Source organism: Gordonia paraffinivorans NBRC 108238 (assembly GCF_000344155.1).
Classification (GTDB): Bacteria; Actinomycetota; Actinomycetes; order Mycobacteriales; family Mycobacteriaceae; genus Gordonia; species Gordonia paraffinivorans.
Genome location: NZ_BAOQ01000025.1, coordinates 1 through 57,671 on the forward strand (window position 1 = coordinate 1; position 57,671 = coordinate 57,671).

The following is a 57,671-nucleotide window of genomic DNA, read 5'->3' on the forward strand; positions in this document are numbered from 1 at the left end:
CCCGCGTCCGCCGGCGCCCGCCCCGGCCGCGGCGCCCGTGCCGCCCGGCAAGGTGGTCAACACCTTCTGGTACACCGACCGGCGCGTGGCCCTCTGGGTCTACTCGCCGTCGATGAACACCAACATCCAGGTCCAGATCCTGCTGGCGCGTGACTGGTACGCCAAGCCGAAGGAGAAGTTCCCCCAGCTGACGATGCTCGACGGCCTGCGGGCCCGCGACGACCAGAGCGGCTGGGTGATCAACACCAAGATCATCGACTTCTACAAGGACAAGAACGTCAACGTCATCCTCCCGATCGGCGGCGAGTCGAGCTTCTACACCGACTGGAAGGAACCCGACCGCGGCAAGAACTACAAGTGGGAGACGTTCCTCATCCGGGAGCTGCCCCCGATCCTCGAGAACGAGTGGCGCTCGACCGACGTCCGCGGCATCGAGGGCCTGTCCATGGGCGGATCGGCGGCCATGATGCTCGCCGCGCGCAACCCCGGCTTCTACAAGTTCGCCGCGTCGTTCTCCGGCATCCTGCAGCTCAGCTCGTTCGGCATGCCGCAGGCCATCCAGTTCGCCCTGCGCGACGGCGGCGGCTACGACTCGATGAAGATGTTCGGCCCGCCGTCCGACCCGGCGTGGAAGGAGCACGATCCCTACGTGCTCGCCGACAAGCTCCAGGGCACCAGCCTGTACGTCTCGTCCGGCAACGGCATGGTCGGACCGCACGACAAGCCGTCGGACATCCCGCTGCTGGCCACCAACTACTCGGGCGTGGGGCTGGAGATGCTCTCCCGCGTGACCTCGCAGCAGTTCGCCATCCAGCTCAACCGCAAGGGCATCCCGGGGCAGGCCGTCTACCGCCCGTCGGGCACGCACACCTGGCCCTACTGGGAGTTCGAGATGATCCAGGCGTGGCCGCAGGCCGCCGCGGCACTGGGCATCTCCAACGATGCGGTCGCCTGCCGTGTGGACGACGCCTTCCGCAAGCTCTGGGACGCCAACAAGGGCATCCTGGGCGGCTGCCTGACCCCGTCCTACCCGGTGCCCGGCGGCAAGGCCCAGGACTTCTTCAACGGCCGCATCTTCAGCGGCCCGAAGGGCCCGAGGTTCGTCACCGGCGCGATCGGCGGCGCCTACACGGCCGCCGGCGGGCCGGGCGGACGCCTCGGCAAGCCGGTCAGCAACGAGGAGCCCACCCGCGACGGCAAGGGCCGGGTGAACTTCTTCGAGCACGGCCGCATCGAGTGGACCGCGAAGGACGGCGCGAAGGTCCTGAAGTGACGTCGTGCTCCCTCCGGTCTCCGGCACCCGGCCGACAGGCCCGGGCGTCCGGAGACCGGAAGGGGCGGGCCCAATCTCGGCCACGCGTGTGCAAGCCCTGAGACTTCGCTGAGGAATCGCGGGGTTTGCGCAGGTGACGCCCTTCGGGGTGGCCGAGGGCCTCTCCCGGGACGGTAGCCTGGGCACGACTCCGCACAAGGTTCGACAGGAAGTGGCGATGACAACGAAGTGTGCTCGGCTGGTGCTGGCCGTCTCGGGCCTGGCGCTCGCACTCGGTTCGGTCACGGCATGTTCGGACGACTCGACCGCCAGTGCGCCGATCACCAACAACCCGGTGACGACCACGTCGCTGTACTCGGCCGCCCCGTCGGGCACGCCGGCGTCGTCGTCGACCGCACCCACCGGAGACTCGGTGAAGCCGTCGACGGAGGCCTCGGGGGCCCCGACGACGAAGCTGCCCGACACCGCGCCCAACCCGAGCACCAAGGTGCCCGAGAGCTTCCCCGGCCCGCCCGGCGAGCCGCTCGACGACAAGGCCAAGGCCTACCTCGCGGCGCTGAAGTCTCAGAACGTGGAGTTCGCGGGCGACACCGACAACTCGGTCGCCCTCACCATGGCCAAGTACGTGTGCGGGGCCCGCCAGAAGGGCACCGACCCGGGCATGGTGAAGGCCTTCGTCACCGCCTCGGTCGGTCCGGGCACCGAGACCGTCGAACAAGCGAATGCCAAGGCGGACAAGGTGATCCGCGCGGCAGAACAGCACTACTGCTGACGTGGCGAAGCGACGGGGATCCGCCGCCCGCACCCGCAAGGGGCCGGTCCGGCGGCTGGCAAGACTCTCACTGCTCGCGCTTGCGGCGCTGGCGATCGTGCTCGTCGTGGTGCTCGTCGTCATCCTCACGCGGCCCGGTCCGCCCCCGATCGGACCGGAGCGTCCCCCGACCTCCCCGTCGAAGGAGCGGCCCGAGGCGCAACCGGCGGACTGTCCGGACGTCCTCACCGTGGTGATCCCCGGCACCTGGGAGTCCAGTCCAGACGACGACCCGTATTCGCCGACGGCCAACCCGAACTCGCTGATGCTGCGCGTCTCCAAGGCGCTCGCAGGTCAGTTCGACCGTTCGCGCGCGGAGATCTACACGGTTCCCTACACCGCCCAGTTCCGGAACCCGACGAACCTCGCCGACCGCCAGGCCGATTACAACGTCTCGCGCACGCAGGGATACAAGCGCGCCGCCGGCAAGATCATCGCCACCAACAAGCGCTGCCCGCTCACCCGCTACGTGATCATGGGCTTCAGCCAGGGCGCCGTGATCGCCGGCGACCTCGCCAGCAACATCGGCAACGGCCGGGGCGTGCTCGCCGACGGTGACCAGGATCTCGTGCTTGGGGTCGGGCTCATCGCCGACGGCCGGCGCCAGCCCGGCAAGCAGAACGACATCGACCCGAGCCCCGAGGGCGTGGGGGCCGAGATCGCGCTCGGCGGCATGGGCAGCATCGTCCCCGGCATCACGATGACCGGCCCGCGCAACGGCGGATTCGGCGAACTCGAGGACCGGGTGCAGTCCATCTGCGCGCCAGGCGATCTCATCTGCGATTCGCCGACGGTGGTCAATCCGCTCCAGGCCGTCGCCAAGCTGGCGAACGCCGCCGGCAACCCCGTCCACGCGATGTACGCCACGACCCGCTATTGGGAACACGAGGGCAAGACCGCGACCCAGTGGCTGTACTCCTGGGCCAAGGACGTCATCGACGAGGCGCCGCGCCCGGCGCACAGCTGAGGCCGCGACGCCGGCCGACGGTGTAACCCTGCGGCCGAGCGGGCCGATTCGTTTTGCGAGGCAGACACCCTGCGTTAACGTGTTGGGCTGGCCCGGACATCGTCCGGACGACCGACATACAGGGCCGTGCGGCTTCGGCGGACACGGCCGGACACGAGGAGAGGACAGCGATGACGCAACCCCCGAACGACGCGGGTGGCAGCTCCTCCGGTCTGCGCAAGTTCCGCTTCGGTGCGGGTGGTGAGGGCAACAAGGACGAAGGTGGCGCCCGCAAGTTCGTCAAGCTGGCCCAGAATGCCGAGGAGCTCGGCTACGACACCTTCGCGGTTCCCGATCATCTCGGCAACCAGGTCGGTCCGCTGGCCGCGCTCGGCGCGCTGACCCAGGCGACGAGCACCATCCGGCTGGCGACGTCGGTGCTTGCCAACGGCTGGCGTCATCCGGCGCTGCTCGCCAAGGAGGCCAACACCATCGACGTGCTGAGCAAGGGGCGACTCGAGCTCGGCATCGGCGCAGGCTGGATGAAGGAAGAGTTCGACAAGGCCGGCATCGAGTTCGAGTCCCCGGGCACCCGCATCCGCCGCCTCGACGAGGCGCTCACCGTCCTCGACGGTCTGATGCGCGGCGAGACGGTGGACTTCGAGGGCGAGTTCTATCAGATCCGCGGCCTCGAGGGCAGCCCGCGCCCGCGCCAGGGACCCCGCCCGCCGATCGCGGTCGGCGGCGGCGGACCCAAGATGCTGGCCCTGGCGGCCAAGCACGCCGACATCATCTCGGTGGCTCCCGGCACCACGCCCGACGGCAAGATGAAGCTGTCGGACATGACCCTCGAGAAGACGGTCGAGCGCGTCGACCGCATCCGCCAGGCAGCGGGCGACCGCTTCGACGAGATCGAGCTGAACTGGACCATCGCGGTGATCGTCATCACTGACGACCGCGTCGCGACCGCCGAGATGGCGCTGAAGGCCCTCGAACAGGGGTATCCGCCGAACATCGCGCACGACACGGAGTTCACCGTCGAGGACGTGTTGACTTCGCCGTACATCGCGATCGGCAGCTTCGAGGAGATCGCCGATCAGATCCGCGAGGTCCGGCGCCGGACGACCATGTCCTACGTCGGGGTCTTCCCGACCCAGATGGACGCCTTTGCGCCCGTTCTGGCCCAGTTGAAGGGGGAGTAGCATGACCGTCGGTCTCGTGACGGAAATGCGAGGTGAGGGCATGGCGACCCAGAGGCGCATGTTGCGGGGCCGACCTACGTTTCTGCGAAGCCGAGCATGACGATCGCAAGCTTTTCGTTGTGTCAATGGACGTGCGCTACCGTATCCCGCGGTCGGCACAAGACGTGGATGGCAGGACTGCCCGGCGGTGTGCCGAAGGACAGCACCGCGGGAGAACCTGCACCCGCGTGGGGAGTCCACGAGGGGGCCACAGGAGTAATGAATGCTGAAGACTGAACTCGAAGACTTTCTCGACGAGAATGGGTATCTCCAATTCACCGAGGAAGCGACCCTGGTCGACTACGTCGAGCAGAATGTACGCGAGCACGGCGACACGCTGGCCTACCGTTTCATCGACTACAGCCGTGAGCGCGACGGCGAGCCCCAGGACCTGACCTGGGCGCAGTTCGGCAAGCGTCTGCGCGCGGTGGCCGCCCGCCTACAGCAGGTGACGAAGCCGGGCGACCGCGTCGCGATCCTCGCCCCGCAGTCGCTGGAGTACGTCATCGGCTTCTTCTCCGCGCTGTACGCAAGCACCGTGGCCGTCCCGCTGTTCTCCCCGGACGAGCCGGGCCACACCGACCGTCTGCACGCCGTCCTCGACGACTGCAAGCCGACCGCCATCCTCACCTCGACCAAGTCGGCCGAGGCGGTCCGCGACTTCTTCGCCCCGCTGCCCGCCAAGGAGCGCCCGCGCGTCATCGCCGTCGACGCGGTGCCGGACTCCGTCGGCGCGAGCTGGGTCGCCCCGGTCGCCGGCAAGGACCACAACAAGGACACCGTCGCCTACCTGCAGTACACGTCGGGATCGACCCGCGTGCCCGCCGGCGTGGAGATCACCTACCAGGCGGTGGCCGCCAACGTCCTGCAGATCTCGGAGACCATCCAGATCGACCGCAACGCGCGCGGCGTGACCTGGCTGCCGATGTTCCACGACATGGGCCTGCTGACCGTCATCCTGCCCGCGCTGGGCGGCCGCTACATCACGATAATGAGCCCGCAGGCGTTCGTCCGCCGTCCGGGCCGCTGGATCAAAGAGCTCGCCGCAGCCGCCGACGGCGCCGAGACCTACGCCGCGGCCCCGAACTTCGCCTTCGAGCATGCCGCCACCCGCGGCCTGCCCAAGGAGGGCGAGGAGCTCGACCTGTCGAACGTCATCGGCCTGATCAACGGCTCCGAGCCGGTCACGGTCAGCTCGATGAAGAAGTTCAACGAGGCCTTCGGTCCCTACGGGCTGCCGAAGACCGCGATCAAGCCCTGCTACGGCATGGCCGAGGCGACCCTCTTCGTCTCCGCGACCCAGCGTGAGAACGAGGCCAAGGTCATCTACGTCGACCGCGACGACCTCAACAACGGCAAGCTGACCATCGTCGACCAGGACTCGCCCAACGCGGTCGCGCAGGTGTCCTGCGGCCAGGTCGCGGTGAGCCAGTGGGCTGTCATCGTCGACCCGGAGACCGGCGAGGAGTGCCCGGACGGCCACGTCGGCGAGATCTGGCTGCACGGTCCCAACATCGGCGCGGGCTACTGGAACAAGCCCAAGGAGACCGAGGAGACCTTCCACAACAAGCTGGCCAAGCCGCTGGCGGAGGGCAGCCACTCCGAGGGCGCGCCGGAAGGTGCGAACTGGATGCGCACCGGCGACTACGGCGTCTGGCTCGACGGCGAGCTCTACATCACCGGCCGGGTGAAGGACCTCGTCATCGTCGACGGTCGCAACCACTACCCGCAGGATCTCGAGTACAGCGCCCAGGAGGCCAGCGACGCGCTGCGTCCGGGCTTCGTCGCGGCCTTCTCGGTGCCGGCGAACCAGCTGCCCAAGGAGGTCTTCGAGTTCGCGGGCAGCGGCCTGACCGCCGACCCCGACGACGCCTCCGAGCAGCTGGTCATCGTCGCCGAGCGCGGCCCCGGCCGCAAAGCCGACCCGCAGGAGGTCGCCGACACCGTCCGCGCCGCCATCGCGCAGCGTCACGGCGTCATGGCGCGCGACGTCCTGCTGGTCCCCGCGGGGTCGATCCCGCGGACGTCGTCGGGCAAGATCGCCCGTCGCGCGACCCGTCAGGCCTACATCGACGGCACCCTGCGAGGCGGCTACAAGCAGACGGCGTTCCCGGACGCGGCAGCGGAGTAGCCCTGTCGGGCACCGTCCCATCCCCCGCGGTGTCGGTGATCGACGACCCCAGTCACCCGGCACCCGGTTTCGGGTGCCGACGAGAGCAGTAGTCTGGAAGCAATGTCTGAACTGAATACCGACGAGTCGCGCAGCACCGATCTGCCCGATGATTCGTCCCCAGAGACCCCCGGTTCGGTAGACGGAGAGACCGCCGACACGAGCACTGCCGCCGACTCCGGTGAGGCGACCCCCGGCGAGACCGCCGGGGACCTCACCGTCGGTGAACTGCGGGAGTGGCTGCGTGAATGGGTGTCGCAGGCCACCGGTGTGCCGGCCGAGCAGATCCCCGACGACCGCCCCATGGAGGAGCTGGGCCTGTCCTCGCGCGACGCGGTGGCGCTCGCCGCCGACGTCGAGGACAAGACCGGCGTGGTGTTGACGGCCACCGCCGCCTACAACCACCCGACCATCGCGATGCTCGCCAAGCGCATCATCGAGGGCGATCCCGACGAGCAGGCCGACGACGCCTCGGATCAGTTCTGGGTGCGTGAGCGCAGCGCCGACGACGACATCGCGATCGTCGGCCTGTCGACGCGCTTCCCCAAGTCCGGGACCACCCCGGAGTCGACGTGGGAAGCCCTCATCAACGGCGTCGACGGCATCTCCGACCTCCCCGAGGACCGCTGGACCGAGTTCCGGTCCGATCCGCGGTTCCGCGAGATCCTGGAGTCGTCGAACATCAAGGGCGGCTACCTCGACGACGTGAAGTCGTTCGACGCCGACTTCTTCCAGATGAGCCCGCGCGAGGTCGAGATGGTCGACCCGCAGCAGCGGCTCGCGCTCGAGCTCACCTGGGAGGCGCTCGAGCACGCCCACATCCCGCCGAGCGACCTCAAGGGCGCCCCGGTCGGCGTGTTCATCGGCACCTCCACGAACGACTACCAGCTGCTGGCCACCCTCGGCCTCGGCGAGGGCGCCGAGGACACCGCGGCCTATGCGCTCACCGGCACCTCCACGGCCATCGTCGCCAACCGCGTCTCGTACTTCTACGACTTCCGCGGCCCGTCGATCGCGATCGACACCGCGTGCTCGTCGTCGCTGGTTGCGGTCCACCAGGCGGTGCGCAGCCTGCGCTCGGGAGAATCCGACCTCGCGCTCGCCGGCGGCGTCAACATGATCATCACCCCGGCCGCGACCCTCGGCTTCGACCGGATCGGCGCGCAGGCCAAGGACGGCCACATCAAGGCCTTCTCGGCCGACGCCGACGGCATGATCCGCGCCGAGGGCGGCGGTCTCGTCGTCCTCAAGCGCCTGTCCGACGCCCGCCGCGACGGTGACGACATCCTCGCGGTGATCGCCGGCTCGGCGGTCAACTCCGACGGCCGCTCCAACGGCCTGCCGGCCCCGAACCCGGAGGCCCAGGTCGACGTCCTGCGCGCGGCCTACGCCGACGCGGCGATCGACCCGCGCACCGTGGACTACGTGGAGGCCCACGGCACCGGCACGATCCTCGGCGACCCCATCGAGGCCGACGCGCTCGGCCGCGTCGTGGGCCGCGGCCGCACCCCCGACAAGCCGATGCTGCTCGGGTCGGTGAAGACCAACTACGGACACATGGAGTCCGCGGCGGGCGCCGGTGCGCTGGCCAAGGTCGTGCTGGCGCTCCAGCACGGGGTGATCCCGGGCTCGCGCAACTACAGCGGTCCCAACCCGTACATCCAGTTCGACGCGACCAACCTCAAGGTCATCCCGGAGGCCACCGAGTGGCCGCGCTACTCCGGCCACGCCATCGCCGGCGTCTCCGGCTTCGGCTTCGGCGGCACCAACGCCCACGTGGTCGTGCGGGAGGTGCTGCCGAGCGACCTGAACCCCGCGCCGGCGGCGGCCGACGACGCCTCGGCCGCCGAGTTGCCGGCGACCACCTCGCTCCCGGACGAGCCGGATCTCGACGACGAGGACGAGTACCTGACCGAGGCCGAGCGCGCCGTGCTCGCCGCGCAGGCGAAGAAGGCCGAGCCGGAGGTCGCCGAGACCGTCACCGACCCGGCCGAGGGCTTCGCGCCGTGCGCGGTGGAGGGCTCGGTCGTGCCGCTGGTCATCTCCGGCTTCCTGCCGTCGCGTCGTCGCAAGACCGCCGCGGACCTGCTCGAGTGGCTGGAGTCGGAGGAGGGCCGCTCGACCCCGCTGGCCGACATCGGCCGTGCGCTCGCGCATCGCAACCACGGCCGCTCGCGTGCCGTGGTGATGGCCCGCACCCATGAGGACGCCGTCAAGGGCGTCCGCGCGGTCGCCGAGGGCAAGGCCAATCCGCTGGTGTACTCGGCGGATTCGCCGGACTCGGCGTCGGCGGTGTGGCTGCTGTCGGGCTTCGGTTCGCAGCACCGCAAGATGGCCAAGCAGCTCTACACCGAGAACCCGATCTTCAAGAAGTACGTCGACCGCGTCGACGAGTACGTGCAGAACGAGCTCGGCTACTCGATCGCGGAGATGTTCTGCGACGACGAGCAGACCTACGGCATCGAGACCAGCCAGGTCGGCATCTACACCATCCAGGTGGCCCTCGCCGACACGCTGCGCCACCACGGCGCCGAACCCGGCGTGCTGGTCCCGCATTCGATGGGCGAGGCCTCGGCGGCCTACATCAGCGGCGGCCTGTCCCTGGAGGACGCCACCCGGGTCATCTGCCAGCGTTCGCGCCTGATGGGCGAGGGCGAGGCGATGCTGACCGGCGACGACATCCGCCTGATGGCGCTCGTCGAGTACAGCGCCGAGGACATCAACGAAGTCCTCGTCGACTACCCGGATCTCGAGATCTGCGTGTACGCCGCACCGACCCACACCGTCATCGGCGGCCCCGAGGCACAGGTCGACGCGATCGTCGCCCGCGCCGAGGCGGAGGGCAAGCTCGGCCGCAAGCTGGCGACCAAGGGCGCGAGCCACACCTCGCAGATGGACCCGATCCTCGGCGAACTGGCCTACGAGCTGACCGGCATCCACCCGCAACGCCCGACCGTCGGCTTCTACAGCTCGGTCGACCGCGAGGTCTTCTACCGTCCGGGCCACGAACCGGTCCACACGATCGACTACTTCCTCAAGGGCCTGCGCCACTCGGTCTGGTTCAGCCAGGCCATCCAGAAGGCGGTCGAGAATGGTCACCGCACCTTCATCGAGCTGTCGCCGAATCCCGCGGTGCTGATCTCCGTTGCGGCCGTGACCTTCTCGGCCGGCGTCCACGACGCCGAGCTGATCGAGACGTTGCGCCGCAAGGAGGACGAGAGCTTCGGCCTCGTCAACGCCCTGATGAAGCTCTACGTGCACGGCCATCCGGTCGACGTCGCGTCGCTGTTCGGGGCCGGCGATTATGCCGCGATCCCGCGCACGCGCTTCGAGCGCAAGGAGTTCTGGCTCAAGGCGCAGCTCGCCTCCGGCGGTTCGGCCGGCCGCGTGCCCGGTTCGCACGTCGCGCTGCCCGACGGCCGGCATGCGTGGGAGGTCGACGCCGCGGCGGTGACCGACCCGCGCGCGCTGGTCCACGCCGCCGCGTCGCAGGTCCTGTCCAACGCGGCCGTCGGCGCGGCGATCTCGCATGCCGAGCTGCCGAAGACGGGCACCGTCACCACCACGCTCGCCCCGCATCCGGGCGGCGCGTCGGTGACCCTGCACGTCAAGGAGGACAAGAACTTCCGGCTCGTCTTCGAGGCCGTCGTCACCGGCGACCTCGACGCATCCGCCGAGAACGCGCCCGCCGCGGCGTCGGAGGGTACGGCCGCCGAGGTCTTCGCCGACGACACGGTGGTCGTCGAGGACGAGGTCGTCGACACCATCGGCAACAAGTGGGACCCGGAATCGGGTGAGACCGTGGGTGATCGCCTCGCGATCATCGTCGGCGAGTCGATGGGTTACGACCCGGAGGACCTGCCGCGCGAGATCCCGCTGATCGAGCTGGGGCTGGACTCGCTGATGGCGGTGCGCATCAAGAACCGCGTCGAGTACGAGTTCGACATCCCGCAGCTGCAGCTGACGGCCATGCGCCAGGCGAACCTCTCCGACGTGGAGAAGTTCGTCGCCTTCGCGGTCACCCACCGCGATCAGCTCGACGACCTGGCCAATGCCGGCGGTGACGGCGAGCTCGACACCGCCGCGCTCAACGCCTACATCGACGAGCAGCTGGCCAAGGAGGCCGAGTCCGGTTCGCCGGCAGGCGATTCGGCCGGTGCGGGCACGACCACGCCGGAGCCGAAGCTCGAGGTCGCCAAGGACGCCGCACATGTCGAGCAGGCGGTCGCGGAGTCCCCGGGCACCGAACCGGAGCCGGTGAAGGCCGAGCCGGAGAAGGCGCCCGAGGCCCCCGAAACCGCGAAGGCCCCCGAGACCCCGAAGACGGACATCACCTCGCAGAAGGCGGTCGCCGAGGCGGCCGGTTCGGACGTCCCGCCGCGTGACGCGGCCGAGCGCCTGACCTTCGGCACCTACGCTGTGGTGACCAAGAAGTCCCCGGGCGGCATCTTCAACAAGCTGCCGGTGCTGTCGGAGGACGTGGCCCAGCAGCTGACCGACCGGCTCAACGAGCGGACCGGCGGCGACATCGACGTCGAGGACGTCCTGGACTCGGAGACCATCGAGGAGATGGCGAACTACGTCCGCGAGCACCTCGACGCGGGCGCCGCGACCGACGGGTTCCTGCGGTACCTGCGACTGGTTCCCGAGGGCAAGAAGGTCTACGACCCGGCCGCGGGCGACCCGACGCCGATCCTGCTGTTCCACCCCGCGGGCGGCAACACCTCGGCCTACGAGGCGCTGCTGAAGCGACTGCCCGACGACCAGCCGGTCATCGGCTTCGACCGCGGCGTCGAGGGCACCATCGAAGAGCGTGTGCGCGAGTACATCCCGCGCCTGCGTGAACTGCAGCCGCACGGTCCCTACGTGCTCGTCGGCTGGTCGTTCGGCGGCGCGCTGGCCTATGGCGTCGCGCAGGTGCTCCGGGAGCAGGGCGAGGATGTGGCCTTCGTCGGCCTGATCGACGTCGTCCGCCCCCGCGAGGACATGACCGAGACCCCCGAGACCAAGCGGGCGCGTCTCGAGCGGTGGAAGCAGTTCGCGATCCGCAACTACGACCTCGACCCCGACGTGCCGATCCCGATGGACCGTCTCGTCGAGGCCGACGACGAGGGCCAGTTCGCGATCATCATGGAGATGATGTCGATGTCGGGCACCAAGATCCCGGGCGGCATCATCGAGCACCAGCGGACCTCGTTCATCGAGAACCGGGTGCTGAGCAACATCGAGCCGACCCCGTACGACGGCAAGGTGGTCCTCTACCGCGCGGACAAGATGCACGCGGGCGCGATCGAGCTCGAGCCGCAGTGGGCCGAGATCGACGAGGACGGCCGCTGGGGCGAGGTCGTCGACGACCTGGAGATCATCCACATCGGCGGTGATCACCTGTCGATCGTCGACGAGCCCTACATCGCGAAGATCGGTGCCGACCTGACCAACCGTCTGCGAGAGCTTGGTAAGAAATAGCCAGACGGACTACCCGCCGAGAGGCGTCCGCAGACCGTTGCTTCACGAGACATCGTGGTCGCGTAGAAAGTGAAGGACCGTGACTGACACCACCGCAGGCAAGCTCGCCGACCTCCGCACGAAGCTGGAGGCCGCTCGCGAGCCCGGAGGCGAAAAGGCCATCGCCAAGCGCGCGGCGAAGGGGATCTGCTCCCCGCGCGAGCGTCTGGAGATGCTGTTCGATCCCGGGACCTTCGTCGAGATCGGCGCGCTGGCGAAGATGCCGGGCGCGGCCGACAGCGGCTACGGCGACGGCGTGGTCACCGGCCACGGCCTGGTGAACGGTCGGCCGGTCGCTGCGTTCTCGCACGACCAGACGGTCTTCGGCGGCACGGTCGGCGAGATGTTCGGCCGCAAGGTGGCGTCGCTGATGGAATGGGCCGGCAAGATCGGCTGCCCGATGGTCGGCATCAACGACTCGGCCGGCGCCCGCATCCAGGACGCCGTCACCTCGCTCGCGTGGTACGCCGAGATGGGCCGTCGCAACGACCTGCTGTCGGGTCTCGCCCCGCAGGTGTCGGTCATCCTCGGCAAGTGCGCGGGCGGCGCGGTCTACACCCCGGCCAACACCGACATCCTGGTGGCGGTCGAGGACAAGTCGTACATGTTCGTCACCGGCCCGGACGTCCTCAAGCAGGTCAACGGCGAGGAGATCTCCGCCGAGGACCTCGGCAGCGCCCACAACCAGGCGCGCTGGGGCAACATCCACCACGTCGCACCCGACGAGAAGGCGGCGTTCGAGTGGGTGCGCGAGTACCTGCAGTACATGCCGTCGAGCGCCTACGAGCAGCCCCCGGTGGTCAATCCCGGCCTGGAGCCGGAGATCACCGAGTCGGACCTGTCGCTGAACGACTTCATGCCGGACAACGACAACGCCGGCTACGACATGCACGACATCATCATCCGGCTGTTCGACGACGGCGCCTTCCACGAGGTGGCGGAGTTGTTCGCGCCCAACATCATCACCGGTTTCGCCCGTGTGGACGGCCGATCGGTGGGCGTGGTCGCCAACCAGCCGAGCGTCATGTCGGGTGTGCTGGACACCGATTCGTCGGAGAAGGCCACCCGCTTCGTCCGCATCTGCAACGCCTACAACATCCCGCTGGTGTTCCTCGTCGACACCCCGGGCATTCTCCCGGGCCTCGCCGAGGAGCAGAAGGGCACCATCCGTCGTTCGGGGCGCTTCCTGTACGCCTACGTCGAGGCCGACGTCCCGAAGGTGACCGTGGTGCTGCGCAAGGCCTACGGCGGCGCCTACGCGGTGATGGGGTCCAAGCACCTCGGCGCCGACATCAACTTCGCCTGGCCGACGGCCAAGATCGCCGTGATGGGCGCGGAGTCGGCCGCCGCGGTCCTCACCCGCAAGCAGACCGAGGGCTTGTCCGCCGCCGAGGCCGACAAGGTCCGGCAGGACTTCATCAGCTTCTACAACACGATGATGGCGACGCCGTACCTCGCGGCCGAGCGCGGTTACATCGACGCGGTCATCGAGCCGGCCGAGACCCGGCTGCAGCTCCGAAAGGCGTTGGCGCAGTTGCGCGACAAGCAGGTCCTCAAGACCCCGCGCAAGCACTATCTGATGCCCATCTGATCCCTCTCATCCCACGACGGACCCCGGCACCCGCAGAGGCGCCGGGGTCCGTCGTCTGCGGTGGGTGGACAATCGACGGATGTCGAGTTACGAGAACACCTCCCAGGCCTTCGACGACGGGCTGGCGGTTCGGCGCCAGGTGATGGGCGACGACTTCGTCGACCGCGCACTGTCCCGGACCGACGGCACGGAATCGGCGGAGATGCAGCGGTTCGTCACCGAACACGTGTGGGATGCGGTCTGGAACCGTCCGGGCCTGCCACGCCGCGACCGCAGCCTGCTGAACCTGGGCATCCTCACCGCGCTGCGCGCCCACGAGGAACTCGCCGGGCATGTGCGCGGGGCGCTGAACAACGGGCTCAGCCGCGAGGAGATCGTCGAGGCGATCGTCCACACCACCGGCTATTGCGGTGCGCCGGCGGCACTCTCGGCGATGAAGGTCGTGCAGCAGGTCTTCGACGAGGCGTAGTCCGCGCCCGCGAACCCACCCGTCTTCCGTAGGGCCACGGCGAAACGGCCGGCGTTTCCACGGAAGACGGGTGGGTGGCGCGTCAGTTGCTGATCGCCCGCATCGGCCCGGGCGTCCAGAGACCGCTGTGGGTCTCGGTGGTGATGGTCAGCTCGGCGTTGCGCTGCGGCAGGATCGGGGTCAGGCCCTGGAGCATGCCCCAGTCCTTCGCCCAGTCGTTGCGCAGGTACGACGGGTAGACGCGCGGGCGCAGTTCGTTCTCGATGATGCCGAGCGGGCCGCCGGCGTCACCGGACATCCAGCGCTGCGAGTTCACCCGCTCGCCCTCGCGGTCGGGGGAGATGCGCCACTTCGGCGTCTCGAGCACGCCGTACTTGACCTGGGCGGGACGCTGACACGGGAACGCCAGGCCGGCCTCCCAGTCGATGAGCACCGGCTCGGTGCTCCCGACGAGGTCGTTGAGCGTCACCATCTCCGACACCCGGGGCGGGGTGACCGCGAGCCACTGGTCGCGCAGCGGCGAGTTGTCCTCGGCCAGGACGCGGACCACGCTCGCGCCCGGAGGGGCCTGGTCGAGCGGGAACCGCAGGTTGCGCCACTCCGGCGCGCCGCCGATGTCGAGCGGGACCATCTGTCCCGCGGGCGTGACGGTGCCGTCGGGCTCGACCCGGCCGAACTGCAGGCGCACCTTCTGGCCCGACCGGGTGACCGCGAGGTCGTCGATGTACTCGACATATCCGGCCACCGACATGGTGATCAGCGGCTGGTTCTCGGAGCGACGCTCCGGCAGCTGGTACCAGTCCGAGGTGAGGCGCCCGGTCCCGGTGGGGGAGTTGTAGGTGCCGAGCACGGGGGTCTTCGACGGCGACAGGCCGAACGGCAGCTTGACCGTCGAACCGTTGACGCCCGCCTGCGAGGTGCGGCCACCGCTGGTGTCGCTGGAACCGGTTGTGCCGGAATCCGACCCGCTCGAATCCTCGGTCGGGTCCGACTGTGTGCGGTCGACCTCGGCGGTCGACGTGCCGGAGGAGTCGTCGGACTCCTCCTCGGTGTCCTCCGACAGGTCCGAGGCGACGCCGTTCGGGTCGAAGCCGACCATGTCCGGTCCGGCGAGGGCGGCACCGGCCGACGGGTTGTCCTGTCCGGCGACCTCGGCCGGCTCGAGCAGGCCCGCGGTGGGGTCCGCCTCGACGAGCACCGCGTCGGCGAGACCACACGGCTGACCCCGGACGGCCGCGACGTTGGAGCTGAGCCACGACCACGAATGGCGCTGCGTCCAGTCCGCCTTCGCGAAGGAGACCAGGGTGAACAGCAGCATGAACGCCGACACGACGATGATCGAGGGACTGCGCAACCTCCACAGCAGCGAACGCTGCGACCCGGTGCGGACCGCTTCGTCGACGTAGTCGTCGCGGAAGTGCTGCCACAGCCCCAGCAGCGTCAGCGCGATCGCGATGGCGAGGATGCCCGCCCACACCGGGATGCCCTTGACGTCGGGAGAGGCGTCGCGCCACGGGATCCCGTAGCTGCCGACGTACCACCACTGGTTCCGGCCGGAGAATGCCAGCGCCAGCACGTAGGCGCAGGCCGCGGCGAACAGCGTCCGGTTGCGGCGCCGCCGCATGATCGTGCGGTCCGCGCAAGCCGTGGCGACCGCCGCCAGCGCGCCGCCGATGCCGGCGTACACACCCATCTGGTGGGTCCACTTGGTCGGCAGGAACGCCATCAGGACGACCGAGCCAGCGACCATCGCGAGCAGACGCCAGGTCGGGGCGGTCGCGATCCCCGGCAGCCGCCGCCGGTTCAGCAGCATGACGACGACGAGGATGAAGCAGGCGAACACGATCAGGATGCCGAAGCGGCGGGCGATGCCGCCGTCGGCGGTCGGGTTCATCAGCATGTAGTAGCGCATCGGCTCTTCCCACCACTTGTTGGTGGGACCGACCTGGCCGTTGACCGACACCGCCTCCAGGATCGGGGCGAGGGGCTGGTCGGCGAAGATCTCGAAGAGCACCGCGAGGCCCGCTGCGAGGATCGGCAGCAGCAGCGGCCACACGCCGTCGCGCTTGCGGCGCACCATGAATCGCTTCAGCAGCGGGCGGATGCCGGCGATCAGGGCGATCGCGGCGATGACGCCGGTCGGGTGCACCGTCAGCGTGAACGCCGCCGAGATGATGGCGACCGTCAGCGGGAAGAATCGTCCCGTCGCGATCGCGCGTTCGACGCACACCCAGGTGAACAGGGTCCCCAGCGCGATGAGCGGTTCGACGCGCAGGCCGTTGTTGTACGGCATCCAGACGGCCAGGAAGACCAGCGCGGCCGCCCAGATCGCCGGGGTCGACTCACGGACGGCGCGGCCCAGGCGCGGGATGGCCGCCCGCGAGATGAGCCACCACGACGCCAGCGCGAACCCGAACGGCAACAGGCGCAACCACGGCGTGGCGGTGCTGACGTCCATCCACAGCGACAGGTACTGGTAGTGCCAGCCGAACGGGTCCTGCGGCACACCGAAATAGCGGTAGTAGTTGTCGAGGTAGCCGGCCTCGCGGGCGACGCGGCCGACCGTGACCTGGTAGCCGTCATCGGCGGTGTTGCCGCCCACGAACAGCCAGATCAGCAGGATCAGCGTCACGAACCCGTCCACCGGCCGCACCCGCCACCAGCCGGCCGGGAAGACCTTGTGGTGTCCGCGGCCGTCGCGGGCGTCGAGGACGGCCAGTGCGATCAGCGAGACGATCGTCGACGCCACGCCCAGCACGAGCAGCCAGAACTTCAGCGTCGTCGGGGTGGACACGAATCGGGTGTCGATGACCGACCGGAACGACAGCCCCTCGGTGGACACGTTCGGCGGCAGGCTCGTGTAGACGCCGATGATCTGCGGCCGTGCGTTGGAGTCCTTCAGGTCGAAGGAGTGGTCGGCGCCTGCGGTCTCCGGCAGGCCCTCGATGGCGCCGCGCGTTCCGGAGGTGTCGGCCTCGACCACGATGCGGCACCCCGGGGTGTTCTGGGCCGCCTCGCGAGGAGTGTTGAGCAGCACGACATTCCGCTGCACCACCTGCAGCTGGTCGGCGGTGGCGCGGATGAACAGGCCCACCTTGCCGGCGTCGACCCCGCCCTCGGGCACCGTCGACAGGAGCACGCCGCCGCCCTGTGGCAGCGACTTCCCGAGCTCACACGGGACCGAGACGTCCATCGACACCGGCACGAACGAGACGTTCGGCGCGGCCACGTTGGACACCGATCCCTGCTGCGGCCACTGCAGTTCGGACTTGGTGTAGTCGACCGGCAGGAACGGGCTGAGCAGCGCCAGCAGGATGCCCAGCGCACCGGCGACCATCGCGACGATGCGGGCGGTGCCGGCGTGGCGTTCGGAGAAGCTCGACGCGTCGGCGTCCCCGGATGCGGGGGCGGCTGCTGCGGGAGCCTCGGTACGGTCAGTCATCTTCGGGCACCACCCTGATCGGGCCGGGTCGCGACCAACCCCAGGTGGTCGCCGAGCCGGTCATCACGTCTGCCGGCCGCGCCTGCGGCTCCAGCGGGTCGAGTCGCTGCAGGTTTCCCCACTCGCGATACCAGTCGTCGTCGAGATAGGTCGCCATCGTCGACGGCCGGGTCAGCGCCTCGACCGTCGTCAGCAGGCCGCCGTCCTCGGTGGCCATCCAGGTCTTGGACTGCGAGTTGGCGAGCCACGACTCGGGAAGGATCCGCCAGTCGGGGATGTCGTAGATGCCGTCGTGTGCGGTCATCGGTCGCTGGCACGGGAACCACGCGCCGGCGGCGAAGTCGATGAGCACCGGATCGGTGGATCCGACGACCGACTGCAGCGTCTGCAGCTGCGGCGCGCGCGGAGGCGTGATCGCCAGCCACTGGTCGGCGTCGAGGTTGTTGTCCTTGGCGACGATCCGCAGCACGGTCGCCTCGGCGGGCACCCGGTCCATCGGGATGCGCAGGTTGCGCCACGGTCGGTTGGTGCGCTCCGGGTCGATCGGGATCGCGGGCGCGCCGACCTGGACGAACTCCCCGTTCTCCTCGCGGCCGAACTCCACCTGCAGCGACTGGCCGAAGATCGGCACGCCGTCGCGGTCGAGGGTGAAGACGGCGCCGGCCGCGGTGATGACGATCAGCGGCGAGGCGTCCCGCTCCGGCAGGCGGTACCAGCCGGTGGTCAACGACGCCTGGCCGTCGGTGGTCTCGAAGCTGCCCATCACCGGGGTCGTCTTCGGGTCGAGTCCGTAGGGCAGCGCGGCGGTGGAGCCGTTGACGCCCGCGGGGCCGAAGCCGCCCGCGGTGCCGGGGTTGGAACCGTAGACGATGAAAGTCTTCGACAGGTCCGCCGAGGTGTTCATGGCGCCCGGCTTCTGCGCACCGGCCTGCGGTGTGAGGTCGGGCTTGACCCCGTTGGCGCTGAAGCCGTGGGAGTCGCCCTCCAGGGTCCTGGTCGCCGAGCCGTTCACCGGGGCGAGCATGCCCTTGTTGGGGTCCGGTTCGACGAGGACCGCGTCGGCCATCGCGCAGGTGTCGCCCCGCAACGACTTCAGGTTGCTCGACAGCACGGTGAACGTGTCGGCGCGGCTGACCGCCGCCTTGGCGAAGACCACCAGCTCGCAGACGACGATGATCACGGCGATGACCGCGATCGGCGCCGAGGCGATGCCCACCCGCCAGCCGGCCGGCGCGGCTCCCTCGGCGTGCGACAGCCCGGTCTCGGAGACGTAGTCCATCCGCAGGTGCTGCCAGACGGCGAAGACCAGCGCGACGACGGCCAGCGCGAGCAGGATCGTCGACGCCTGCATGCCGGCGACCACCGGGGCCTTGTCGAACCAGGCGATGCCGAAGTTGTACGGCCACGGCCAGGCGTTCTTGCCGGCGGCCGCGGCGGCGCAGGCCACGAGCAGGCCGGCGATCAGGATGGACAGGTTGCGCAGGGTGCGCTGTGCGGCCTGGCCGATCGCCACACACGCGACGGCGGCGAGCGCGGCGCCGAGCCCGGCGAAGATGCCGAACTGGATCGTCCACTTGGTGGGCGTGAACGACAGCAGCAGGATGGTCAGCAGGGATGCGCCGAGGGCGCGCCAGACCGCTCCCGGGTCGACACCGTCGATCCGCTTGCGGCGCAACATGATCGCCAGCACCAGGAACAGCGACACGGCGAACAGCAGTACCGGGATGCGGCGGGCGAGTGCGCCGTCGGTGGTGTTGACGGCGAGGAAGTAGTAGCGCAGCAGCTCCTGGTACCAGGCGAGGGTCGGGCCCACCGTGTAGCGGATGCGCAGGGCCTCGAACACCGTCGCCAGCGTCTGGTCGCGGAACACGACGATCACGACCGCGGCGCAGGCGCCCAGGATCGGGGCGAGCAGCGGCAGCAGGCCGTTCTCGCGGCGTCGCCGGACCAGGATGCGCAGCATCGGTCGCGCACTCGCGATGAGCAGCGCCAGGGCGACCAGACCGTGCGGGGCGAGAGCGAAGGTCATCAACGCGGCGCCTGCGGCCAGCGCCGCGGGCAGCATGCGCCGGGTGGAGACGGCCACTTCCACCGCCCACCAGGTCAGCAGCGTGCCGAGGACGATGATGCCCTCGCTGCGCAGACCCGAGCACATCGGCAGCCAGAAGGCGAGGAACACCGCGGCGGCGGTGAGCATCGCCCACTGCGACCGCCGTACCGCGGCCCCGAGCCGCGGCAGCAGCACGCGACTGAGGATGAACCACGACGCCAGACCCGCGACGAGCGCCGGCAGGCGCATCCACAGTCCGGTGGTCGAGATCGCCGACCAGTGGGCGAGGAAGTCGTAGTACCAGTCGAACGGCGCCTCGGGGATGCCGTAGTAGCGGTAGTAGTTCGCCAGGTATCCCGCGTCGCCTGCGTTGCGACCCATGTTCAGGATGTAGCCGTCGTCGGGGGAGCCCGCGCCCAGGAACTGCCACACCACCAGGGTCAGCGTGACGCCGATGTCGGTCGGCGTGGGTCGCAGCTCCTTGCCCCACCTCATCCTGCTGCCGATCCGGCGGTGGTAGCCGTGGAGGCGGTCGAGCCGGGCGACGGCGATCAGGGCCGCGATCGCGGACAGGATGCCGACGATCATCACCAGCAGCTTGACGACCGACGGCGACGAGTCGAAGCGGTCGTCGATCTCGATGCGCACGTCGATTCCCGAATCCCGGACCTGTGCGGTGCCCAGGCCGGTGAACACGCCCGCGATCTGCGGATTCTGGGATGGTTCGGCGAACCCGACGTCACCGCCGCCGGCGGTGGCCGGTCCCGGCGGGAGTCCGACGAACCGGGCCCCCGTGGTGGTGGCGTCGGAGAAGATCCGCAGCGTCTCGCAACCGCCCAGGGCGTCCCGGGGAACCGAGGCGAGGGTCTTGTTGCGGTTGGTGACCGTCACGGTCGCGGCGTCGGCGACCACGAAGAGCCCGTTCTCGCGGGCCTTCGAGGCGCCGGCGGGCATCGTGGACAGGACCGTGGTGGCCTTGTCGCCCGGCGTGGACGCGAGGACGCGGCACGGGATGGTGATCTGCAGATCCTGCGCGGTCTGGGCGACCAGCGGTGCGGTGACCGACGCCGAACCGGATCCGAGCTCCTGGCCCTGCGGCCACGTGATCGACGCCGTCGACGTGCTGACCGGTAGGAACGGGGTCAGGACACCGGCGACGACCGCGACCAGTCCGGCGACCGTGGCGACGATGGCCGCGGTGCGGGACGAGGAGGCGGAGGACTGCTCGGGAGAGGCTTCGGCGCCGACGGTGGGTTCGTCTGATTCGGAGACTCCAGGCGACTTCGGCACAGGCGCATCGTAGTCAGCCAAGCTGTGACAATCCCAAACCGTCGTGTTCCGGTCCGCTCCCCGTGGAGGCCCGGAGGGTCAGGCGAACCGGGCCAGGATCGAGTGCACGGCCTGGGTGACGGTCATCCGGTCGTAGGTCTGCACGAACTCGAAGGTGCGCTCGAGGTCGGGGCCGGCGTCGTGCTGGTCGCGGGCGGACAGCAGCGCGGCGAAGTGCGGTCCGAGGACCGCCACCGTCCACTCGTTGACCAGGTCGTCCTCGGGGTCGAGGGGCGCCCGGTGCACGTTGCCGTCGCGGATGTCGGGGAGTCCGACGCCGTAGACGCCGGCCAGGCCGGTCCTCTCCGACATCTCGCGCCACCGCTTGGCGGTGCGCGGTGTGAAGTGCTTGGCGAACTGGAAGGTGCCCAGCACGATCGCGGCGCCGCCGATCGCGGCCTGGTGCTCGAGCGCCTTGCTCATCTCGACGAGCAGGCGCTTGTTGCCCATCCTGGGTTCGATGGACGTCGACGCGATCCGGTACGGGGTCGACTTGTCGGGGTCCGGGGTGGTCCACACCGGCATGTCGGGCAACGGGACGATGGTCCGGCCGGACAGCACGGCCGGGTCGGAGACCGGGGGATAGAGGTCGCCGATGCCGAATGCGGCGCCCATCGTCTGGGCGGTGACCCGGCTGGATTCGTCGTCGACGCCCTCGGCGATCACCACGGCGTGGCTGCGTTCGGTGTGCGCGGCCAGCGCGTGCGCGAGCTGGGCGGAATCGGCCGAGGCCTGCCGACGGAGGAGGTCGGGGCCGGTGACGATGATGTCCGGCTCGACCAGCGACAGCAGGGTCGCGGCGTGCTCGCTGCGGACGAGGCCGTCGACGCAGATGATCTTGCCCGCCTTACGGGCGCGGGCCACGCGGGCGAGGACGCGCTGCGGGCTGCGCTCGACGGCGTCCGGGAGCACGACCATCACGTGGCGTTCCAGCGTGCGGGTGGTCTCGTCGTCGAGGTCGTCGATGAGGTCCAGGTCGAGGTTGACCAGCAGCGGCAGGATCTTGGCGATCGACTGAGCGCGCGGGCTGGTGGCCATCTTGCGCTTGCGCTGGTCGAGGACAGGATGCTCCTCGACGAGGCGGGCGGCGCGCTTGAGAGCGGCGGCGGTGGCCAGGCGGGTGCCCGATGGTCCGCGGAGCTGCAGCTCGACGGCCGCGAGGGCGCCGTCGGACAGCCGGCAGACCGGCGCGAACTGCATGTCGAGCTCTAGATCGTCGAACAGGGTGAATGTTCGTGCCTCGGCGTCGGTCACACGTACCTCCCTCTCGAAGCGAAGGTGCCCCGATGGATGCGATGGACGCGGGTTCTACACATCCTGTTCAACGGCGAGATGCCTGTGCACAAGCCTACACAGGCATCTCGTCGTCAGGGGCGGTGAACGGACGTGGGAGGCGGGTCAGCGCGCGGCGTCGGCGGCTTCCTGCTCGCCGGAGGCCCCCGCGTGCTTCAGCTCGCCGGTGTAGCTCTCCAGGTGGGCGCGCACGAACCACTGGAACTTCTCCAGCTCGGCGGTCTGGCCGATGAGGACGTCCTCGGTGATCGGGTCGAGCTCGCCGATCTTGTCGATGGCGTCGCGATGGGAGGTCACGAACCCGTCGTAGACGAGGTCGAGGGCGCCGAGATGGGCCTGGGCGGTGTCGCGGCCGATCGAGTAGTCACTCCAGCTGCGGTCGTCCTCGATGGCCTTGGCGGTCCCCTTGGGCGAGGAGCCGAGGGTCGCGATGCGCTCGGCGACGGTGTCGGCGTAGCCGCGGACGAGCTCGACCTGCGGGTCGATCATCTCGTGCACGCCGATGAAGTTGGCCCCCACCACGTTCCAGTGGATGTGCTTGAGCGTGAGGTGGAGATCGTTGAGGGCGCTGAGGCGCTCCTGCAGAATCCCGGCCACCTCGTCGGCTGCTTCGGTACTGAGTCCTGGTGCCGTGAACTTGGTCATGGCTTCGACGCTAGGCGTGACGGGCCGCGGCGACGAGGCCCGACGACGATGAGAGACGCAACCGAGACTGCGGGTCACGAGGGGGTCACGAAGCAGGCCGGCGGGGTTTGGGCAGGGGTGCACGGGGTAGCCGCGTCACGCCCCTGCCCGCCCGGGCGAGGACCGTCAGGCGTATCCGCTCGACCGCATCGGAGCCGGGTCGTACAGGCCGGAGCGCCGGGCCTCGCCGAGGTCGATGTGCGCCGGCGGCGCCGGGATGATCTCGGTGAACTTCTGCAGGCCGCCCCAGTCGCGTCCCCAGTTGTTGCGCAGGTACGTCGGCATCAGGGTCGGGCGCAGCATCGCCTCGGTGATGCCCAGCGGACCGCCCGCGGTGCCCGACATCCAGGTCTGGCTGTTCTTCCGGGTGGCCTCGGCGTCGGGCATGATCCGCCACTTCGGCACCTCGAGGACGCCGTTGCGGACCTTCATCGGCTGCTGGCAGGGGAACACGAAGCCCGGCAGCCAGTCGATGAACACCGGATCGGTCGTGCCGACCACGTCGTTGAGCGTCTTCAGCTCGCTGACGCGCGGCGGGGTGATCGCCACCCAATCCGCCGCCGAGGTGTCGGCGACCTGGATGCGCACGACGTCGGCCTCCGGGGCGTCGGCCAGCGGGAACCGCAGGTTGCGCCAGGTCGGGGCCTCGCCGATGTCGATCGGGAACATCGTGCCCACCGGCATCACGCGGCCGCCCGGGCCGAGGCGGCCGAACTCGGCGAGCACCTTCTGTCCGCGGTGAACCACGCCGATGCCGTCGACGGCCTCGACCTGGCCGGCGACCGCGATCGTCAGCAACGGGGCATCGGCCGAGCGCGGCGGCATCCGGTACCAGTCGGTGGTCAGCGAGGCGGTGCCCGACGGCGAGCCGTAGCTGCCGAGGACCGGCGTCACGGCGGGGTTGAGGCCGAAGGGCAGGCGCACCGTCGAGCCGTTGATGCCGCGCACGCCGCGGCCGCCCTCGGTGCCTCCCTGGGCCGACGACGAGTCCGCCGACTCGTCGGCGCCGGCCCCGCTTTGTGCGGTGTTCTGCGCACTCGAGGTGGCCGAGTCGTCGTCGACGGTGGCATCCACCGAGAGCTTGTTCGGGACCCCGTTCGGGCTGAAGCCCTCCGCGTCCGGGCCGGCCAGCGCGGCTGCGATGCCCGGGGCGGGGCGGCCGCCGACCGCGGCCGGCTCGAGCAGACCCGCGTTCGGATCGGCCTCGACGAGGACGTCGTTGGCCAGACCGCACGAATTGCCGGCCAGCGCACGGGCGTTCGACTTCATCCACGACCACGAATCGCGCTGCGCGTAGGCGCCCTTGGCGAACGAGGCGACCATGAACAGCACCATCAGGCCCGAGATCACCGGCAGCGGCGAGAACTTCAGCTTCGAGTACCAGTGGTCGCCGCCGCGGGTGCGGGTCTGCTCGTCGACGAAGTCGTCGCGGAAGTGGAACCACAGGCCGGCCAGCGCGGTGACGACCGCGGCGGCCAGGATCAGCCAGGCGATCTCGACACCGGCCAGGGTCGGCGGCCGGTCCCACCAGGGCACGCCGTAGCTGCCGACGAACCACCAGCCGTTGGTGCCGGAGAAGGATATGCCGGTGACGGCCAGGACGGCGGCGGCGAAGAACGTGCGGTTGCGGCGCGAGCGCAGGATGGCCGGGGCCATCATGGCGCCGGCGGCGGCCGCGAGGCCCGCCGCGATGCCGGCGTACACGCCGAAGTGGTGGGTCCACTTGGTCGGGGTGAACGCGATGAAGAACATCGTGCCGAAGGTGACCGCGATCAGGCGCCAGATCGGTGCGCGCGAGACGCCGTTCGGGTGCTCGCGACGCAGCAGTCGCAACAGCACGACGAACAGGCACAGGATCATCATCAGCACACCGAAGCGGCGCGACAGCGTGCCGTCGGCGGTGGGCAGGATGAGGTAGTAGTACCGGATCGGCTCCTGCCACCACTCGAGCGTCGGGCCGACGTCGGAGGCGACCTTGTTGCCCGCGATCAGCGGGGCGAGCGGCTGGTCGAAGAAGATCTGGTAGAGCACCGCGGTGCCGGCGGCCAGGATCGGCGCCAGCATCGGCAGCAGCCCGTCGCGGGACCGCCGCGACACCACGGTCTTGATGATCGGGCGGATGCCCGCGAGCAGCGCCGCCACGGCCATGAGGCCACCGGGCGCGAGGGCGAGGGTGAATGCGGCGGTCACCACCGCGACCGCATACGGCAGCAGGCGGCGCGTGGCGATGGCGCGCTCCACGCAGCACCAGGTCAGCAGGGCCCCGACGGCCTCGGCGGGCTCGGGACGCAGGCCGTTGTTGAACGGAAGCCAGATCGCCAGGTACACGAAGGCCGCCGACCACACCGCCGGGGTGCTGTTGCGGACCGCGCGACCCAGGCGCGGGATCACCTCACGGCTGATCAGCCACCAGCCGAGCAGGCCGAGCAGGAAGGCGGGCAGGCGCATCCACGGCGCCGCCACGCTCACGTGCGACATCCAGGAGATCACCTGGAAGTGCCAGCCGAACGGGTCCTGCGGGACGCCGAAGTAGCGGAAGTAGTTGTCGGCGTAGCCGGCCTCGCTCGTGATGCGGCCGACGGTGAAGTTGTAGCCGTCGTCGGAGGTGTTCGCCCCGGCGAACCACCAGAACGCGAGGATGAGCAGCACCGCGATGTCGGGCGGGCGGATCGTCCACCAGCCCGCGGGCAGGAACCGCTTGTGCCGGCGGCCGTCCCGGTGGTCGAGGATGCCGAGCGCGACGAGCGAGGCGATCGTCATCAGGATGCCCAGCACGATCACCGCGAGCTTCAGCGGCGTGGGCGAACTGACGTAGCGGGTGTCGATCGTCGCGTGCAGCGACAGGCCGTCGCGCGAGACGCCGGCGGGCAGGTCGCTGTAGACGCCGACGATCTGCGGGCGCATCTCGTGGTCGGGGATGTCGAAGCTGTACAGGGCGCCGGTGCGCTCGTCGGGTTCCGGCATGCCCTCGATACGACCGGCGACGCCCTCGCCGTCGGCGTGGAAGACGATCCGGCAATCCGGATTCGACTGCGCCGCGGCGCGATCGGCGTTGAGGAGCACCACGTTGCGGTCGATCATCGTCAGCGCGTCCGCCGTCGCGCGGACGAACAGGCCGCGGGCGGAGGCGTCCTGCCCGCCCTCCGGGATCGTCGACAACAGGACGCCGCCCTGCTCGGGCAGGCGCGACGCCAGCGAACACGGCACCGACATGTCCATGTCGACGGGCACGAAGGCGACGAGCGGCGCGGCCACGTCGGACACCGAATCACCCTGCGGCCAGGACAGTTCGGCGGTCGTCTGGTTCACCGGCAGGATCGGCGTCACCACGGCCAGCAGGAAGCCGAGCAGGCCGGCGACGACGGCGACGATCTTCGCGGTCCGGTGATCACGCGACCGTACTGCCCCGGTTCGTCCAGACGATGCCGGTTCGGACGAGGAGGCCGCCTGAGGCGTGGTGCTCGTGGGGTCGGATTCACTCATCGGATTCGGGCTCCACCCTGATCGAGCCGGCGCGTGACCAGCCCCATTCCGTCGTAGATGCGGTGTCGATCTGTGCGTTCGGTGCGTCGGGCACCAGCGGGGTCAGTTTCTCCAGGGCGCCCCACTCGCGGGCCCAGTCGTCCTTGAGGTAGGTCGACACGGCGCGCGCGGAGGTCGTCGCCTCGGAGACGCCGAGCAGGCCGCCGTCGACGCCCGCCTGCCAGGTCTTGGACTGGCTGTTGGTCAGCGGGTAGTCGCCGAGGATGCGCCAGTGCGGCACCTGCGCCACGCCGTGCGAGACGCCCATCGGGTTCTGGCACGGGAAGTGCGACGCCACGCCGAAGTCGATCAGCGTCGGGGCGGTCGAACCGACCACCTCCTGCAGGGTCTGCAGCCTCGGCGCCCGCGGTGGCGTGATGACGATGAACTGCTTGTCGCCGAGATTGTTGTCCTGCAACGACAGTCGCATCACGGTCGCCTCCGGAGGGGCCGTCGACATCGGCACGCGCATGTTGCGCCACGGGCGGTTGAGGATCACCGGTCCGGGATCGATCGGCAGGACGTCGGACCCGATCTGCTCGAACGACCCGTCGGGTCCGGGACGGCCGAACTGGACGACCATCTTCTGGCCGAAGTTGCGCACCCCGAAGACGTCGATCGTGGAGACGGCACCCGCGGTGGAGAAGACCAGCAGCGGCGACGCGGCCCGGTCGGCGGGCAGGTCGTACCAGCCGGTCGTCAGGCGGGCCTCGCCGTTGTATCCGTAACTGCCGAGCACCGGGGTGGTCGCCGGGTCGAGGCCGAACGGGAGCTTGGCGGTGGACCCGTTGACGGTCCTCGGCCCGCGGCCGCCGGTGGTGCCCGCGCCGAGTCCGCCGGTGATGGCGAACGGCCGCGCCATCGAGGCGGAGACGTTCATCTGGCCGGGACGCTGGCTGCCCGGCTCGGGCTGCAGGTCGTCGGGGACGCCGTCGGGGGAGAAGCCGACCGGGTCCTCGCCCGCGAGCGCGCGGCTCGCCGACTCGCCGCCGGCAGGCCGCAGCATCCCGGCGTTCGGGTCCAGCTCGACGAGCACCTCGTCGGCGAGGCCGCATGGGTTGCCGCGCAACGTGTTGAGGTTCTCGGTGAGCACGGTCGGCGCCGGATACCGGGCGACCGCCGCCTTCACGAACAGCAGCATCTCCACGACGACGAGCAGGCCGGCGATGACCGCGATCGGAGAGGACGCGAGGAACAGTCGGACGCGGTCGCCGCGGGTCTGCTGCTCGCCGCTGCGGTTGTGGGCGAGACCGCGATTGGTGACGTAGTCCTGCCGCAGGTGCTGCCACACCGCCACCGCCGCCGCGAGCACCGCGAGGATCAAGAACAGCGTCGACGCCGAGTACCCGGCGATGACGGGGGCGCGGTCGAACCAGGAGATGCCGTATTCGTAGGCGAACGGCCACGAGTTGTAACCGGCCATCGCGGCGGCCATCGCGAAGAGCAGGCCGGAGACGAAGACGGTGAGGTTGCGCGCCGACCGGGCGGCCGCCTGCGTGACCGCGACGGTCGCGACGGCGGCGACCGCGGCCGCGAGACCGGCGAACACGCCGAATTGGATGGTCCACTTGGTCGGGGTGAACGCGAACAGCAGCAGCGTCACGCCGACCGCACCCGCCAGACGCCACACCGGACCCGAGTCGACCCCGCGAATCCTCGTGCGGCGCAACATGACCGTCACGACGACGAAGACGCCGGCGAGGAGCAGCAGTAGCGGCACGCGGCGGGTCAGCGAGCCGTCGTCGGTGACCACGGAGATGAAGTAGTAGCGCAGGAACTCCTGGTACCAGTGGATCACCGGACCGACCGTGTAACGCAGCTTGACCGCCTCGTACACCGTCGCGAGCGTCTGGTCGCGGAAGACGACGAGGAGCACCGAGGCCCCCGCGGCCACGATGGGAGCGACGAACGCCACGGTCGCGACCCACTTCGAGCCGCCGAGCGCGGTGCGACGGTCGAGCAGGATGTGCAGGAGCGCGCGGGCGGCGACGAGCAGGATCGCCACCCCGATCACGCCGTGTGGCGCGAGGGCGAGGGTGAACGCGGCGGTGGCGGCGGCGAGTGCGGCCGGCAGCAGGCGCCGCGTGGCGATCGCGTATTCGGCGGCCCACCAGGTCAGCAGCGAGCCGAGCACGATGATGCCCTCGCTGCGCAGGCCGCTGCAGAACGGGAGCCAGAAGGCGGTGAACGTCAGCGCGGCCGCCCAGGTCGCCCAGCCGCTGCGGCGGACCGCGGGGCCGAGGCGGGGCAGCAGCACCCGGCTGAGCACGAACCACGACACGAGACCGGCGACCATCGGCGGGATGTGCATCCACAGGATCGACGGCGAGACCGACGACCACACCGACAGGAATGCGTAGTACCAGTCGAACGGCGCCTCCGCGATGCCGTGGAAGCGGTAGTAGTTGGCCAGGTAGCCGAAGCCCTCGGCGGTGCGGCCCATGTTGAGGATGTAGCCGTCGTCGGGCGACCCGGCGCCGAGGAAGAGCCAGACGACGAGGATCGCCGTGACGACCAGGTCGGCGGCCCGCGGTCGCAGCGCCTGCCACCAGCGGCGGGCGCGTTCGCCGACCCGGCGGTGCATGCGCTGGATCCGGTCGAGGAGTGCGAGGGCGACGACCGCGACGATCACCGAGATCGCGGCCAGGATCATCACGACCAGCTTGAGGACGGTCGGCGACGACTCGTAGCGGTTGTCGATGCCGATGGACACCGCCAGCCCGTCGCCGGCGGCGGCGCGGGCCTGCTCGGGGGTGAGGTTGGTGAAGATCCCCATGGTCTCGGGGCGCTTGTCCGGCGGGAGCACCGTCTGTTCGCCGAGACCGGCGAACTGCGCGCCCGGCCCGGTCGGGGCGGAGACGATGTGCAGCTCACGGCACCGGTCGAGATCGGCGGTCGGCACGCTCGCGGCGACGGTGTTGCGGAAGGTCACGGTGACCGCGGCTCCGGACTTCGTCACCCACAGCGACGAGCCCTTCGACTTCGGCGCGTTGACCGGCATCGTCGACAGGACGACGCCGTCGGGCGCGTCGGCGAGGACGGAGCAGGGGATCCGGGCGTCGAGGGTCCGCGGTGTCTGCGCGATGAGCGGGGCCATGACCGAGGCCGTCTCGCCGCTCAGTTCCTGCCCCGCGGGCCAGGCGAGGCCGGCGTCGACGGTCTTGACCGGCAGCAGCGGCGTGATCGCGCACAGCAGGACGCCGAGCACACCCGCGACGGCGGCGACGAGAGCCGCGGTACGTGCGGAAATGCGGGTGCTCGCGAGCCCGGAACCGGTCGCTCCAGACCGATCTGCCGAGCGGCCGGCGGGATCTTCTGGGGGCGTCGGAGCTGTCACAGGCACGGTGCTTGATCGTATGCGACGGGCGCGGGCGCACCTAGCGCCCACCCTGACCGGCCCATCACCCCGATCGGCCACCCCGACCGGCCCCGTCGGCCCGATCGGCTCAGTAGCGGATCGGCGCCGGGCTCCACAACCCGTTGCGGGTCTCGGTGCCGGTCTCGATCTCGGCCGGCGTCTCCACCCCGCCGTAGGGCTCGTAGCGTTCCAGCGCACCCCAGTCGCGTCCGATGTCGGACATCAGGTAGGTCGGCAGTGCGGTGGGCTCCTGGGACACCTCGAGCCAGCCGAGCGGGCCGCCGCCGAAGCCGTTCTGCCAGGCCGAGACCGCCGCGGCCAGGTCCGAGCCCGGCTTGATGCGCCACTCGGGGATCTCGGCGACGCCCACGTCGTGGGTGAACGGCCGCTGGCACGGGAACGCCAGGCCCGACGTCCAGTCGACGTGTACCGGGTCGTCGTCGCCCACGACCTCCTGCAGGGTCTTCATCTGCGGGACCCGGGGCGGGGTGAGCACGATGAAGCGGTCCTCGTTGAGGTTGTCGTCGGTCGCCACGATCCGCACCGCGGTGGTGTCGGCGGGCAGTTCGTCGGTGTTGTAGCGCAGGTTGCGCCAGGCGGGCCGGGGGCCGGGATCGATCAGCTCGGTCTCGCCGGTGGGCTCGAGATCGGAGTCGCGGGTGTCGGGCCCGACGGGCTGCGAGGTGTACTCGAGCATCACGTTCGGGTTGTTGTACTCGCCGGCCACCGACATCGTCAGCAGCGGACGGTCGCGCCAGTCCTTCGGCAGGGCGTACCAGCCGGAGGTCAGGCGGGCCGGTACCTGGTCGAGCTTGGAGTAGCTGCCCATGACCGGGGTGGTGGCCGGGTCGAGGAAGTACGGGAGCGCCGCGCTGCTGCCGTTGACGCCGGGTTCGGCGAGCTCGCCGCCCCCCGTTCCGCCCGGGTTGGAGTTCAGGATCTTCGGGTCTGCCCACACGTTGCCGGACAGCACGCCCAGCGATCCCTCGCTGGCAGTCGACGCGAGGTCCAGCGGAACGCCGTCGGGGGAGAAGCCGACGGTCTTGGGCGCCGTGCCCGGCTCGGGCGGCGGGCCGCCGAGGGGGTTGGCCAGCGTCGCGTCGACGGGCTCGAGCATGTCGCGGTTGGGGTCTTCCTCGACCCACACCTTGTCCGCCATCCCGCACTGCTTGCCGGTGAACGCGGCCAGGTTCGACCGCGGCACCGAGAACGACTTGGACTGGTGGATGCCGGCGAACACCGCGGTGACGATCTCGAAGACGACGACGGCCAACGCGAGATAGGCCAGCGGTGCGGCGGCCACCGATCCGGCCGCGCGGCGGTACCAGGGGCGGTCGGAGTCCTCGGCGGGCGCCGCCGGGGCGTCGGCGGCGGTGCCGGAGTGCGGGTCGGTGCCGGTGAAGGGCTCCCGGAAGTGGAACCACAGCGCCAGGAGCAGCAACGCCAGGGCGGCGTAGAGGAAGACGCTGCCGAGCATCACCCCGCCGATCGTGACCTGCTGATACGCCCAGGGCATGCCCCACGCCGAGTAGTAGTAATAGGAGTTCGGCGCGGTGAACGCCAGGCCGCCGATGAACAGCACCAGCGCGCAGAACAGTGTGCGGTTGCGGCGCGAGTGCATCGACTGCGCGCTCGCGGCGATGGCGGCGATGGCGGCCAGCGCCGCGGCGATGCCGGCGAACACACCGAAGTGGTGCGTCCACTTGGTCGGGGTGAACATGAGGAACACCAGCGACGCGAAGGTGATCGCGACGATGCGGCGGGTCGGTCCGATCGCGGTGCCGGGGATGCGGTTCTTGCGGATCAGGACCGCCGCGGAGACGACGAGTCCGAGGATCATCGCGAGAACGGCGAAGCGCCGGGCGATGTCGCCGTCGGCGGAGAACGCGAAGAGCAGCGAGTAGCGGCCCATCTCGTTGTACCAGTTCAGCGACGGGCCGAGCGCGGTCTTCATGCTCGACGCCTCGGAGAACGCGCGCAGCGTCAGGTTGGAGAAGACCACGAAGACCACGAACACGCCGGCCGCCAGGATCGGCGCGATCAGGGCGACGAACGACCAGCGCAGGGCGCGCTTGGAGTCCTGACCACCGACGGCCTCGGTGATGACCCGGGCCCGCTTGATGAGGGCCATGATCATCGGCCGGGCACCCGCGATGAGGGCGGCGACAGCCAGCAGGCCGGTGGGGCCGGCGGCGAGGCTGAACGCGCCGACGGTGCAGGCCACCGCGGCGGGCAGGAGGCGGCCGGTGGCGATGGCGCGTTCAACCGAGCACCAGGTCAGCAGCGCGCCGAGGCAGATGATCGGTTCGGGCCGCAGGCCGTTGTTGAACGGGAACCAGCAGGCCAGGAAGGTGAACGCCGCGGTCCAGGCGACCATCGGGCGGGTGACCGCCGCGCGTCCGAGCCGGGGGATCACCTCGTGACTCACGATGAGCCAGACCAGGATTCCGCAGGCGAGGGCGGGCAGGCGCATCCACGGGCTGGCCACCGAGACGTGGCTGAGAAGCCCGAAGACCTGGTAGTACCAGCCGAACGGGGCCTCCGGGGCGCCGTACCAGCGGAAGTAGTTGGCCGTGTAGTCGGTCTCCTGCGCGACCCGCGACATCGTGAGCAGGTAACCGTCGTCGGAGGTGTTGGGGCCGACGAGGTGCCACACGATCAGCGCGCCGATCACCACGTAGTCGCGTGCGTTGAGATGCCACCAGCGGGCGGGGAAGATGCGCCGGTGCCGGCGGCCGTCGGTGGCGTCGAGCGCGGCCAGGGCCGCGAGAGACAGCAGCGTGCAGGCGATGCCGACCACGATGACGAGCCACTTGGCGACGGTGGGCGCGGTGTTGTAGCGGGAGTCGATGGTGACGTGCGCGTCGAGTCCGGCGACGTCGGCGGCCGGACCGCTCAGGTCGGTGAAGATCCCGGTGACCTGCGGACGCTGGTCGGGCGAGTACTCGAAGGCCTCTTTGTCCTCGGTCGACCCGCTCAGGGGCTCGCCGGAATCATCGGTCATGCCGACGAATTCGGCGGTGACGGCGTCGGAGTCGGCGTGCACGACGATCTCGCGGCAACCCTGCGCGCGCATGTCGGCGACGCTTGCCGAGACGAGCGGGACGTTGCGGATCACCACCTCGACCCCGCGACGGTCGCCGCTGCCGGTCGTCCGGACGAAGAGACCGCGTTCGGCCGACTTCTCGGCCTGCTTCGGGGTGGTCGAGAACAGGACCGATCCGCCGGGCGGCAGGTCGTCGACGGCGGTGCACGGGATGCTGACGTCGAGATCGACGGGGGTGTAGCCGATGAGCGGGGCGGAGACCGAGCCGATCTGCCCGTTCTGGGGCCAGTTGATCTCGGCGGTCTTCTGCTCGACCGGCATCAGCGGGGTGGCCAGCGCGAGCAGGAAGCCCAGCATGCCGGTGACTATGGCGACGATCCTCGCTCGTCGAACGGTCTGCGCTGGCACAAAGAGAGATGGTAGCCGTTGGGCTGTCTCACGCCCGTGGGCGGCGCTTCGACCCCCGGCGACCCAGGTGACGGGTACTAAGGTGTGACCCATGTCCGATGCCACGCCCGCCGACGGCGCGCAGCGCCTGCCGATCCTGCTGCTCAACGGTCCCAACCTCAACACGCTGGGCACCCGGGAGCCGGCGATCTACGGCTCGGAGACCCTCGCCGACGTCGTCGACCTCGCCGAGCGCACGGCGGCGGAACTGGGCTTCGGGCTGCGCGCCGCGCAGACCAACCACGAGGGTCAGATGCTCGACTGGATTCACGAATCGGTGGGCAGGATCAGCGGCATCGTGATCAACCCCGGCGGCTGGACGCACACCTCGGTCGCCCTCGCCGACGCACTGGTGGTGCCCGGGGTGCCCATCATGGAGGTGCACATCAGCAACGTGCACAAGCGCGAGGCGTTCCGCCATCACTCCTACGTCTCGCCGCTCGCCGAGGGAGTGATCGCCGGCTACGGCATCCGCGGGTACGAGTTCGCCATCCGGCGACTGGCGGAGCTGGTGAGCTGAACCGGCGTCGGCGTCAGTTCGATGCCGATTCACCTGCGGCGACGATGGCCGCTGCCGTGTCGGACATGAGCGGGGCCCGCTGGATCGAGTGGTGATCGCCGCCGACGTCGTGGGCCGCATTCAACCGGATCAGTCCGGCGGTCCGGATGAGCACGGAGAGTGCCGGGAGTGTCTCTCTTTGCGACACCTCGGGACCCTTGGATCTCCCTACCTTCGAGAGGACATCGACGCCCCGCGACCAGCGGACCAACGAGCGGATGCCGTACGCACAGATCGACGGAAGGGACCTCCTGGCATGAGCGCAAGCCACTGGGGCCGCAGACGAGGCCGGCAGGGTCACGAAACACATCGACTCGAGCTTGGTCGGAGGAGGGTTCGCCCGGGATACGGGCTTTCGTCGAGGTGGATCGACGCAGGCTGTCGCGCCTACTGGACATGCGGCTTGGGAGAGACGCGCGAGCTCTCTGGCGTCGTTGTGTTCCCTGCCTCGAACGAGTCGTCGTACATGGCTGGATCTGAAGTGGTGGTCGATGGTGGACAGACGATCTGATGACCTCTCGCCGAGGGGTACTGTGCAAACCACTGCGCCCGACGTGCAGGAGATGATCGACTTCGCTGCTCGATGGAAGCCGTATTGCGGGGCGGCGGACGACGAGATCTTCACGACGTTCGGGGTGCGACCGCGCGACTTCTATCTCCGAGTCGCCGAAGCGCTCAGCTCAGCACGAAACCCGCTCCCGCACACCGGGTTGCGGTCCTACTGCCTGGAGCGCGCGCGACGGCACCGGGCGGATCGTCTGTGACGTTCTGCCAGAACGGAGATGCCTAGGCGGGGGTTGTCCACACTCTGTGGGTGACCAAATGCGTGGCCAGATCACCCCATCCCCGATACCCGGGCCGGCGTGCGGCCCGGGTACCTCAGGGATTCCCGGGAGGTCGGTGCCAGCGAATGCCGTGATCCGGTCATGCGTGTGTTGGATCCATGACCACATGCCAAATCTGTTCCACGCCCGCTTCTTTGCGCTCGAGTAGATCCAGTGTCGACTGCCGCGCAAGGTGACTGGAGAAGGTCCGGGTGATGGTCGGGCCGTCTGAGGTGAACCGGTCAGGGCCGGGGAACTGCATGACGCCGATGGTCCGCGCGCGACGAGTTCGAAGGCGCCCACGTCGATGTGATGGGCGTGACCGTACCGAGCGCCGCGAATCACGTTCCGACGGGCCTCGGCTCATGCGAAATCGTCGGAGTCCACGCGATCGAGCGCCTCGGGGTATCGCCCCGGATGTGTGCCTCTGGTGTCGTCCCGCAGTCGGTGATCCGAACCACAATTCTGTTGCGCATTGAGACACCCAGGCCTCCTCGGATGTCCTTAACGTCACCTCAGAGTGAGGCGCGCGGCCTCAGGGTCCGATAGCGAACGGGAGATGGCCATATGGGGTCTGCAGTGATTGTCGATATCGTCAGAACAGGGTCAGGCAAGGGCAAGCCCGGTGGCGCCCTGTCAGGCATCCACCCGGTGAACCTGCTGGCCCAGACCCTCCGCGCTCTGCTCGAGCGCAATGACCTAGATCCGGCCACGATCGATGACGTCATCGCCGGATGCGTGTCGCAGGCGGGGGAGCAGACCCTCAACATCGCGCGCAATGCCATCCTTGCAGCGGGCCTCCCGGAATCGGTGCCGGGTACCACTGTGGACCGGCAGTGCGGGTCGAGCCAGCAGGCGGTGCACTTCGCGGCCCAGGGCGTCCTTGCCGGTGCCTACGACATCGTCGTCGCCTGTGGCGTGGAATCGATGAGCCGCGTCCCCATGGGGTACAGCTCGGTGGATCAGGATCCAAACCGGGGTCCGCTGTCCGCCCGTTACCCCGAGGGGTTGATCGGACAGGGTGTTTCAGCCGAACTCATCGCGGCCCGGTGGAATCTCGATCGGGAGACACTCGACGAGTATTCCGCCCGGTCGCATCAGCGGGCCGCTCAGGTGACCGAGGCCGGCGGGTTCCAGCGCGAGATCGTGCCGATCACTGTCGACGGTCGTGTGCATGACACCGACCAGACCTTGCGTGCATCCACGACCGTCGAGGGGCTCAGTGGACTGAAGCCGTCCTTCGTCGACGACCGCCTGCAGCAACGCTTCCCGGAGATCAACTGGAGCATCACGCCGGGTAATTCCTCGCCGCTCACCGACGCTGCCTCGGCCGCGTTGATCATGAGTGAGAAGAAGGCGAGCGAACTCGGCTTGACTCCACGTGCCCGGTTCACCGATTTCGCGGTCACGGGCAGCGACCCGCTCCTGATGTTGACCGGTGTCATCCCCGCAACCGAGAAGGTACTGAAGCGTTCGGGGCTGAGCATCGACGACATCGACGCCTACGAGGTCAACGAGGCATTCGCGCCGGTGCCGCTGGCGTGGCTGAAGGACTTGAAGGCCGACCCGGAGAAGCTGAACCCGCGTGGCGGCGCGATCGCGCTCGGACACGCGCTGGGGGCATCAGGTGTCCGCCTACTCGCGACGCTGGTCAACCACCTCGAGGACACCGGCGGGCGCTACGGGCTCCAGACAATGTGCGAGGGCGGCGGTATGGCGAACGCGACGATCATCGAGAGGATCTGATGAGCATCGGACAGATCACGCCGGATTTCGACGGAACCACAGTCCTGGTGACCGGTGGGGCCCAAGGGATCGGCTACCAGATAGCCAGCTACTTCCACTCCGCAGGGGCGCGTGTGGCGGTGCTGGATTACGACAAGAAGCTGCTGGACGAGGCATGGGGTGGCGTCGACCGCGTGTATCTGACGGCTGTTGACGTCAGCGACGGGGACGCGGTCCGGTCGGCGGTCGACGACATCGTCGCATGGGCCGGCGGAATCGACGTCGCCGTCAACAACGCCGGAATCGCACGAGATGCCGTTGTCTGGAAACTCACTGACGAGCAGTGGGATTCGGTGCTGGCCGTGCACACCACCGGAACGTTCAACGTGACCCGTTCGGTCGTCCCGCACATGCGTGCCGCCGGCGCCGGACGCATCATCAACGTGACGTCCTACACCGGTATGCACGGAAACATCGGACAGTCGAACTATGCCGCGGCGAAGGGTGGGATCATCGCCTTCACCAAGTCGGTTGCCAAAGAGGTCGCGAGATTCGGGATCACCTGCAATGCCATCTCGCCCAACGCCTCCACCGCCATGGTCGCGGCGGTGCCACCGGACAGGCTCGCGGAGATGACCGCTTCGGTTCCGCTCGGTCGGTTCGCCGAGGCCTCCGAGATGGCGCCCGCGGTCGGTTTCCTGGCGTCGGCACAGGCGGCGTATGTCACCGGTGTCGTCCTCCCGGTAGATGGCGGGGTGTCGATGTGACCAGGCTCAATCCTTCGGCCGCTGCGGCCGATCCGATCCCGATCATTGGAATGGCGACAACGCCGCTGGTGGTCGAGTCAGACGCGGTTCTCGATGAACTCGTCTTCGAGGCAGTGTCGAATGCTTTGCGGGAGGCTGGTATCCGCAAACAAGAGGTCGACCTGTCGATCACCGCGTCCCTCGACATCTACGACGGACGGAGCATCTCGTGTGGCCTGACCAATGCCGCCTCCGGCGGCTATCTCGGCCAGTCCTATCGACTCGAGGGTGATGCCGGCCAGGCAATTGTCGCTGCGGCGCAGACGATTGCCGCCAACGACGCCGACGTCGTGGTCGCCGTCGGGGTCTACAACCCTGAGGTCTCCACCCCCGACCGACGGGCATTTGTCCAGCAGATCTCCAATTACGGGTTCGAACCCCACTTCGACCGTCCGGTCGCCCTCTCTGCGGAGACCATCTGGGGGCTGCATGCCAGCCATGCGCTGGGCGCGGGCCTGATCGATCGTGACCGGCTCGCCGAGCTCGCCGCGGATGAGATCTCACGTGGGGCGACATCACCGCACACGACCAGGACAAAGGCGGTTTCCGCGTCCGAGGTCCTGGGTTCGGAACTGGTGAACGGGCCGCTGACCGAACTGATGCTGCCCGCCGATTCCACCGGCGCAATCGCTGTCGTCCTCGGTTCCCTGCCGCGCGCGCGACGCGCCCGCACAACGCGAGCGATATTGACCGGATGGGGGCAGGCCAGCGGCGACACCACTCCGTCAGGGACCTGGCTGACCGACCCGGCAGCACCCACTCGTCGTGCTGCGGACGAGGCATATCGGCGTGCCGGAGTTTCAGCACCGGACGATCAGATCGAGATCGTCGAACTGACTGCTCCGACTCCGGCCCTGCATGCGCCGGTTCTCAGTGCCCTCGGCCTCGGTGGTCCCGGTGTTGTGGTGAATCCGTCGGGCGGCGTTCGTAGTTCGTATCCCGGTGTGGCCAACGGTGCACTGCGGTTGCTCGAGGTCGTGCAAGCGATGGAGAACAGCGGAGCCGGTCACGGCGTCGCACAGTCGAGTGACCCGTTGACCGGAACGGTCGCCGACACCGCGACGGTGTTGGTGGTGGAGGGAGTCTGATGTCTACTCGAGCATTCATCGGCGGTGTCGGGATCACCGAGGCGACCTCGCCGCGCAAACAGACCTCGTCGGCGGTCGAACTGATCCAGCAGGCGGTCTGGGCGGCCCTCGAGCATGCGGGCATTACCCCGGATGCACTCGACGGTCTCGTCATCGGCGACATCGACGGCTTCGAGGGAACTGTCCTCGGCGCCAAACACATTGTCCGACAACTTGGCTTGGGCACCGACATCCCGGTCACGGTGATCAACACCGGTGGAACGACCGGCGGCAACCTGATGCAGGTCGCAGCACGGCAGGTCCGATCCGGTGACCGTCAGCGCGTGTTGTGCATCGGCGGGCCGACCTTCTACGGCGCGGTCGACCTGCAGTCGGCGATCAACACGAACTCGCCGATGATCGTCGAGCAGCCTCTCGGAATGGGTGCGTATCACATGGGCGCTTTCTATCCGAGCGCCTATCAGCGCAGGTTCGGCGCAACGGTGCAGGACTTCGCGGCCAGCGCGGTTCAGGACCACGAGCATGCATCGCGCAATCCGTATGCGCACCTGCGGAACACGCTGACCGTCGAGGACGTGGTGAACTCCCGTCCGCTGTCCAGTCCCATGACCATGGCGATGGTGTGCCCCGTGTCCACGTCGGCGAACGCGCTGCTCGTCTGCTCTGAGGCGGCGGCCGCAGAGGTGCGGCCCACTCCGGTGCTCATCGCCGCGATGGCCACCAGCAGCGATCCGTACCTCGGCGGCGGTAAGAGCGATTTCGCCGCGATGGAGAATCTCTCCATTCTGGCGCGCAAGGTGTATCGCCTGGCCGATGTATACGATCCGATTGCCGAGTTCGACGTCGTCGAGGTGTTCTCGCCGTATGCGCCGATGCAGCCGATGCAACTCGAGGCCCTCGGATTCGCGCCGCCCGGCGGGGGCATCGACCTGATCCGCTCGGGGGCGACCCGTATCGACGGCAAGATCCCGGTCAACCTGTCCGGCGGGCCGCTGTGTACCAATGCCGGCGTTGCCGGCGAACTCGCTCCCTACGTGTACGTCGCACTACAACTCATGGGCGACGCTCCGGAAGAGATGCAGGTACCCGGCGCCCGCCGGGGCCTGGCACACGGAACCGGGGGCACATTCTTCCAATTCGAGAATCTGGCTGTCCTGGAAAGGCACGAGTGCTCATGACCACCGAAACTTCTGGCTCCATCACGACCCAGCGGGTCCACTGGGATCTCGACTACGACGTGCACCTCGGTCGGACCTGGGGCCGCTTCATGCAGGGGTTGACCGAGAAGAAGATCCTCGCCAACGCGTGCCCGGAATGCGCTCGGGTCTTCGTCCCTCCGCAGGCATACTGCGAGTCCTGCTTCGTGGCCACCGATGAGTGGCGGGAACTTCCGCCCGAGGGCGAGGTGGAGGTGTTCACGGTGGCGTGGCAGAGCTTCCGCGGTGGGCCGAAGCCGCCGTACGCCATCGCCGGGATCCGCCTCGACGGCGCCAGCACGCTTCTCATGCACTACGTGAGCGGGCTCGACCTCTCCGATCCCGTCGCGGTTGGCGACCAGCTCAAGCCCGGCGCGCGGGTCCGGGCCGTCTGGGCGGACAACCGGACCGGACAGATTCTTGACATCGCGCACTTCGAGCAGATCCCATGAGCACGAACATCACCGACGCCGTCTTCGAATTTCTCGCGGCCCATGACCCGGCGACGACCGAGCGGCTCGACTTCCTGCGTGCTCAGTTCGATGCCGGGCTGGCGTGGGTGCACTACCCCGAGGGACTCGGTGGCCGCGGGCTCGACCGAGAGCTACAGGCCACGGTCGATCGGCTGTTGGCCGAAGCCGGCGCCCCCACCAACGAGCCCCATCGCAACATCATCGGGCTCGGGATGGCGGCGCCCACGATCCTCCGATTCGGAACCGACGAACAGAAGGCTCGCTGGTTGCGTCCGTTGTGGACGGGCGAAGAGATCTGGTGCCAGCTCTTCTCCGAACCGGGAGCAGGCTCGGACCTCGCCAATGTCGCGACCAGTGCCGTCCGCAAGGACGACCGGTGGGTCGTCAACGGCCAGAAGGTGTGGACCTCGCTGGCCCACGACGCGAGGTGGGCGATCCTGGTCACCCGGACAGACCCCTCGGTCCCGAAGCACAACGGCCTGACCTTCTTCGTCTGCGACATGACCGCTGCGGGTGTGGATGTGCGCCCGCTGCGCCAGATCACCGGTGAGAGTGAATTCAACGAGGTCTTCCTCGACGGAGTCGAGATCCCGGACGAGTATCGACTCGGCGAGGTCGGACAGGGATGGGCCGTCACCCAGAACACCCTGATGAACGAGCGAGTGGCCATTGCTGCCGGCACCGTGCCGCGGGAGAGCGGAGCCATCGGCGAACTGGTCAAGGTCTGGCGTGAACGGCCGGAACTGCGCACCGCGGCACTGCACGACAAGGTGTTGCGGTTCTGGGTCGAGGCGGAGGTTGCCCGCCTGACCGCCGAACGGCTCGGCCAGCAGCAGGCAGCCGGCGAACCGGGTCCGGAAGCGTCGGGATCGAAGATCACCTACGCCCGGCTCAACCAGCAGATCGCCTCTCTCGAGCTCGATCTCCTCGGCGCCGAGGCACTGCGCTACGGCGACTACACGGCGCGCCGGCCGGTGATCGTCGAACACTCCGAGAACCCGGCTGGGTGGCGCTACCTGCGGGCCAAGGGCAACTCGATCGAAGGCGGCACGTCGGAGATCATGCGCAACATCATCGCCGAACGTGTGCTGCAGCTCCCGCCCGAGCCGCGCGCCGACAAAGACACGCCTTGGAAGGATCTTCCCAGATGACGGTCACGACGCCGGAAACCGGCAATCTCCTGTACACCGAGATCGAAGACGACCTACGCCAGAGCGTGCGATCGCTGCTGGACAAGCGATGTGGCTGGACCGAAGTTCTGGCGCGCACCGAATCGGCAGATCTTGTCGACACGAGTCTGTGGTCCACCCTCGCCGGCGAACTGGGATGCGCGGCAATGCCGATCCCCGAAGAGCAGGGCGGTGCCGGCGGCAGTTGGCGCGAGGCCGCAGTGGTGGCAGAGGAGCTCGGCCGTGCGGTTGCTCCCGTCCCGTTCCTCGGTTCGGCCGGCATTGCCACCGCACTGCTGCTCGAACTGCGCCTGCCCGACGTTCTCGAGCAGCTCGCCTCGGGCGAGTCGACGGCGGCGGTGTGCATTCCGTTCGCGGCGACGCCGTACGGCGGCGTGCCGACGTCGGTCACAGTGGAGAGCGGGCGTCTGCAGGGTCAGGTGGCCGGTGTCGTCGATGCCGGCGCCGCCGACATTCTGCTCGTGCCCACCGCAGACGGTCTCTACCTCGTGTCCGCTGAAAGTGCGACGATCACGGAGTCGGTGTCGCTGGACATGACTCGTCCCGTCTCGGACATCTCGTTCGACGGTGCCGACGGCCGACGTCTCGCCGACGCGGGCGCCGAGCTCGATGCAGCCGTGTCCACCGCCCTGCGGATCGGAGCGATGCTGCTGGCCTCCGAGCAGCTCGGCCTTGCGGAGAGGTGTTTGGATCTCACCGTCGAGTATCTCGCGACTCGTCGTCAGTTCGCCCGTCTGCTCGGGTCATACCAGGCACTGAAGCACCGGCTTGCCGACCTGTGGGTGCTCATCACCCAGGCGAGAGCGGTCGCGCGGTATGCCGCCGAGTGTGCCACGACGGGATCCGCGGATCTGCCTATCGCCGTCGCCCTGGCGCAGGCCACCTGTTCCGAGGTCGCGCAGCAGGCGGCCGAGGAGTGCATTCAACTCCACGGTGGTATCGGTTTCACCTGGGAGCATCCGGCGCACCTCTACCTCAAGCGTGCGAAGGCCGACGCGATAGGTCTGGGCACCGCTTCGGCACATCGCGCGGAACTGGCCACGCTCATCGACATCCAGTCGCCGGAGGTGCGCTGATGGCCGCCGATCTCACCGGTACCACTGCTGTCGTCACCGGCGGCAACAACGGGATCGGCCGCGCTCTCGCCGTCGGCCTCGCCAAAGCGGGTGCAGACGTGGCGATCTGGGCGCGCAATGCCGAGCGCAATGCGCAGACCGTCGCCGAGATCGAGACATTCGGTGTGAAGGCGCTCGGGGTGAGCTGCGACGTGACCGACGAGCAAGCTGTGATCGCGGCCATGGACGAGACGGTGGCGACGCTCGGACCGCTGGGATGCTTCGTGGCGAACTCCGGGATCTCCATCGAGACCCCGATCGTGGACATGTCCTTCGACACCTGGCGACATGTGCTTGCCACGAATCTCGACGGGGCCTTCCTCTGTACTCGCGAGGCGGCGCGGCGGTTCGTCGACCAGGGAGTCGGTGGCTCCATGATCGTTGTGTCGTCGACCATCAGCCGCTACGGCGGGGCGGGTATGGCCGCCTACGGTGCGAGCAAGACCGGGGTGCTCGGCCTCGGCCGGACACTGGCGGTCGAACTCGCCCGGCACCGAGTGCGATGCAACGTGCTGGTCCCGGGATGGACCAAGACCGCCATGAACGAGCACCTGCAAGCAGACGAGCGGTTCGTTCGGGCGACAAGCGGCCGAACGCCGGTTCGGCGGTGGGCCGAGCCGGAGGAGTTCCACGACATCGCGGCATTTCTTGCCGACCCTTCCCTGACTTTTCACACCGGAAATGAGGTGATCGTCGATGGCGGATACACCATCTACTGACGTGACCGGGACACGACCGTCCGCTGTCGAGCGGGATGGGTCGACCTCGACGCCGGCCGAACTGATCGATATCGCAGTACTCAAGCAGTCGCTCGAGGGCCGTGAACTCCCCGGAGCCAGCATCACCATAGAGCCGTATCAGAGCGTGCTGGCGGATTACGCATTGGAAGCCGATGCCGACGATTCGGGTGACGCACACCCGTTGTGGGGGCTCGTGCTGTCGCTGCGGGGGATGGGCATCACTGTCGTCGAACTCTGCGCCTTGGCCGCCCAACGCCCCCAGGATGTGCTCCTGTTCGGCAACTGCGAGGTGATTCAGCACCGGCCCTTGCGAGTCGGCGCGACCATCGACGTCACCGCGAGTATCGAATCTGTCAGTCGCAAGGAGACGAGGCATGGCGGACACCTGGACTTCGTAACCGTCAGAACGGCCTTCCACGACAAGGACAACTCGCTGGCGGGACCAGTTGGCGAAGTCGCCAACGGCTTCATCTTCAAGCGAGGAGCGTAGATGACACTCACCACTGAACCGCGCGTCTGCGACGACCTCCCGGCGTTCAAGGTGGAATCGGTAAGCGCAGACAAGATCCGGATCATGGCCCTGATCTTTCAGGACCCCAACCCCATCCACTTCGATCTCGAGGCTGTGCGCGAAGCAGGACTGGGCGACAGATACGTCAACCAGGGCGGTGTCACTATGGCCTACATCATCAACATGCTGACCGCATGGACAGGGTCGCGGGCCTCTATCCGTTCCCTCTCAACCAGATTCACCGCGAATGTCTTCGCAGGCGATGCGGTCGAGGCCGGCGGAACGGTGACCGGCGTGCGCAACGCCGACGGTCGAATGCTGGTCGATTGCGACGTTTGGGTCCGTCCCGTCACCGCGGACGGCGGAGCGCCGCCCGTCGTCTCCGGAACCGCCACTGTCGCACTGTGAACCGATCGCGCACCGGCGCGATGGAACCCGACGGCTAACGCATAGACCAGGGGGTGCTCTGGTCTCACAACAAGGAGTTTTTCAGTGAACATCAGCGGAAGCTCTGCCCTGGTCACAGGTGGAGCGTCGGGTCTCGGCCTCGCCACGGCCGAGAAACTCAGCGGCGCAGGAGCGAAGGTCGTCATCGTCGATCTTCCCGAATCGCCCGGTGCGGAGGTGGCCGATCGCTCGGAGAACATCACATTCGTGCCTGCCGACGTGCGGGACAGCGAACAGATCTCGGCAGCTATCGAGACTGCGTCGGCCTTGGCCCCTCTGCGAATTACGGTCAACTGCGCGGGCATCGGCGACCCAGCCAAGACCCTTGGGCGTCGTGGGCCCCTCGGACTCGACCGCTTCGAGCGGGTCATCTCGATCAATCTGCTGGGGACCTTCAACGTGATTCGGCTCGCCGCCGAGGCGATCGCAGCGACTGAACCCGTCGAGGGGGAGCGCGGCGTCATCGTCAACACGGCATCGGTGGCTGCTTTCGACGGGCAAGTAGGCCAAGCCTCATATTCCGCTTCCAAGGCCGCGATCGCAGGAATGACGTTGCCGGTCGCCAGGGATCTCGCTGACTTGCTGATCCGCGTCGTCACCATCGCGCCCGGAATGTTCGCCACCCCTATCCTTCAGGGGCTGACCGACGACGCTCGTGCGTCGCTGGAGAAACAGATCCCCCATCCCTCTCGGCTGGGCCAACCGGCCGAGTACGCCGACCTTGTCGCCCACATAGTGAACAACCCCATGCTCAACGGTGAGACCATTCGACTCGACGGCGCACTGCGGATGGCGCCGCGATGACCCGCACAGCACTGGTCACCGGCGCATCACGAGGGATCGGTCTCGAGATCGCTCGCCGACTGGCAGACGACGGATGGAACCTCACCATCAGCGCACGAACCGAGAGCACTCTCACCGAAGCTGCCACCACGTTGCGGGAGAGATCGCAGGGGGAGGTCTGTGCGGTCGTGGCGGACATGGCATCTGAAGGGGACGTCCTCGCGCTGGCCGCCGCGCACCGAGAACGCTTCGGCCGACTCGATGCGCTGGTCCTCAACGCCGGCATGGGATCGATAGGGCCGATTGCGGAGTTCCCGATCCGGCGCTTCGACAAACTGATCGCGGTCAACGTTCGATCGGCCTATCTGCTCATCCAGCAACTGTTGCCGACTCTCAGGGAAACAGCCGGCACCACCGGTTCGTCGCGCGTCATCGCGATATCGTCGCTGACGGGCACGGCCTCGGAACCGTTGAATTCCGCGTACGGCGCCAGTAAGGCCGCGCTGACTTCGCTGTGCGAGACGGTCAACACGGAGGAATCGCTCGGCGGGGTCAGTGCCACTGCATTGTGCCCCGGTTACGTGGCGACGGACATGACCGCGCCGCTGACCGGTGATGTTCCAGCCGACACCATGATCGACCCGGTCGAGATCGCCGAGCTCGCGGTCGGCCTGACACGGCTGGGGCGCAGCGCGGTCATCCCCGCGATTCCCATCTCTCGGCCCGGACCGCTCGTGTGGCGGGTCTGAACTGCACAATCCCTCACCCGGGTGTCCTGTTTCGGGACAGTCGACCGGGTCCCCACGATCGTAAGGTGAACCCATGTTGTTGGACTTGGACGATGCCCGCCGTGACTTCCGCGAATACGTGCGCGGATGGGTGGACAAGAATTTCCCCCCCGAGCGTGCTCTGGAGCTGGAGAAGCAGGAATACCGGTATCCGTTCGAACTCTGGGATGCCATGGCAGAAGCAGGGTTTCATGCCGTAGGGATCAGCGAGGAGTACGGCGGACAGGGTGGCAACGCGGTTGACACCGCTGTTCTGGCCCGTGAGCTCGCGCGAAGCCTGGGCGGCCTGTCCTGGGTCTGGGGGATCCCCTCGTTCGCCGGCGCGAAGGCGTTGAGCCACGCCGGTACCGATGAACAGAAGAAGGAACTTCTCCCCGAACTCGCCGCCGGTCGCATCCGCTTCTCCATCGCGGTGACCGAACCAGGAGGCGGCACCGATCTGCTGGGTGCGATGCGCACACGTGCCACCAAGGTGCCCGGCGGTTGGAAGGTCTCCGGGCAGAAGATGTGGTCCACAGGGGCGAAGCAGGCCACATATCTACTGTTGCTCGCACGCAGCGGTGATCCTGAAGGCCCCGGCAAACGTCCCCCGACAACACTCCTGCTCGTGCCGTCGAATTCGCCGGGTATCGAGATGAGATACATCCCGAAGATGGGCATGCGCGCGATGGGGTCGTGCGAGGTCTTCCTCGACGACGTGTTCGTACCCGACTCGCAACTGCTCGGCATCGAGCATCAGGGCTTCAAAGTCCTTGTCGCTTCGCTGAACAACGAGCGGGTGATGAGCGGCGCGCTGGCGTTGGGCATGCTGGACGGAATACTCGAGGAATCCGTCGAATACGCATCGACCCGCACGGCATTCGGAAAGGTGATCGGTGGGCACCAGATCATTCAGCACTACATCGCAGACACCGCCCTCGCTCAGAAGCAGTGCGAGCTCCTGACATTCGACGCCGCCTGGCGCGAGGCATCGGGACTGAACTGCCACAAGGAGGCGAACATGGTGAAGGTCGTGACATCCGAGCTCGCCGTTGCCGCAGCCGATCGTGGCATCCAGGTCCTGGGTGGGATGGGCATCTCGTCGGAGACTCACGCACAACGTTTCTGGCGGGATCTGCGTCAGTTCCGGATCGCGCCCATCAGCAACGAGATGGTGCGTAACAATCTCGCCGAGAGCTACGGGTTGCCGCGGTCGTACTGATGTTTGGGGCGCCGCTCGGTCACGTCGCCGGGTGGCGTACTCAGGTGAAGGCCGAATCCTCCGGTGGCAGTCCCGCAGGATCATTTTGGGACAGCAAAAAGTGTTGTCGCACACATAATCTGACTCGTGAAGTAACAGTCCACCTGCCACCCTGGTGGCAGGCACACGGCGATCGGAGGAATGATCATGCGGCCCACCCGCGAAAACCTGGCGGAACCCGAGAACAAACCGAAGGGCTTGCGAGCGGTCATCGTCGCGGCTCTCGGCGCGAGCACGCTCGAGTGGTACGACTTCTACATCTACGGGACTGCTGCGGCACTCGTCTTCAACAAGGTCTTCTTCCCGTCGGTCAACCCCGCACTGGGCACTCTCGCCGCCTTCGCGACGTTCGGGGTCGGCTTCCTGTTCCGTCCGCTCGGAGGGTTGATCTTCGGCCACTTCGGCGACACGTTGGGCAGAAAGAAGCTGCTCGTCATCGCGATGATGGTCATGGGTATCTCCACGTTCCTGATCGGCGTGTTGCCGACGTATTCGACGGTCGGGATTCTCGCACCGATCCTGCTCGTGGTGCTGCGCGCCGCTCAAGGTCTGGCCGTGGGCGGGCAGTACGGCGGTGCAATGCTTCTGGTCACCGAGAACGCGCCGGCGAACCGCAGGGGTTATTACGGCAGCTTCTCGCACATCGGACCATCACTGGCGGTCATCCTGTCCAATGTCGTGTTCCTCGTCGTCGTTGCCGCCGTGAGCTCGGACGCATTGATCGGCTGGGCATGGCGCATTCCGTTCCTGCTGTCTGTGTTCGTCGTGGCGGCAGGTATTTACATGCAACTGAAGATCGAGGACACCGCAGAGTTCCGCGAGCTCCAGGAGCGTCGCGTCGCGGAGCAGGGCGGTCAGCAGGTTCAGCGGCGGTCGCCGGTTATCGAGGCGCTGCGTACCCATCCGCGGGAGATCCTGCAGGCGGGCGGGATGATCTTGATCGTCCAGGTGTACTACTACGTACTGATCGTGTTCACGATCTCGTATGCCACATCCCATGACATCAGCCGTACAACGGCACTTGTCGCGGTTCTGTTGTCGAGTTTGGCAACTGTCGTGTCGATTCCGATCTTTGCGGCGCTCTCGGACAAATCGGGGCGAAAGACGGTGCTGGTCTGGTCCGCAATCGCCACAACGGCGAGCGCATTCCCGTTTGTGTTGCTGTTGGGCACCGGCAGCGTCCCGCTTCTGGTTCTCGCAGTGGTTGTTCCGGGAGTCACTCTCGGGGCGCTCTACGGTCCGATGGCTGCGTTCTACTACGAGATGTTCAGTGCCGAGGTGCGCTACTCCGGCGCGTCCATCGGCTACCAGTTGGGCGCTGTCCTGGGCGGCGGGTTCTCCCCATTCATCGCGACCGGATTGCTGGAGGCGACCGGATCGTTGCTCTCGGTCGGGGCGTTCATCACCGTCGCCGGACTCCTGAGCATCTGGGCCATTGCGTCCGTGTCGACCTCGTCCCGGCGAACGTCGACCGAGGTTTCGCAGGCGACATGAGGGCGCTGGTGGATTGACGCACAGACCGGCGATGGGCACAGGGCTTCTGCGCCCATCGCCACTGTCGTGGGTGATGACGTCGTCTCGTGGGTAGGGCTCGGCGTCGATAGTGATGCCTCGGTGTGGTGGACCAGTCGCTCGATCAGCGCGGCGGCAACGACGTCGTCGGCGAAGACCTCGACCCTGCGACCGAAGGGCAGGTTCGAGGTGATCGGCACCGAGGCCGGCTCGCAGCGACTGGCGATGAGTTGGGGGAACAGGTTGTTGGAGGTGGGGTGTCGGGGTCGAACGGCAGGTAGCCGATCTCGTCGTTGACGAGCAGCCGGGTAACGGCGTACTTGTGAGTTCGTGTGTCAGGCGTCCAGCGGCCTCTGCTTCGGTGGAGGTGGGTCGCCCATACGGTGGTGGTGTAAGACAGTGCCGGGTAGGCGTTGGGGGCGGCTACAGGTCGGCGGTGTGGTGTCGACGAAGTGGCCGATCACCGCCGGATGGACGGTGTAGTCGTTGCCGGCCACGCGCATGTGGAGTCGTGCCTGGGGGCCTGGCCCCGCTGTACTGGAGTCACCCTTCTCGCGAGACGGGGAGGGTCGAATCCGACCCGTCGTCAGGGGTGGTTTCGGGCGTCGTGAACGTACAGCTACATCCTTCTTGACAGCGCGAACGACTAGCCAGATCGATATCACCTATCCCGTGCAGCAGTCCAGATGGTCACGAGGCGGTCCTGTGTTCTCGGAATCGGGTCTCCGATTGCGTACTACTGTCACCACATGACCACATCCCGCTCGGCGGGGCGTACCCGTCTCAGTTCTAGTGACCGGCGTGAGCAGATTCTCGAAGCCGCCCAGCGTCTCTTCGCAGAACGTGCTTACGAAGAAGTTTCGACGGCGGAACTCGCCGCGGCGGCGGGTACCACCCGGACGAATCTGCACCACCACTTCGGTACGAAGAGAGCTCTCTACCTCGAGGTGGTTCGGCGCTTTGCCCGGTTGCCGGCACCTCCTACCGATCTCCCCCGGGCCTCGGACGTTCCGACGGCGGTCGCTGAGACCTTTGACAAGTGGCTCGATCTCGTCGAGCACAACCGCGAGACATATCTGAGCATGATCGGAGCGTCTTCGATGGGTCGCGACCCCGAGGTGGAGGAGGTCCTCCGCGCCGGGATGAGAGTGTGGGAGGAGCGATTGCTCGCAGTGCTGCAAGCTCCCAGTACCGATTTGAACCGAGCTCAGATCCGGGCCTTCCAAGCCCTTCTGAGCACGGCAACCGACGAATGGCTACGTAAGGGAAAACTCAAGCGCGCGAATGTACATGACCTTCTGACCCGTGGATTGTTGGCTCTGCCCGTCGAGCGCCCCGATTTATCTTGACACTGTGTCGGTAGTGGGTCACTCTTGCTGTATCCAGCGTGCGGAGTGATAGCGCTGGTTGTACTGACATGGAGGTCTGAGCTAGTGAGTACGGCTGTCACGTCACGACGTAGCGAGGATCGGGCGCGCACGAGCACGGACGCCGGTGTTCGGGGCTTTCCTCTCGACGACAGATCTCGGCTGAGTCATGTTCGAGAGAAATTCTTCTCCACGGGGATGGTCGATCCCGATGACCTTCGAGCGTCCGGCCTCGATATGAGCGTGATCGACTCATGGCGCCGAAGCCTGCGTTACGGACTCGGCAATCGCCCGAGGCAGATCGTGCGTTCTGTCGAGGTGGACATGCAGAATCCGCTGGTGAAGGTCGCTCACGCAGTCATCACGTCCCGCGAGGCCGTACTCGAACAGTCGATGTGTGGGCTGTCGCTCACAGATGCCGACGGGGTGCTCTTACGTCAGTGGGTGGGTGATCCCGCAGTTGGAAAATGGTTGGAGAGACACGGCATCGTCCCCTCTGTGGCCGTGGACGAGAGTTCCATCGGAACCTCCAGCGGCATCTGCCTGCTCACCGAGAAGCCGGCGATTGTCCGTGGCCTCGAACACTTCTACGAGGAGTATGCGGAAGTGACCTCGGCCGGCGTTCCCATCATCCACCCGGTCACACGCCGGATCGTCGGTTCGCTCAACCTGACGAGCCGCTATCGCGACACCAGCCCGGTATTGCTCTCCTGGGTGATGGAGTTGGTTGCGGACATTCAGCAAGAGTTTCATCAGACCGCGACCCGTCGTGAGAGGACACTGCTCAACGCGTACCTGAACGAGAATCGCGACGCCAGGCATCCGCTGGTGGCCCTGAATGATCAGACGATCATCACCAATGCAACCGCGGCAAGACTCATCTCATCGGTCGACCAGGCGCTTCTGTGGGAGCACGCTTCACGCGCAATCAGGGAGGGCTCTGAACGATCCCGACAATTGGTCCTCACCGACGGCACGGTGGTCTCGGTGCAATGTCGTGAGGTCGTGAGTGCGGCTGAATCAGTCGGTGCAGTGGTACGCATACGGCCGGTTGACGAACGCCCGTCGCGGAGTCGGGCCTGTTCACCTGCTCCCGGCCTCCCCGGGTTGGTCGGTGACGGACCGCGCTGGCGTGAGCTGTGCCGTCACGCGGTGGCCGCCGACCGTGCGATGCCGACTCTTATTGTCGGCGAACGCGGTACGGGAAAACTGTCGGTGGCGCAGGCGCTGGCGGGCGGGTCGGCGACGGTATTGGACGCGACTTCGGTCGGCCTCGAGGGCCGCGACTCGTTCTTGCGTCGGCTCTCGGATCTCCTCGATCAAGAGACGCCGTCCTCGGTGGTACTGAGGAGGTGCGACGAACTCGATGACTCCACTGCGACGGCGGTGGCGACGCTGCTTCGTTCGCATCGTGGCGGACCGGTCCGTGTGCTGGCCACCACGACCAGAGACGTCGAACACGGACACACCGACCCCTTGTACGCCGAGTTCCCGGTCGTTCTCTCGGTCCCGCCTCTGCGTGAGAGGATCGAGGACCTGCCCTCGCTGTTGGCGTCGCTGTCGCAGGTTGCCAGTGCGAGGCTCGGACGCACGGGTGGTGTTCGATGGATGCCCGACGCCGTTCAGGCACTGTCTCGCCTGGAGTGGCGGGGGAACATCACCTCTCTGGAGACGGTGGTGATGCGGGTTCTCCAAAGCACCACAAATGGTTACGTGAATGCAGCCGATCTTCCTGCGGATGTCGTTGCGAGCGCCTCGCGGCGCAAGTTGGCCGGGCTCGAGCATGTGGAGGCCCATGCGATCACTGCCGCGCTTCGCGAGGCGGGGGGCAACAAGAACAAAGCCGCCGAGCGGCTCGGCATCGCCCGATCGACGCTCTACCGCAAGATCCGCACCCTCGGTATCGATCTGACCACGTCGGCGTTCTGAGCCGGTGCCGGTGAGGTGGACCATCCGATGGTGGGTCGCCATGCGGCTTGGGGTTGGTGGCTCGTGATCCCCGCTGGGGGCGAACTCTGCGGCGTCCATTCTCGAACCGCAACGTAGGGCGGTGGACCATGTATGAGGGCCAGGCGGTCGAGCACGTCAACCACGCCGTCGGGTTGCGGACGCGGTCGACGTGGATCGCCCGCGGTTTGCAAGGTGAGCTCGTCCTGTGGCGCCGAGGAGCTCGCAGGACTTCCTAGAGTCAATCGGCTTGCTGAGACCTCCGGATACCGGCACACCTCAGCCAACACCCGCTCGGTCCCGAGGGGCTTCTTGCCCTCCGTCCGGCACGCGGATGATCTGATCCGGCGGGTGCCGTCGATGCTTGGCCAACCGCCATGTCGTCGTCGATTCCTGCCCGAACACTCGGGCAACAGCGTCGCACAACAACTCGACCACTGCAGATAATCCACCTCACCGGAGGTGTGCATCGTTTCCCGCACGGCATCCACATAACCGGCCACTGTGTCACGATCGGACAACCGAACACCCTCTACGCCACATACTTTCGTATGGACAAGGAGGTGATTCGGGATGTCACAGGACGCGAGCAGTAGAATCGTAGAGACAGCCGGACAGCAAGTCGGACGGGCCGGTGACGGTGAGATCTCGTACAGTGTGACCGACGCGGTCGCCCTCATCACGTTGGATCGCCCGTCGGCTCACAACGCCTTGACCGTGTCCATGCTGCAGCAGCTGGCGGCTGCTTTCGACGACGCTCGTCGCAACGACCACGTACGTGCCATCGTCATCACGGGTGCGGGTGACCGCGCCTTCAGCGCGGGCGGCGATCTCGGAGAACTGATTCCGCGCCTCTCAGCTGGTGAGCTGGAGATCTTGATCCCCGACCCCGCGAAAAGGTTCTTTTCGGATGTGTTCATCCCGGTGATCGCGGCGGTGAACGGCCTCTGCCTTGCGGGGGGACTTGAGATGTTGCTCGGAACCGATATCCGTATCGCCTCGGAGCGCGCGATTTTCGGACTTCCTGAGGTTCGGTGGGGACTCATTCCCGGCGGCGGAACGCATATCCGCCTCCCGCAACAGGTTCCCTGGGCTATCGCGATGCAGTTGCTTCTCACCGGGGATCATATCGATGCGACTCAGGCGTTGCGTGCCGGTCTGATCAACGAGGTCGTCCCGCCCGAATCGGTCTTGGAGCGCGCCCTCGATGTCGCCCGCGGAGTGACCCGAAACGCTCCTCTGGCAGTTCGCACCGCCAAGGAGATCGCGGTGCGCGCGCTTGGCAACGAGCCCCGCTTTGCCTTGGAGAATTCGCTCAACGAACGCGTACTACGCAGCGCGGACGCAGTCGAAGGGCCGCGCGCCTTCATCGAAAAGCGCACACCCAGTTATGCCTGGGAAGAGACAGAAAGGTCAATCCCATGACAGTGGCCCCGGTGCCGAACCTGAACCCGGACAGCCGGGAACTTGTGGCTTCGATCTTCGAAGCCGTGGAGGGAATCTCGGCCGCCTTTCCGCGATCCCTGTTCTTGCAGCGTGCGCGTGATGGAGGGCATGCCCGGGAACTCTGGGATGCACTCGTCGCGGCGGATCTTCTCGCCATCGGAGTGCCGGAGAGCCTGGGAGGTGCGGGAGGTGGGCTCACTGGAACCACTGCCGTGATGGAGGCGCTGGCACGCAAAGGTATCCCGCCGCTCCAGTACAGTCTCACGACCTTCTGCCGCGAGGCGATCCTGCGGCACGGATCGGAACAGCAGATCAAAGACCACGTCGTCACCAGCGTCACGGGCCGGCGCAAGATCTGCCTCGGGGTCACCGAGCCGGAGGCCGGCACGAATTCCTTCGCCGCGCGCACCTACGCGCGCAAGACGGCGGATGGCAGCTACCGGATCACCGGCCAGAAGGTCTTCATATCCGGCGCCGACGAGTCAGACCACATTCTGCTCTTGGCCAGGACCGCACCCCCGGGTGAACCCCTCAGCCGTAGAAGCGGTTTCGGGCTCTTCATTGTGGATCTGTCGCTGCCGGGTATCGAGCTCCGCCAGCTCGACATCGAGTGGTACGCCCCGGAGAACCAGTTCGAGGTGTTCTTCGACGACGTCGAGGTGCCTCAGGATGCGCTGATCGGAACAGAGGGGCTCGGATTCGATCACATCCTCTCCTGTCTGAACCAGGAACGAGTGACGGTAGCAGCCTGGGCTCTCGGCTTGGGGGAGTACGCGCTGCAGAAGGCGGTTGAGTACGCCAAGGTACGTGCACCATTCGGAACTCCGATCGGTACGCATCAAGCGGTTGCTCATCCGCTGGCGCTCGCCCGTGCTGAGATGGAGGCTGCGAGACAGGTCATGTACTCCGCTGCGGCGAGTTACGACAGTGGAGTCGATGCGGGTGACCAGGCGAATATGGCCAAGCTGCTCGGCAGCCGTGCGGCGCTCGCCGCCGTTGACAGCGCGATCCAGACTCATGGGGGTTCCGCATTCGTGTACGAGAGTGACGTGGTCACGATCTGGCCCATGGTGCGCATACTCCAGATCGCGCCTCTCAACAACGAATCGATCTTGAACTACATCAGCGAACGCGTCCTCGGGCTACCGCGAAGCTGAGATCGGAGTGATGACGGTGATCGACGTAGACCTGATTCCGGAGCGCGCGACCGTCCTGCGTCGTGCGTTCGGGTGTTTCCCGACGGGGGTCGCGGCGGTGTGTTCGGAGGCAGAATCGGGCCCCGTGGGCATGGCGGTGAGTTCGTTCACCTCGGTGTCGCTCGAACCTCCTCTGCTCTCTGTTTGCATGCAGAACACATCGACGACGTGGCCGATCCTTCGTCGCCAGCCCCGGTTGGGTCTCAGCGTGCTGGCCGAGGATCAGGCCGGGGCGGGAAGGAAGCTATCTCTCAAGAGTGGAGATCGCTTTGCCGGCACCGCCTGGCAGGCCACTGACGACGGCGCCCTGTTCGTGCTTGGGTCTGCAGCTTGGTTCGACTGCTCGATACATGCTGAGATCGAAGCGGGTGACCACACTCTGGTACTGCTACGAATCCACAGCGTGCAGACGGAAACGGGGATGTCTCCATTGGTGTTCCACGGGAGTCGGTTCCGCCGGTTGCACGATATGGAGTTGGTGGAGGAGCCATGACACCTGATGGTGCCGGTTCGGGCGCGACGTACAGGGCGATGCGCGTCCGGCGAGCTGTCCGCGCACTGGCGTCGGGGTCGCCCGTGGTGGTCGTCGACGATCGTGACCCGAGCCGGGTGTACGGGAATCTGGTTCTCGCCGCTGGTTGTGCAAACTCGGCGAACTCGGCCTTCATGGTACGGCACACGTCGGGATTCCTGTGCGTTGCGTTGCCGGGCGCAGAGTGTGATCGTCTCGATCTTCCGGTAATGCAAGGCGTTGATGAGTTCGGCAGTCCCGAGGTGCCGGCGTGTGTGACTGTTGACGCGGTGGAAGGCGTGACAACTGGCATCTCAGCCAGCGACCGAGCTCGCACCGCGTCGATGCTCGCCGACGCGGCAAGTCGGCCGGAGGACTTCACGAGACCAGGACATGTCGTACCTGTCCGAGTCGCGGACGCAGGACTGCTCCAACGGGACGGCATCGGTGAGGTGGCCACGCACTTGATCGCGGCCGCGGGGCATCGTCCGGCAGCGTTATTCGCAACGCTGGTGGGGGACGGTATCAGTGGTTCGGACCTACCCCACCGCGGAGAGTTGGAAGCCTTCGCTACCGCCCATCGGCTTCAGATCGTGACAGTCACCGACGTCCGTGACGACTTCTTCAGCACCGGCGCACTCGTCGAGCGGTGCAGCCTGGCGGAACTGCCGCCGCATCAAGTCGTGGGATACCGGCGAATCGGTGCCTCGACAATGCATTTGGCCACAGTCGTCGGGTCGGCTGCGGGGGCGAAGGATGTGTATCTCTACGTGCACCGTGATCCCGCGGCCGACCCGGGTAGGTCAGGTGAAGCGCGGGTGCGGCTTGCTCGCGCGGAGGCAATGGTCGCTGCTGCGAGGAAGGGCGTCATCGTGCGGCTACTCGGCGATGACGCGATGGCCGGCCTGGTCTCGTCGGCGCTCGTCGGGGCGATCGTCGACGACCTCGGCGTCGAGTCGGTATGTCTGCTGCACAATGACATCGATGATCACCGAGCACTGCAATCGCGGGGCATCGAGGTCTGCAATCCCGGAGCAGCGTACGAGACTTCCACATGGTCGGAACGACTCGAAGTCGGAGCCTGACAAAAAGTCGTCCTGTCGCGCGGCGTCCTCGTCCGAACATTCGGACGAGGACGCCGCGCATCGGCGGTGGAACGACGGATCAGTCGTTCACAGTGCACCCAGTTTCGGGTCGCCAGCGGGGATTGGCTTCAGGACGGTGACATCGAGCGGCTCGGCAAGAAGATCGCCGACTGCAGCGGTGAGATCGGCGAAGGCCTTGCCGGATCCATGCATCTGCAACTCCTCCGCAGAGGCCCACTTCTCGATGATCACGATTCCCTCTCGGCCGCGGATGCTTTCGTGGGCCGCGTATAGCTCGCACCCACGGTCGTCCGCATGGGTGGCGGCAACAGCGTTGCGGACGGCGGCTTCAACCTCATCACGCTTACCTGGCCTCGGGACGAAAACGGCAACGACCACAACTGGCTGGGTATCGGGCATGTGGATCCTCACGGGAGAAGGGTGTATCGGACGGGTCGAGCATAGGGGCGCACGCCGAGGAGACGTGTCCCAAAACGCGCCAGGCACCCTGTCGGTTGGAGCAACAGTTCTCGGCCGTGAGCCTGTCAACGATTGCTGATCTGACGGTCAGACATGATGTTTCATCTCTCATAGTGGTGGATGTGATGGTCGTGTGGCCGCCTGCGGGAGCGTGGCGCGGTTCGTTGGCGGTCGGCACACGCTGAGAATCTGCGCGGGTGGCGTGGTTTGCCGGACTGCGGGGTGGTCGGCGACGGGGATCTGGCCGTAGTGGAAGCGCACCCGCTGAAGGTCGGCGGTGGCGCCGGCTCCCACCGAGTGCCCCCGACGTACCCGCGAGTGCTGCTGGCCCGACGTTGTGGGTATGGCGCGCGATCCCTGTGATCGGCACACTCTCACTGCTATGTAAACGGCGAATCTGCGCCTACTACGCACGTGAGGTCACCCTCCTGGCGAGACGGGGCAGGACTCACCCGTCGTCAGGGTCAGTTCCCGGCGTCGTCAACAGAGCCGTCCCGATATGCGACAACTCCTGGGGGCCATCTGAATTTAGCCTGCAGAAGATAGTCGGCCGGCGTGCGCCGGTTCGGGGATGGATCCGAGGAAGGCTTTGCAAGTGAACATAGCGAATGTCATCAGGCGGTCGGCGCGGCGCAACCCCGGCAAGGTGGCGATCCGCCATAACGACGCCGAATTGACCTATCAAGAGCTGATCGACAGGTCGTCGCGTTTCGCCTCATATCTCATTGAGCAGGGCGTTCGTCCGGGAGACCGAGTTGGCGTACTGATGCACAACCAACCGGAGTGGATCATCGCCATGCTGGGGATCTGGCAGGCCGGCGGAACCCTGGTGCCATACAACTACCTGTTCCACCCATCGGCGCTGCGGCACGCGACGCAAGATGCCGAGGTGCAGATGATCGTCAGTCCCGCGACCGATGTCGAGCGCCTCGGCGAGGCCCTTCGCGGACTGGCGATTGCGGGCCGGATCATCTCGGTCGGCGAGCATCCCGATGCGTTGACCACCTGGGAATCGGTGCTGAAATCGCCCTCGGCGGCAACCGTCGTCCCACGCTTCGACACCGACGACGCAGTCCTGATGTACACCAGTGGCTCAACCGGCCAACCGAAGGGCGTACGGCAATCGCACCGCGGTATCGCCGCAGTGTGCGAGGCAGAGTGCGACATCTGGTCCATCGACGAAGACGATGAAGCGCTGGTCTGCACCCCCTTGTTCCACGTCGGTGGTCTCCAGCTGATCACGCTGCCGCTGCTGTTTACGGGCGGCACGGTGACACTCAGACGCTGGAATGCCCGTGAATGGCTCGCTGATGCAGCCCGGTACCAGCCGACGATCGTCGCCTTGGTTCCGGCCATGATGATCGACATCCTCAACGAATTGGGCGGTGAGACTTATCCACTTCCGTCTGTTCGGGTATGCGCGATCGGCGGGTCGGCGTTGCCGTTGAGCCGGTTGAAGCAACTC

At 67.6% G+C, this 57,671-nt stretch carries 39 protein-coding genes and 1 pseudogene (1 of these 40 running past the window's edge); 31 read left to right on the forward strand and 9 right to left on the reverse strand.

The annotated features are described in order from the left end of the window. The 8 genes from GP2_RS12690 to GP2_RS12725 all read left to right on the forward strand — a co-directional run. A partial coding sequence (locus tag GP2_RS12690; RefSeq protein WP_006900910.1) for an alpha/beta hydrolase-fold protein occupies positions 1-1,273 on the forward strand: 1,273 nt, incomplete at its 5' end. Positions 1,274-1,490: 217 nt separating this feature from the next. Continuing rightward, complete coding sequence (locus GP2_RS12695) at positions 1,491-2,045, forward strand: DUF732 domain-containing protein (protein WP_040526967.1); 555 nt, start codon at positions 1,491-1,493, stop codon at positions 2,043-2,045. Position 2,046: 1 nt separating this feature from the next. Then, positions 2,047-3,051: a cutinase family protein gene (locus GP2_RS12700; RefSeq protein ID WP_006900912.1), complete on the forward strand. Its 1,005-nt coding sequence runs from the start codon at positions 2,047-2,049 to the stop codon at positions 3,049-3,051. 170 nt (positions 3,052-3,221) lie between these two features. Then, a complete protein-coding gene (locus tag GP2_RS12705; RefSeq protein ID WP_006900913.1) occupies positions 3,222-4,232 on the forward strand; it encodes an LLM class F420-dependent oxidoreductase in 1,011 nt (336 codons plus the stop codon). A gap of 262 nt (positions 4,233-4,494) precedes the next feature. Then, positions 4,495-6,402 carry a long-chain-fatty-acid--AMP ligase FadD32 gene (gene fadD32 / locus GP2_RS12710; RefSeq protein WP_006900914.1) on the forward strand — a complete coding sequence of 636 codons (1,908 nt, stop codon included), beginning with the start codon at positions 4,495-4,497 and terminating at the stop codon, positions 6,400-6,402. 102 nt (positions 6,403-6,504) lie between these two features. Continuing rightward, on the forward strand, positions 6,505-11,907 hold the full coding sequence (pks13, locus tag GP2_RS12715) for a polyketide synthase Pks13 (protein WP_006900915.1): 5,403 nt from the start codon (positions 6,505-6,507) through the stop codon (positions 11,905-11,907). Positions 11,908-11,986: 79 nt separating this feature from the next. Continuing rightward, positions 11,987-13,537: an acyl-CoA carboxylase subunit beta gene (locus GP2_RS12720; protein WP_006900916.1), complete on the forward strand. Its 1,551-nt coding sequence runs from the start codon at positions 11,987-11,989 to the stop codon at positions 13,535-13,537. 79 nt (positions 13,538-13,616) lie between these two features. Further along, positions 13,617-14,006 carry a carboxymuconolactone decarboxylase family protein gene (locus GP2_RS12725; protein WP_006900917.1) on the forward strand — a complete coding sequence of 130 codons (390 nt, stop codon included), beginning with the start codon at positions 13,617-13,619 and terminating at the stop codon, positions 14,004-14,006. A gap of 82 nt (positions 14,007-14,088) precedes the next feature. On the opposite strand, the gene GP2_RS12730 is transcribed toward GP2_RS12725, so the two are convergent. The 7 genes from GP2_RS12730 to GP2_RS12760 all read right to left on the reverse strand — a co-directional run bounded on the left by GP2_RS12730 (position 14,089) and on the right by GP2_RS12760 (position 33,138). Beyond that, complete coding sequence (locus GP2_RS12730) at positions 14,089-17,448, reverse strand: arabinosyltransferase domain-containing protein (RefSeq protein WP_006900918.1); 3,360 nt, start codon at positions 17,446-17,448, stop codon at positions 14,089-14,091. Next, complete coding sequence (locus GP2_RS12735) at positions 17,441-20,809, reverse strand: arabinosyltransferase domain-containing protein (RefSeq protein WP_006900919.1); 3,369 nt, start codon at positions 20,807-20,809, stop codon at positions 17,441-17,443. The genes GP2_RS12730 and GP2_RS12735 overlap by 8 nt, the downstream gene beginning before the upstream one ends. 57 nt (positions 20,810-20,866) lie before the next feature. Next, positions 20,867-22,027, reverse strand: coding sequence for a DICT sensory domain-containing protein (locus tag GP2_RS12740; RefSeq protein ID WP_051997219.1), 1,161 nt, complete (start codon positions 22,025-22,027; stop codon positions 20,867-20,869). Between the two features lie 198 nt (positions 22,028-22,225). Next, positions 22,226-22,765 (reverse strand): Dps family protein, encoded by a 540-nt coding sequence (locus GP2_RS12745; protein WP_006900921.1) that lies wholly within the window; start codon positions 22,763-22,765, stop codon positions 22,226-22,228. Between the two features lie 165 nt (positions 22,766-22,930). Continuing rightward, the gene (locus GP2_RS12750; RefSeq protein ID WP_006900922.1) at positions 22,931-26,287 is read right to left on the reverse strand and encodes an arabinosyltransferase domain-containing protein; all 3,357 of its coding nucleotides are present in this window, start codon (positions 26,285-26,287) and stop codon (positions 22,931-22,933) included. Further along, a complete protein-coding gene (locus GP2_RS12755; protein ID WP_006900923.1) occupies positions 26,280-29,669 on the reverse strand; it encodes an arabinosyltransferase domain-containing protein in 3,390 nt (1,129 codons plus the stop codon). Before GP2_RS12755 ends, GP2_RS12750 begins: the two co-directional genes overlap by 8 nt. Positions 29,670-29,772: 103 nt before the next feature. Further along, positions 29,773-33,138: an arabinosyltransferase domain-containing protein gene (locus GP2_RS12760; protein ID WP_040526971.1), complete on the reverse strand. Its 3,366-nt coding sequence runs from the start codon at positions 33,136-33,138 to the stop codon at positions 29,773-29,775. Positions 33,139-33,229: 91 nt separating this feature from the next. On the opposite strand from GP2_RS12760, the gene aroQ reads away from it, so the two are divergent. The 16 genes from aroQ (at position 33,230) to GP2_RS12840 (ending at position 48,156) form a co-directional block, all read left to right on the forward strand. Further along, on the forward strand, positions 33,230-33,697 hold the full coding sequence (gene aroQ, locus GP2_RS12765; RefSeq protein WP_006900925.1) for a type II 3-dehydroquinate dehydratase: 468 nt from the start codon (positions 33,230-33,232) through the stop codon (positions 33,695-33,697). Between the two features lie 572 nt (positions 33,698-34,269). Further along, positions 34,270-34,500 (forward strand): hypothetical protein, encoded by a 231-nt coding sequence (locus GP2_RS12770; RefSeq protein ID WP_051997214.1) that lies wholly within the window; start codon positions 34,270-34,272, stop codon positions 34,498-34,500. Positions 34,501-35,127: 627 nt separating this feature from the next. Next, positions 35,128-36,306, forward strand: coding sequence for a thiolase family protein (locus GP2_RS12775; protein ID WP_006900928.1), 1,179 nt, complete (start codon positions 35,128-35,130; stop codon positions 36,304-36,306). After that, a complete protein-coding gene (locus GP2_RS12780; protein WP_006900929.1) occupies positions 36,306-37,052 on the forward strand; it encodes an SDR family oxidoreductase in 747 nt (248 codons plus the stop codon). Before GP2_RS12775 ends, GP2_RS12780 begins: the two co-directional genes overlap by 1 nt. Further along, positions 37,049-38,179, forward strand: a complete 1,131-nt coding sequence (locus GP2_RS12785) for a beta-ketoacyl-[acyl-carrier-protein] synthase family protein (protein ID WP_006900930.1) — start codon at positions 37,049-37,051, stop codon at positions 38,177-38,179. Before GP2_RS12780 ends, GP2_RS12785 begins: the two co-directional genes overlap by 4 nt. Then, positions 38,179-39,357, forward strand: a complete 1,179-nt coding sequence (locus GP2_RS12790) for a thiolase family protein (protein ID WP_006900931.1) — start codon at positions 38,179-38,181, stop codon at positions 39,355-39,357. The genes GP2_RS12785 and GP2_RS12790 overlap by 1 nt, the downstream gene beginning before the upstream one ends. Further along, on the forward strand, positions 39,354-39,827 hold the full coding sequence (locus GP2_RS12795; RefSeq protein WP_006900932.1) for a Zn-ribbon domain-containing OB-fold protein: 474 nt from the start codon (positions 39,354-39,356) through the stop codon (positions 39,825-39,827). Before GP2_RS12790 ends, GP2_RS12795 begins: the two co-directional genes overlap by 4 nt. Further along, on the forward strand, positions 39,824-40,999 hold the full coding sequence (locus GP2_RS12800; RefSeq protein ID WP_006900933.1) for an acyl-CoA dehydrogenase family protein: 1,176 nt from the start codon (positions 39,824-39,826) through the stop codon (positions 40,997-40,999). The genes GP2_RS12795 and GP2_RS12800 overlap by 4 nt, the downstream gene beginning before the upstream one ends. Beyond that, entirely contained in the window at positions 40,996-42,114 is a 1,119-nt protein-coding gene (locus GP2_RS12805) for an acyl-CoA dehydrogenase family protein (protein WP_006900934.1), read from the forward strand. Before GP2_RS12800 ends, GP2_RS12805 begins: the two co-directional genes overlap by 4 nt. Then, a complete protein-coding gene (locus tag GP2_RS12810; RefSeq protein ID WP_006900935.1) occupies positions 42,114-42,872 on the forward strand; it encodes an SDR family NAD(P)-dependent oxidoreductase in 759 nt (252 codons plus the stop codon). The genes GP2_RS12805 and GP2_RS12810 overlap by 1 nt, the downstream gene beginning before the upstream one ends. A 1-nt stretch (position 42,873) precedes the next feature. Next, positions 42,874-43,383, forward strand: a complete 510-nt coding sequence (locus GP2_RS12815) for an FAS1-like dehydratase domain-containing protein (RefSeq protein WP_006900936.1) — start codon at positions 42,874-42,876, stop codon at positions 43,381-43,383. Beyond that, complete coding sequence (locus tag GP2_RS12820) at positions 43,384-43,812, forward strand: MaoC family dehydratase (protein ID WP_006900937.1); 429 nt, start codon at positions 43,384-43,386, stop codon at positions 43,810-43,812. An 84-nt stretch (positions 43,813-43,896) separates the two neighbouring features. Next, positions 43,897-44,655 carry a 3-hydroxyacyl-CoA dehydrogenase gene (locus GP2_RS12825; protein ID WP_006900938.1) on the forward strand — a complete coding sequence of 253 codons (759 nt, stop codon included), beginning with the start codon at positions 43,897-43,899 and terminating at the stop codon, positions 44,653-44,655. Then, entirely contained in the window at positions 44,652-45,383 is a 732-nt protein-coding gene (locus tag GP2_RS12830) for an SDR family NAD(P)-dependent oxidoreductase (RefSeq protein ID WP_006900939.1), read from the forward strand. Before GP2_RS12825 ends, GP2_RS12830 begins: the two co-directional genes overlap by 4 nt. Positions 45,384-45,456: 73 nt before the next feature. Beyond that, positions 45,457-46,623 carry an acyl-CoA dehydrogenase family protein gene (locus GP2_RS12835; protein WP_006900940.1) on the forward strand — a complete coding sequence of 389 codons (1,167 nt, stop codon included), beginning with the start codon at positions 45,457-45,459 and terminating at the stop codon, positions 46,621-46,623. Between the two features lie 186 nt (positions 46,624-46,809). Next, a complete protein-coding gene (locus GP2_RS12840; RefSeq protein ID WP_157211683.1) occupies positions 46,810-48,156 on the forward strand; it encodes an MFS transporter in 1,347 nt (448 codons plus the stop codon). 116 nt (positions 48,157-48,272) lie between these two features. On the opposite strand, the pseudogene GP2_RS21650 reads toward GP2_RS12840, so the two are convergent. Then, positions 48,273-48,484 (reverse strand): annotated as a pseudogene (locus GP2_RS21650) (ATP-binding protein); the annotation flags it as partial. Between the two features lie 439 nt (positions 48,485-48,923). Here GP2_RS21650 and GP2_RS12845 point away from each other — a divergent pair. The 6 genes from GP2_RS12845 (at position 48,924) to GP2_RS21220 (ending at position 55,726) form a co-directional block, all read left to right on the forward strand. Next, positions 48,924-49,523 carry a TetR/AcrR family transcriptional regulator gene (locus tag GP2_RS12845; protein WP_006900942.1) on the forward strand — a complete coding sequence of 200 codons (600 nt, stop codon included), beginning with the start codon at positions 48,924-48,926 and terminating at the stop codon, positions 49,521-49,523. Positions 49,524-49,607: 84 nt separating this feature from the next. Next, positions 49,608-51,470 carry a sigma-54-dependent Fis family transcriptional regulator gene (locus GP2_RS12850; RefSeq protein ID WP_506256199.1) on the forward strand — a complete coding sequence of 621 codons (1,863 nt, stop codon included), beginning with the start codon at positions 49,608-49,610 and terminating at the stop codon, positions 51,468-51,470. A 675-nt stretch (positions 51,471-52,145) separates the two neighbouring features. Continuing rightward, complete coding sequence (locus GP2_RS12855; RefSeq protein WP_230824982.1) at positions 52,146-52,913, forward strand: enoyl-CoA hydratase/isomerase family protein; 768 nt, start codon at positions 52,146-52,148, stop codon at positions 52,911-52,913. After that, the gene (locus GP2_RS12860; protein WP_006900945.1) at positions 52,910-54,091 is read left to right on the forward strand and encodes an acyl-CoA dehydrogenase family protein; all 1,182 of its coding nucleotides are present in this window, start codon (positions 52,910-52,912) and stop codon (positions 54,089-54,091) included. The genes GP2_RS12855 and GP2_RS12860 overlap by 4 nt, the downstream gene beginning before the upstream one ends. 10 nt (positions 54,092-54,101) lie before the next feature. Then, complete coding sequence (locus GP2_RS12865; protein WP_006900946.1) at positions 54,102-54,623, forward strand: flavin reductase family protein; 522 nt, start codon at positions 54,102-54,104, stop codon at positions 54,621-54,623. Between the two features lie 38 nt (positions 54,624-54,661). Further along, positions 54,662-55,726 (forward strand): 3,4-dihydroxy-2-butanone-4-phosphate synthase, encoded by a 1,065-nt coding sequence (locus GP2_RS21220; protein ID WP_255218625.1) that lies wholly within the window; start codon positions 54,662-54,664, stop codon positions 55,724-55,726. Between the two features lie 87 nt (positions 55,727-55,813). Here the strand turns inward: GP2_RS21220 and GP2_RS12870 are convergent, their stop codons facing one another. Further along, complete coding sequence (locus GP2_RS12870) at positions 55,814-56,146, reverse strand: putative quinol monooxygenase (protein WP_006900948.1); 333 nt, start codon at positions 56,144-56,146, stop codon at positions 55,814-55,816. Between the two features lie 655 nt (positions 56,147-56,801). Between GP2_RS12870 and GP2_RS12875 the strand changes: the two genes are divergently transcribed. Next, positions 56,802-57,671: the 5' portion of a class I adenylate-forming enzyme family protein gene (locus GP2_RS12875; RefSeq protein WP_040526974.1), read on the forward strand. It continues 651 nt past the right edge of the window; the window shows 870 of its 1,521 coding nt (coding positions 1-870); the start codon lies at positions 56,802-56,804; its stop codon lies off the right edge, out of view.

Excerpts from the sequence above, each read along its gene's own strand:
- GP2_RS12695 (WP_040526967.1), top strand. The coding sequence starts at position 1,491 with ATGACAACGAAGTGTGCTCGGCTGGTGCTGGCCGTCTCGGGCCTGGCG.
- GP2_RS12705 (WP_006900913.1), top strand. The coding sequence starts at position 3,222 with ATGACGCAACCCCCGAACGACGCGGGTGGCAGCTCCTCCGGTCTGCGC.
- fadD32 (WP_006900914.1), top strand. The coding sequence starts at position 4,495 with ATGCTGAAGACTGAACTCGAAGACTTTCTCGACGAGAATGGGTATCTC.
- pks13 (WP_006900915.1), top strand. The coding sequence starts at position 6,505 with ATGTCTGAACTGAATACCGACGAGTCGCGCAGCACCGATCTGCCCGAT.
- GP2_RS12725 (WP_006900917.1), top strand. The coding sequence starts at position 13,617 with ATGTCGAGTTACGAGAACACCTCCCAGGCCTTCGACGACGGGCTGGCG.
- GP2_RS12730 (WP_006900918.1), bottom strand. The coding sequence starts at position 17,448 with ATGACTGACCGTACCGAGGCTCCCGCAGCAGCCGCCCCCGCATCCGGG.
- GP2_RS12740 (WP_051997219.1), bottom strand. The coding sequence starts at position 22,027 with ATGCAGTTCGCGCCGGTCTGCCGGCTGTCCGACGGCGCCCTCGCGGCC.
- GP2_RS12745 (WP_006900921.1), bottom strand. The coding sequence starts at position 22,765 with ATGACCAAGTTCACGGCACCAGGACTCAGTACCGAAGCAGCCGACGAG.
- GP2_RS12750 (WP_006900922.1), bottom strand. The coding sequence starts at position 26,287 with ATGAGTGAATCCGACCCCACGAGCACCACGCCTCAGGCGGCCTCCTCG.
- aroQ (WP_006900925.1), top strand. The coding sequence starts at position 33,230 with ATGTCCGATGCCACGCCCGCCGACGGCGCGCAGCGCCTGCCGATCCTG.
- GP2_RS12775 (WP_006900928.1), top strand. The coding sequence starts at position 35,128 with ATGGGGTCTGCAGTGATTGTCGATATCGTCAGAACAGGGTCAGGCAAG.
- GP2_RS12780 (WP_006900929.1), top strand. The coding sequence starts at position 36,306 with ATGAGCATCGGACAGATCACGCCGGATTTCGACGGAACCACAGTCCTG.
- GP2_RS12790 (WP_006900931.1), top strand. The coding sequence starts at position 38,179 with ATGTCTACTCGAGCATTCATCGGCGGTGTCGGGATCACCGAGGCGACC.
- GP2_RS12795 (WP_006900932.1), top strand. The coding sequence starts at position 39,354 with ATGACCACCGAAACTTCTGGCTCCATCACGACCCAGCGGGTCCACTGG.
- GP2_RS12800 (WP_006900933.1), top strand. The coding sequence starts at position 39,824 with ATGAGCACGAACATCACCGACGCCGTCTTCGAATTTCTCGCGGCCCAT.
- GP2_RS12805 (WP_006900934.1), top strand. The coding sequence starts at position 40,996 with ATGACGGTCACGACGCCGGAAACCGGCAATCTCCTGTACACCGAGATC.
- GP2_RS12810 (WP_006900935.1), top strand. The coding sequence starts at position 42,114 with ATGGCCGCCGATCTCACCGGTACCACTGCTGTCGTCACCGGCGGCAAC.
- GP2_RS12820 (WP_006900937.1), top strand. The coding sequence starts at position 43,384 with ATGACACTCACCACTGAACCGCGCGTCTGCGACGACCTCCCGGCGTTC.
- GP2_RS12830 (WP_006900939.1), top strand. The coding sequence starts at position 44,652 with ATGACCCGCACAGCACTGGTCACCGGCGCATCACGAGGGATCGGTCTC.
- GP2_RS12835 (WP_006900940.1), top strand. The coding sequence starts at position 45,457 with ATGTTGTTGGACTTGGACGATGCCCGCCGTGACTTCCGCGAATACGTG.
- GP2_RS12840 (WP_157211683.1), top strand. The coding sequence starts at position 46,810 with ATGCGGCCCACCCGCGAAAACCTGGCGGAACCCGAGAACAAACCGAAG.
- GP2_RS12845 (WP_006900942.1), top strand. The coding sequence starts at position 48,924 with ATGACCACATCCCGCTCGGCGGGGCGTACCCGTCTCAGTTCTAGTGAC.
- GP2_RS12860 (WP_006900945.1), top strand. The coding sequence starts at position 52,910 with ATGACAGTGGCCCCGGTGCCGAACCTGAACCCGGACAGCCGGGAACTT.
- GP2_RS12865 (WP_006900946.1), top strand. The coding sequence starts at position 54,102 with ATGACGGTGATCGACGTAGACCTGATTCCGGAGCGCGCGACCGTCCTG.
- GP2_RS21220 (WP_255218625.1), top strand. The coding sequence starts at position 54,662 with ATGCGCGTCCGGCGAGCTGTCCGCGCACTGGCGTCGGGGTCGCCCGTG.
- GP2_RS12870 (WP_006900948.1), bottom strand. The coding sequence starts at position 56,146 with ATGCCCGATACCCAGCCAGTTGTGGTCGTTGCCGTTTTCGTCCCGAGG.